54 protein-coding genes and 1 tRNA gene (1 of these 55 cut by a window edge) are annotated in these 57,082 nt (G+C 57.2%); 31 read left to right on the forward strand and 24 right to left on the reverse strand.

Annotated elements, in window-relative coordinates; translation table 11 throughout:
* Positions 1-497 precede the first annotated feature (497 nt).
* Complete coding sequence (locus E1180_RS03660; RefSeq protein WP_155189781.1) at positions 498-1,130, reverse strand: PilZ domain-containing protein; 633 nt, start codon at positions 1,128-1,130, stop codon at positions 498-500.
* Positions 1,131-1,257: 127 nt separating this feature from the next.
* The gene (locus E1180_RS03665) at positions 1,258-1,902 is read right to left on the reverse strand and encodes a PAS domain-containing protein (protein ID WP_196220517.1); all 645 of its coding nucleotides are present in this window, start codon (positions 1,900-1,902) and stop codon (positions 1,258-1,260) included.
* 551 nt (positions 1,903-2,453) lie between these two features.
* Between E1180_RS03665 and E1180_RS03670 the strand changes: the two genes are divergently transcribed.
* Together E1180_RS03670 and E1180_RS03675 are read left to right on the forward strand one after the other, a co-directional pair.
* Positions 2,454-3,239, forward strand: coding sequence for a rhomboid family intramembrane serine protease (locus tag E1180_RS03670; protein WP_155189733.1), 786 nt, complete (start codon positions 2,454-2,456; stop codon positions 3,237-3,239).
* A gap of 95 nt (positions 3,240-3,334) precedes the next feature.
* The gene (locus E1180_RS03675) at positions 3,335-3,766 is read left to right on the forward strand and encodes a CBS domain-containing protein (RefSeq protein WP_155189734.1); all 432 of its coding nucleotides are present in this window, start codon (positions 3,335-3,337) and stop codon (positions 3,764-3,766) included.
* A gap of 72 nt (positions 3,767-3,838) precedes the next feature.
* Here E1180_RS03675 and hisI read toward each other — a convergent pair whose 3' ends face one another.
* Positions 3,839-4,294: a phosphoribosyl-AMP cyclohydrolase gene (hisI, locus tag E1180_RS03680; protein WP_155189735.1), complete on the reverse strand. Its 456-nt coding sequence runs from the start codon at positions 4,292-4,294 to the stop codon at positions 3,839-3,841.
* A gap of 49 nt (positions 4,295-4,343) precedes the next feature.
* Complete coding sequence (gene folE / locus E1180_RS03685) at positions 4,344-4,979, reverse strand: GTP cyclohydrolase I FolE (protein ID WP_155189736.1); 636 nt, start codon at positions 4,977-4,979, stop codon at positions 4,344-4,346.
* A gap of 286 nt (positions 4,980-5,265) precedes the next feature.
* Here folE and E1180_RS03690 point away from each other — a divergent pair, with 286 nt between their 5' ends.
* From E1180_RS03690 to E1180_RS03705, 4 genes are all read left to right on the forward strand, one after another.
* The gene (locus tag E1180_RS03690) at positions 5,266-5,718 is read left to right on the forward strand and encodes an iron-sulfur cluster assembly scaffold protein (protein ID WP_155189737.1); all 453 of its coding nucleotides are present in this window, start codon (positions 5,266-5,268) and stop codon (positions 5,716-5,718) included.
* A gap of 4 nt (positions 5,719-5,722) precedes the next feature.
* The gene (gene yidD, locus E1180_RS03695) at positions 5,723-6,076 is read left to right on the forward strand and encodes a membrane protein insertion efficiency factor YidD (RefSeq protein WP_155189738.1); all 354 of its coding nucleotides are present in this window, start codon (positions 5,723-5,725) and stop codon (positions 6,074-6,076) included.
* A gap of 234 nt (positions 6,077-6,310) precedes the next feature.
* Positions 6,311-8,281 carry a threonine--tRNA ligase gene (gene thrS, locus E1180_RS03700; protein ID WP_155189739.1) on the forward strand — a complete coding sequence of 657 codons (1,971 nt, stop codon included), beginning with the start codon at positions 6,311-6,313 and terminating at the stop codon, positions 8,279-8,281.
* A 145-nt stretch (positions 8,282-8,426) separates the two neighbouring features.
* Positions 8,427-9,296 carry a lysophospholipid acyltransferase family protein gene (locus tag E1180_RS03705; RefSeq protein WP_155189740.1) on the forward strand — a complete coding sequence of 290 codons (870 nt, stop codon included), beginning with the start codon at positions 8,427-8,429 and terminating at the stop codon, positions 9,294-9,296.
* Positions 9,297-9,385: 89 nt separating this feature from the next.
* On the opposite strand, the gene E1180_RS03710 is transcribed toward E1180_RS03705, so the two are convergent.
* Positions 9,386-10,387: a hypothetical protein gene (locus tag E1180_RS03710; RefSeq protein WP_208996916.1), complete on the reverse strand. Its 1,002-nt coding sequence runs from the start codon at positions 10,385-10,387 to the stop codon at positions 9,386-9,388.
* Between the two features lie 272 nt (positions 10,388-10,659).
* Between E1180_RS03710 and E1180_RS03715 the strand changes: the two genes are divergently transcribed.
* The 4 genes from E1180_RS03715 to E1180_RS03730 all read left to right on the forward strand — a co-directional run bounded on the left by E1180_RS03715 (position 10,660) and on the right by E1180_RS03730 (position 14,770).
* On the forward strand, positions 10,660-11,256 hold the full coding sequence (locus E1180_RS03715; RefSeq protein ID WP_155189741.1) for a nitroreductase family protein: 597 nt from the start codon (positions 10,660-10,662) through the stop codon (positions 11,254-11,256).
* A 1-nt stretch (position 11,257) separates the two neighbouring features.
* Positions 11,258-11,860, forward strand: a complete 603-nt coding sequence (locus E1180_RS03720; protein ID WP_155189742.1) for a flavin reductase family protein — start codon at positions 11,258-11,260, stop codon at positions 11,858-11,860.
* Between the two features lie 328 nt (positions 11,861-12,188).
* Positions 12,189-13,511 (forward strand): transglycosylase SLT domain-containing protein, encoded by a 1,323-nt coding sequence (locus E1180_RS03725; RefSeq protein ID WP_155189743.1) that lies wholly within the window; start codon positions 12,189-12,191, stop codon positions 13,509-13,511.
* A gap of 104 nt (positions 13,512-13,615) precedes the next feature.
* On the forward strand, positions 13,616-14,770 hold the full coding sequence (locus tag E1180_RS03730) for a DUF2336 domain-containing protein (RefSeq protein ID WP_155189744.1): 1,155 nt from the start codon (positions 13,616-13,618) through the stop codon (positions 14,768-14,770).
* A gap of 172 nt (positions 14,771-14,942) precedes the next feature.
* On the opposite strand, the gene E1180_RS03735 is transcribed toward E1180_RS03730, so the two are convergent.
* From E1180_RS03735 to E1180_RS03770, 8 genes are all read right to left on the reverse strand, one after another.
* Complete coding sequence (locus E1180_RS03735; protein ID WP_155189745.1) at positions 14,943-15,467, reverse strand: Hpt domain-containing protein; 525 nt, start codon at positions 15,465-15,467, stop codon at positions 14,943-14,945.
* A 105-nt stretch (positions 15,468-15,572) separates the two neighbouring features.
* A complete protein-coding gene (locus E1180_RS03740) occupies positions 15,573-16,385 on the reverse strand; it encodes an NAD kinase (RefSeq protein ID WP_155189746.1) in 813 nt (270 codons plus the stop codon).
* Between the two features lie 153 nt (positions 16,386-16,538).
* A complete protein-coding gene (locus E1180_RS03745) occupies positions 16,539-17,345 on the reverse strand; it encodes a trypsin-like serine peptidase (RefSeq protein WP_155189747.1) in 807 nt (268 codons plus the stop codon).
* Positions 17,346-17,444: 99 nt separating this feature from the next.
* A complete protein-coding gene (locus E1180_RS03750) occupies positions 17,445-18,956 on the reverse strand; it encodes a sulfatase-like hydrolase/transferase (protein WP_155189748.1) in 1,512 nt (503 codons plus the stop codon).
* Complete coding sequence (phnX, locus tag E1180_RS03755) at positions 18,956-19,738, reverse strand: phosphonoacetaldehyde hydrolase (protein ID WP_155189749.1); 783 nt, start codon at positions 19,736-19,738, stop codon at positions 18,956-18,958. Before phnX ends, E1180_RS03750 begins: the two co-directional genes overlap by 1 nt.
* A 23-nt stretch (positions 19,739-19,761) precedes the next feature.
* Complete coding sequence (locus E1180_RS03760; protein WP_208996918.1) at positions 19,762-20,946, reverse strand: 2-aminoethylphosphonate--pyruvate transaminase; 1,185 nt, start codon at positions 20,944-20,946, stop codon at positions 19,762-19,764.
* A 123-nt stretch (positions 20,947-21,069) separates the two neighbouring features.
* Positions 21,070-21,999 (reverse strand): LysR family transcriptional regulator, encoded by a 930-nt coding sequence (locus E1180_RS03765; RefSeq protein WP_155189751.1) that lies wholly within the window; start codon positions 21,997-21,999, stop codon positions 21,070-21,072.
* A 187-nt stretch (positions 22,000-22,186) separates the two neighbouring features.
* On the reverse strand, positions 22,187-23,443 hold the full coding sequence (locus tag E1180_RS03770; RefSeq protein ID WP_155189752.1) for a M24 family metallopeptidase: 1,257 nt from the start codon (positions 23,441-23,443) through the stop codon (positions 22,187-22,189).
* A 93-nt stretch (positions 23,444-23,536) separates the two neighbouring features.
* On the opposite strand from E1180_RS03770, the gene E1180_RS03775 reads away from it, so the two are divergent.
* A complete protein-coding gene (locus tag E1180_RS03775) occupies positions 23,537-24,415 on the forward strand; it encodes a LysR family transcriptional regulator (RefSeq protein WP_196220518.1) in 879 nt (292 codons plus the stop codon).
* A 148-nt stretch (positions 24,416-24,563) separates the two neighbouring features.
* Here E1180_RS03775 and E1180_RS03780 read toward each other — a convergent pair whose 3' ends face one another.
* Positions 24,564-25,370 carry a substrate-binding periplasmic protein gene (locus tag E1180_RS03780; RefSeq protein ID WP_155189754.1) on the reverse strand — a complete coding sequence of 269 codons (807 nt, stop codon included), beginning with the start codon at positions 25,368-25,370 and terminating at the stop codon, positions 24,564-24,566.
* A gap of 394 nt (positions 25,371-25,764) precedes the next feature.
* Entirely contained in the window at positions 25,765-26,742 is a 978-nt protein-coding gene (locus tag E1180_RS03785; protein ID WP_155189755.1) for a GlxA family transcriptional regulator, read from the reverse strand.
* Between the two features lie 129 nt (positions 26,743-26,871).
* Between E1180_RS03785 and E1180_RS03790 the strand changes: the two genes are divergently transcribed.
* The 4 genes from E1180_RS03790 to E1180_RS03805 are packed head-to-tail and all read left to right on the forward strand — an operon-like array spanning position 26,872 to position 31,356.
* The gene (locus E1180_RS03790; protein ID WP_155189756.1) at positions 26,872-27,582 is read left to right on the forward strand and encodes a GntR family transcriptional regulator; all 711 of its coding nucleotides are present in this window, start codon (positions 26,872-26,874) and stop codon (positions 27,580-27,582) included.
* Between the two features lie 17 nt (positions 27,583-27,599).
* The gene (locus E1180_RS03795) at positions 27,600-28,517 is read left to right on the forward strand and encodes a dihydrodipicolinate synthase family protein (protein WP_155189757.1); all 918 of its coding nucleotides are present in this window, start codon (positions 27,600-27,602) and stop codon (positions 28,515-28,517) included.
* A 2-nt stretch (positions 28,518-28,519) separates the two neighbouring features.
* Positions 28,520-30,019: an aldehyde dehydrogenase gene (locus E1180_RS03800; RefSeq protein ID WP_155189758.1), complete on the forward strand. Its 1,500-nt coding sequence runs from the start codon at positions 28,520-28,522 to the stop codon at positions 30,017-30,019.
* Positions 30,019-31,356, forward strand: a complete 1,338-nt coding sequence (locus E1180_RS03805) for an NAD(P)/FAD-dependent oxidoreductase (RefSeq protein ID WP_155189759.1) — start codon at positions 30,019-30,021, stop codon at positions 31,354-31,356. The genes E1180_RS03800 and E1180_RS03805 overlap by 1 nt, the downstream gene beginning before the upstream one ends.
* 52 nt (positions 31,357-31,408) lie before the next feature.
* On the opposite strand, the gene E1180_RS03810 is transcribed toward E1180_RS03805, so the two are convergent.
* Positions 31,409-32,431, reverse strand: coding sequence for a permease (locus E1180_RS03810; RefSeq protein ID WP_208996919.1), 1,023 nt, complete (start codon positions 32,429-32,431; stop codon positions 31,409-31,411).
* A 90-nt stretch (positions 32,432-32,521) separates the two neighbouring features.
* Between E1180_RS03810 and E1180_RS03815 the strand changes: the two genes are divergently transcribed.
* Positions 32,522-33,373, forward strand: coding sequence for a LysR family transcriptional regulator (locus E1180_RS03815; protein WP_155189760.1), 852 nt, complete (start codon positions 32,522-32,524; stop codon positions 33,371-33,373).
* A gap of 20 nt (positions 33,374-33,393) precedes the next feature.
* Here the strand turns inward: E1180_RS03815 and E1180_RS03820 are convergent, their stop codons facing one another.
* From E1180_RS03820 to E1180_RS03835, 4 genes are all read right to left on the reverse strand, one after another.
* Positions 33,394-34,128: an SDR family NAD(P)-dependent oxidoreductase gene (locus E1180_RS03820; RefSeq protein ID WP_155189761.1), complete on the reverse strand. Its 735-nt coding sequence runs from the start codon at positions 34,126-34,128 to the stop codon at positions 33,394-33,396.
* On the reverse strand, positions 34,125-34,856 hold the full coding sequence (locus E1180_RS03825) for an SDR family NAD(P)-dependent oxidoreductase (protein ID WP_155189762.1): 732 nt from the start codon (positions 34,854-34,856) through the stop codon (positions 34,125-34,127). The genes E1180_RS03820 and E1180_RS03825 overlap by 4 nt, the downstream gene beginning before the upstream one ends.
* A 25-nt stretch (positions 34,857-34,881) precedes the next feature.
* On the reverse strand, positions 34,882-35,985 hold the full coding sequence (locus E1180_RS03830; protein ID WP_155189763.1) for a mandelate racemase/muconate lactonizing enzyme family protein: 1,104 nt from the start codon (positions 35,983-35,985) through the stop codon (positions 34,882-34,884).
* 68 nt (positions 35,986-36,053) lie between these two features.
* Positions 36,054-37,601: a trimethylamine methyltransferase family protein gene (locus E1180_RS03835; RefSeq protein ID WP_155189764.1), complete on the reverse strand. Its 1,548-nt coding sequence runs from the start codon at positions 37,599-37,601 to the stop codon at positions 36,054-36,056.
* A 419-nt stretch (positions 37,602-38,020) separates the two neighbouring features.
* On the opposite strand from E1180_RS03835, the gene E1180_RS03840 reads away from it, so the two are divergent.
* From E1180_RS03840 to E1180_RS03855, 4 genes are all read left to right on the forward strand, one after another.
* Positions 38,021-39,631, forward strand: a complete 1,611-nt coding sequence (locus E1180_RS03840) for an ABC transporter substrate-binding protein (protein ID WP_155189765.1) — start codon at positions 38,021-38,023, stop codon at positions 39,629-39,631.
* A gap of 184 nt (positions 39,632-39,815) precedes the next feature.
* Positions 39,816-40,772 carry an ABC transporter permease gene (locus tag E1180_RS03845; RefSeq protein ID WP_155189766.1) on the forward strand — a complete coding sequence of 319 codons (957 nt, stop codon included), beginning with the start codon at positions 39,816-39,818 and terminating at the stop codon, positions 40,770-40,772.
* A 10-nt stretch (positions 40,773-40,782) separates the two neighbouring features.
* Complete coding sequence (locus E1180_RS03850) at positions 40,783-41,847, forward strand: ABC transporter permease (protein ID WP_133946828.1); 1,065 nt, start codon at positions 40,783-40,785, stop codon at positions 41,845-41,847.
* A 2-nt stretch (positions 41,848-41,849) separates the two neighbouring features.
* Entirely contained in the window at positions 41,850-43,502 is a 1,653-nt protein-coding gene (locus E1180_RS03855; protein ID WP_283404343.1) for an ABC transporter ATP-binding protein, read from the forward strand.
* A gap of 96 nt (positions 43,503-43,598) precedes the next feature.
* Here the strand turns inward: E1180_RS03855 and E1180_RS22595 are convergent, their stop codons facing one another.
* Positions 43,599-43,721 (reverse strand): hypothetical protein, encoded by a 123-nt coding sequence (locus tag E1180_RS22595; RefSeq protein WP_268873417.1) that lies wholly within the window; start codon positions 43,719-43,721, stop codon positions 43,599-43,601.
* Between the two features lie 330 nt (positions 43,722-44,051).
* Between E1180_RS22595 and E1180_RS03860 the strand changes: the two genes are divergently transcribed.
* The 10 genes from E1180_RS03860 (at position 44,052) to E1180_RS03905 (ending at position 55,151) form a co-directional block, all read left to right on the forward strand.
* Positions 44,052-44,744: a GntR family transcriptional regulator gene (locus E1180_RS03860; protein WP_155189768.1), complete on the forward strand. Its 693-nt coding sequence runs from the start codon at positions 44,052-44,054 to the stop codon at positions 44,742-44,744.
* A 354-nt stretch (positions 44,745-45,098) separates the two neighbouring features.
* Positions 45,099-45,890 carry a maleate cis-trans isomerase family protein gene (locus tag E1180_RS03865; RefSeq protein WP_155189769.1) on the forward strand — a complete coding sequence of 264 codons (792 nt, stop codon included), beginning with the start codon at positions 45,099-45,101 and terminating at the stop codon, positions 45,888-45,890.
* A gap of 120 nt (positions 45,891-46,010) precedes the next feature.
* Positions 46,011-47,168 (forward strand): M24 family metallopeptidase, encoded by a 1,158-nt coding sequence (locus E1180_RS03870; RefSeq protein WP_155189770.1) that lies wholly within the window; start codon positions 46,011-46,013, stop codon positions 47,166-47,168.
* Positions 47,169-47,211: 43 nt separating this feature from the next.
* Complete coding sequence (locus E1180_RS03875; protein ID WP_155189771.1) at positions 47,212-48,363, forward strand: M24 family metallopeptidase; 1,152 nt, start codon at positions 47,212-47,214, stop codon at positions 48,361-48,363.
* Positions 48,364-48,463: 100 nt separating this feature from the next.
* Positions 48,464-48,622 carry a hypothetical protein gene (locus E1180_RS03880; RefSeq protein WP_244313954.1) on the forward strand — a complete coding sequence of 53 codons (159 nt, stop codon included), beginning with the start codon at positions 48,464-48,466 and terminating at the stop codon, positions 48,620-48,622.
* A gap of 5 nt (positions 48,623-48,627) precedes the next feature.
* On the forward strand, positions 48,628-50,034 hold the full coding sequence (locus tag E1180_RS03885; RefSeq protein ID WP_155189773.1) for an amidase: 1,407 nt from the start codon (positions 48,628-48,630) through the stop codon (positions 50,032-50,034).
* 24 nt (positions 50,035-50,058) lie between these two features.
* On the forward strand, positions 50,059-51,330 hold the full coding sequence (locus tag E1180_RS03890; RefSeq protein ID WP_155189774.1) for a sarcosine oxidase subunit beta family protein: 1,272 nt from the start codon (positions 50,059-50,061) through the stop codon (positions 51,328-51,330).
* 11 nt (positions 51,331-51,341) lie between these two features.
* Positions 51,342-51,638, forward strand: a complete 297-nt coding sequence (locus E1180_RS03895) for a sarcosine oxidase subunit delta (RefSeq protein ID WP_155189775.1) — start codon at positions 51,342-51,344, stop codon at positions 51,636-51,638.
* A complete protein-coding gene (locus E1180_RS03900) occupies positions 51,635-54,586 on the forward strand; it encodes a sarcosine oxidase subunit alpha family protein (RefSeq protein WP_155189776.1) in 2,952 nt (983 codons plus the stop codon). The genes E1180_RS03895 and E1180_RS03900 overlap by 4 nt, the downstream gene beginning before the upstream one ends.
* Positions 54,579-55,151 (forward strand): sarcosine oxidase subunit gamma, encoded by a 573-nt coding sequence (locus tag E1180_RS03905; RefSeq protein ID WP_208996921.1) that lies wholly within the window; start codon positions 54,579-54,581, stop codon positions 55,149-55,151. Before E1180_RS03900 ends, E1180_RS03905 begins: the two co-directional genes overlap by 8 nt.
* 397 nt (positions 55,152-55,548) lie before the next feature.
* Here the strand turns inward: E1180_RS03905 and E1180_RS03910 are convergent.
* Positions 55,549-55,624, reverse strand: a tRNA-Thr gene (locus E1180_RS03910).
* Between the two features lie 281 nt (positions 55,625-55,905).
* On the opposite strand from E1180_RS03910, the gene hmuQ reads away from it, so the two are divergent.
* A complete protein-coding gene (hmuQ, locus tag E1180_RS03915) occupies positions 55,906-56,217 on the forward strand; it encodes a heme-degrading protein HmuQ (RefSeq protein WP_155189785.1) in 312 nt (103 codons plus the stop codon).
* A gap of 15 nt (positions 56,218-56,232) precedes the next feature.
* Here the strand turns inward: hmuQ and E1180_RS03920 are convergent, their stop codons facing one another.
* Together E1180_RS03920 and E1180_RS03925 are read right to left on the reverse strand one after the other, a co-directional pair.
* Positions 56,233-57,054 carry a TrmH family RNA methyltransferase gene (locus tag E1180_RS03920; RefSeq protein WP_155189777.1) on the reverse strand — a complete coding sequence of 274 codons (822 nt, stop codon included), beginning with the start codon at positions 57,052-57,054 and terminating at the stop codon, positions 56,233-56,235.
* Between the two features lie 20 nt (positions 57,055-57,074).
* Positions 57,075-57,082, reverse strand: partial view of a PaaI family thioesterase gene (locus E1180_RS03925; protein WP_155189778.1) — the 3' end only. The gene runs 517 nt beyond the window's last position; the window shows 8 of its 525 coding nt (coding positions 518-525); its start codon lies beyond the right edge, outside the window; the stop codon is at positions 57,075-57,077.

Genomic DNA, 57,082 nt, shown 5'->3' on the forward strand with positions numbered 1-57,082 from the left:
AAGATAAGTCGATTCAAACTTGTCTAAAATTGTAACTATCTCAAGTTAGTTATTGTTTTTACGACATGAATTCAGTTTCCCTGTTGGCGTATTAGGGTCTCGTAATTAAGGAAGGGCTTGGCTGGATGATGCGCCTGGCCTATCAGTCAGGCGTCCGGGCGCGGCTTAAAAAGTTCGATAACGCCCAAATTTTTTTGAAGACCAAGCGTTCATGAGCACTCATGAAGGCCATGTGTTCCAAAGACTTAAAAGAATTCTCATTGATAGTTTTGAGGATTTTGGGAAGCTGCCTTGAGGCATCCGAACCGGATTGAAGAATGTCTTGCCGGTCCGCAGCGGTTCTCATGCCCGCATCGGCTCTGTGCAAGCGATTTGGCAACAATTGATCTCAGTTGCCGCCGAAATCGAAGAGCGCAGCGCCTTGGGCGGGCATTGGGCCCCAAAGACTATTTCATGGAGATCTCGTGAGAGCGGCCACAAGGCTACCGGGGGCGTTGTTAGTCGTCGGTCGCGGAAATGTGGTGTTCAAGCAGCTCACGGCTCTGAACTGCTGCAAATTCCACCGCAATTCCCCCCTCAATCCCGCGGACGACACGGGCGCGCATTTTGCCCAGCTTGATGACGTCGCCCATTTCCGGCATGACATCGGTCGCGATTGCTGCTCCGGACAGAGATACATCAATAATCCGGCACATATGGTCGCTGCCGTCCGGCAGGACCATTTTGGTCATTGGATTTTTGGGAACAAAGCGGTCGTGCCGACGGTCTTCGGGAAGATTGAGTTCGTCGCGATTGGCAAGCCAAGTGAGGATATTGGCGATTTTATCCCGTTTCCGGGCGGTGTTGCGCAATTCGACCGCGAAGCCGCCGTCAATGAGACGGGACACACGGCCCTCCACACGGCTCAGATGGTCCAGGTATGCAACAACGCGCTCCCCAACGTGGCCGGATACGGGGGTGATCATGGCCATGCCGCCAGGTGACATATCAATCACCTGACATGGATATTCCCGGCGGTCCTCCAGCATGAAACGGCCAAGTATATTCACCTGAACCCGTTGGTGCCGGCGGCGGTCTGTGACCTGAAGCGATTTGCTTCCCTCTGTTGCTGGTGCCAATCCGGCGCTCATGCCTGCTTTATCCAAAACCATGCGCAAAAGCGCATCCCCCACATCTGAGAATCGCGAAAATTCCCTAATGCACATTAGGGAGGTGGGGTTAATGATGTGTAAGAGTGTACCTTACACGCCAAAAGGTCTAGGACTTTCCGCCTGAATATACCGTCAGATGGCCAACTTTTCGCTCTGCGCCGGTCGGCAGGGCCGATGTTGGCATTGAAACGCCCTCTGCGGTGAACCGCGGCATAATCGGATTAACGCCTACACGATCGTCTGCAAAGTATGGCCGCTCGTCCGGCCAAACGAGCCGGAGGCTGGAAATGGACTGCTTGAGAATCGGGTGCAGTCCCATCCAGTAGGGCTTGTCCATTGGAGTGCAGGCGCCAAGGATGCGAATGCGTCCTTCGCCGGGAACGTTTAGCGGCAGGAGGACCATTTCCATCTGCAGGACCTGTCCTCGCTCGGTGTGGCCATTTATGCCGACAACGGCTGCAGCCGCATCTTCGGTGATAGCTGCAATCAGGCTTTCCAGGGCCTCACGGTCTTTCATGCTCCATCCGCGCAGAAAGTTGCGTCCTTTCAATTCGCGGCAATGAGCTGAACAAAGGCGGGTTCCGGCAAGACGATAGCGCACATCACGCGGTCCGTTTGTCTCAAGAATGAACGTGTCACCCAACAGGCCGCGGATTTCACCCGGGTCGATTTCGCTGCGGTTCGGTGCGGGACGGGCACCGCGCAGAGAATCCCAATATGAGTAGAGGGTTTGGGTTACACCGTGTTTCATTTGACTACGCCTCGTTCCCATTTTTGTCCGCTGTTTCGTCTCAAGACACGTCTTGTTTCAAAGCGGGACACATTGTTGCCGTTTGCAGTGTTTGACGGGAACGTTGCAGACGGCATGCCAACTCACCGTATCGCAATGCGAATTTGGCCGTTAACGGCTTGTTAGGGTTAATGGCGGGTTAAGCTTGAGCGTTGATGCGCTGTTTGGCAGATTTACGTTCTGTTCAGGATATTGGCGGGCGGGAGGCTGCCAGTGTTGAAGACCAGGCCGCCTGTCGGTAGGTACAGCCACACAAGAGCTGCGCCGGACAAAAGAGCGCCGGTCCTGTCTGACAGGGGGGTCCGGTTTGGGCGTGTGGGGACGCGGCCGAATTGTGGGGCAAGGAAAACGCCGGTTGCCGCTAATGGCCGCCGGCGTTTTTCTTGAATTGGCAGGCGTGCCCGTCAAGCCATTCACTCTATGTTTCAAAGGTGCACACTGTGAACGAAACGCAGCCTTTGTTTTGTTCCAGATCGTGGATAGAACTAAGCTTGTAACAAGGCCGGATACCCATGAACGTTTATCAGTTTGACGAAGAGCGCGAACGCAGGCTGCGTGAGGAGAGCGAACGCCAGCGGCAGCAGAGACCTTCTCAGCCGCCTGCGGTCAATCTGCCGAAAATCATCATCTGGCTGAGTGTGGCGCTCATCCTCATTCACTTGGTCCGCAGCTTTGTATTGCCCACGGCATGGGACAATATCCTGGTCTACTACGCAGGTTTCTGGCCCGCCAAATATCTCCCAGCGGTGCTTGCGCAATCCGGACCCCTGACGCTCCTGTCCAATGCCTGGTCATTCGTCACCTATAGCTTGCTGCATGGCGGTGCCATGCACATTATCTTCAACCTGCTTTGGATGGCGATTTTCGGCAGCGCCGTCGCGCGCCGGTTCGGCGCAGGGCGGTTTTTGGTCTTCTCTGCCTTTTGTTCCGTTGGGGGCGCGCTGGCTCATATCGGGACACATTGGGGGGAGGCGGCGCCAATGATCGGCGCGTCGGCCGCTGTATCCGGACAGATGGCTGCCGCAATCCGGTTTGTCTTTGAACTGGGCGGGCCGCTTGGGGCGTTCCGCCGGTCTGATCAAGCCGCTTATTATGTGCCGGCTCAACCCCTTTCTGAGTGCTTCCGTAATCAACAGGTCCTGGTTTTTGTCGCTGTTTGGTTTGGTCTCAACCTGTTTTTCGGGTTGATGAGCGGCGGACAGGGTTCGAGCATCGCCTGGCAGGCGCATATCGGCGGGTTTGTCGCCGGTCTTGCCCTGTTCCCCTTCTTTGATCCCGTGCCGCAGCGCCGTGTTTAAACAAGGGCACGTCCCCTGTTTGCGCAGACGTTTTTTTTTGCAATGATGGTCACCCGCCGTTGGGCGGTTGATTCATGCCGAGGGAGGTTTTGCGCATGACCGTAGCCGCGATCTTGAGTGGGAAGGGCCACGAGACGATAACCGCGCATAAGGATTCGCCGTTGATTGAGATCTGCGAAACCTTGGCCAAGCACAAGATTGGTGCTGTTGTGGTCTGCAATGGCGATATGGAAATTGAGGGTATTGTGTCGGAACGTGATATTGTCAGGGTTCTCGGCACACAAGGCAGCAGTGCGTTGAACAGCCCTGTCTCCTCGGTGATGACCAAGGAGGTTGTCACCTGTTCAGAGGAAAACAGCGTGAACGAGGTCATGGCGCGCATGACGCAAGGCCGTTTCCGCCACGTGCCGGTCGTTAAGGACGGCAAACTGACAGGCGTTATCTCGATTGGTGATGTCGTCAAGCACAAGATAGCTCAGGTTGAACTGGAAGCTGAGCAAATGCGCAGCTACATCACGACCGCCTGATCGCCGCCCAAAAGCGTATCGTTCAAGACGAGCAAGGTCCGGGCACAGAGATGCCCGGACGCATTTAGCCGATCAGGATTTTCCGTACACGTCTTCCGGATCGTAAACCCGGTCCGCTTCCACCTTTTTCAGCTTCATGGCAGAGCCATCGGTTGCATCAATTTCGCGGAAGAAGCACGAGCGGTAGCCCACATGGCAAGTTGCCCCGTTTCCGCCGACCGTAACCTTGAGAACAAGCGCGTCCTGATCACAATCGGTCAGGATCTGATGCACCTTCTGGACTTGCCCGGAAGTTTCGCCTTTTTTCCAGTATGACTGCCTCGAGCGGCTCCAGTACCAGGCCTCTCCGGTTTCTATGGTGCGTTTTAAAGCTTCCGCATTCATGTACCCGAGCATCAGGACGTCTCCCGTCCCGGCATCAGTTACAACAGCGGCAATAAGTCCGTCGTGGTCGAATTTCGGCATCAGCAAGTCACCGGTTTCGACCACGGACTTTTCACCGCGTTCGGAAAAACAAATATCGCACATCGGTCGGGAAATCCTTGCCTGGAATAGTTGCCGGCAAGGAAGGAGAGTGTCAGCCGCCCTTGCCGCGTACCATCGTCATGAACTTGGCCTGTTCGGCCGCATCGTCTTGAAACACACCTGTAAACTGGGTCGTGATCGTCGAAACACCGGGTTTTTGAACGCCGCGCATGGTCATGCACTGATGCTCAGCTTCCAGCATGACAGCCAATCCACGCGGAGCGAGGGTATCGTCAATGGCCGATGCGATCTGCGCAGTCAAGTTTTCCTGGGTTTGAAGGCGCTTCGCATAGATGTCCACGACCCGCGCGAGCTTCGACAGTCCGACGACGCCCTCTGCCGGATAATAGGCGATATGCGCTTCACCGATAAAGGGCAGCATATGGTGCTCACAATGGGAATGGAACGGAATGCCGCGCACGAGCACGATATCCTGATAGCCCCCTACATCTTCAAACGTGCGTTCCAGATGCTCGATCGGATCTTCGAAATAGCCGCCATAGAGCTGCGTCAACGCCTTTACGACGCGTTTCGGCGTTTCCACGAGGCCTTCGCGCTCCGGATCGTCTCCGGTCCAGGCCAATAGTGTGCGCACGGCCGCTTCCGCTTCTTCGCGGCTTGGTCGTTGCAATTGGTCTGGAGATTTACGTTCGAATTTTTTTTCTACCGGCTTGAGGACAGCGTCCATGGGGATCCTCGCAAATTTACCCTTGTCACTCGTCATACGGCGTTAGCCTTTGCACAGATCATGAAATTTGCCCCAAAGCCGGGGAGCCTTATCATAATAATCGCAAAAAGCGAACGCTCAGTTTCTGAGCGGGTTTGGCCGGCATCAAACGCACTTACAGCGCCTTGTGTTGCCAACTGCGACCACTCTGCCTATTGCAGAATTGCTACGGCGACTGATCTATATATAGGAATGGATCGCGCCCGCAATGTGGCACTTGTTCACCGGCTTTCACGAAGAGGCGAGAATGCTCGACGATATTTACAATTCGAAGATCCTCGAGTTCGCAGGCAACATTCCGCATGTGGGCCGGTTGGAGAACCCAGATGCAAGTGCGAAGGCCCATTCCAAGCTTTGCGGATCCACCGTGGTCGTGGACTTGTGTCTCAAGGGCGGCGTGGTCACGGATTTTGCCCATGACGTGAAAGCATGCGCTTTGGGCCAGGCTTCAAGCTCGATCATGGCTCAGCACGTCGTTGGTGCGTCGGCGGATGAACTGCGGGCGCTCAAGACCACCATGCACGCCATGCTGAAGGAAAACGGACCGGCACCGCAGGGCCGGTTTGAGGATCTGAAGTATCTAGAGCCGGTGAGGGAATACAAGGCCCGCCACGCATCAACACTGCTGACGTTTGACGCGGTTGTCGATGCACTCGATCAGATCACCGCGAACGCATCCAAGGACGGCGCGGCGGCTTAAGCGCATGTGCCGCCCGTCAGATCAAAACAAACGGCTTTCTTCGGACCGGCTCTCCTGGCCATCACGGGCTGCCATCGGTCTCATCTGGCTGTACCGGCACAGCTTGTCACTTGTCATGGGCAGAGCCTGCCGCTATGCGCCCACTTGCTCCGACTATACAGAACAGGCAATCCGCAGGTTTGGATTTTGGGCTGGTGGTTGGCTCGGCCTGTCGCGGATCCTGCGTTGCAATCCGTGGGGTGCTTCGGGGTTTGATCCGGTGCCGGAGGTTCTTCCTGAAACTGCGAGCTGGTACTTGCCTTGGAGGTACGGCCGCTGGACGGGCGGCCATATCCCAAAGGAGCAGCGGCTCGACTAGATACCTGGTTGTGTCATTCGGTTCATGTCGCGGCGTGTTCTGAACGAATGTTATCACACAGGCGGCGTTGTTCAGCTTCCGGTCAGCTTGCGCGCCTATGGATGCTTCCGGCCGACTGGGCCAAGTTTGCTGGTCAGAGACTTGCCGTTTCTTGCGAAATCACCTATCAGCTTGTCCGTCCACAGACACCAAACGCTTACCTGCCTTGTCTGCAGGAGTGAGCTGGAGAAAACGATGATACATTTGACTTTCCCCGACAATTCCGTGCGCGATTATGACCCTGGCACCACCGGGTCCGATGTTGCTGCGAGCATTTCCAAATCGCTGGCGAAAAAAGCGGTTGCCATGGCGATTGACGGCGAGCTGCGTGATCTGTCCGATCCGATCAGCGCCGATGCCAAAATCGAAATTGTGACCCGGGACGATCCGCGCGCGCTGGAGCTCATTCGCCACGATGCCGCCCATGTGATGGCCGAAGCTGTTCAGGAACTGTGGCCGGGCACGCAGGTCACCATTGGGCCGGTCATCGAGAACGGTTTTTACTACGACTTCAAGCGCGTTCATCCCGAGAGCGGGGACGATTGGCCGTTCACCCCGGAAGAGCTGCCGGTCATTGAAAAGAAAATGCGCGAGATCATCGCGCGCGGTGCGCAATTCACCAAGGAAATCTGGAGCCGCGAAGAGGCCAAGACTTATTTTGCAGCCAAGGGCGAGCATTATAAGGTCGAGCTGGTCGATGCCATTCCGGAAGATCAGGAACTGCGCATTTACAAGCAGGGCCAATGGCTGGACCTGTGCCGTGGCCCGCACATGGTCTCCACCAAGCAAATCGGCGATGCCTTCAAGCTGATGAAGGTCGCAGGGGCCTACTGGCGTGGTGACAGCAATAACGAAATGCTGACCCGTATTTATGCGACCGCGTGGTCTAACGAAAAAGAGCTGAAGGGCTACCTCCACATGCTGGAGGAAGCGGAAAAGCGCGATCACCGCAAGCTTGGCCGGGAAATGGACCTGTTCCACTTTCAGGAAGAGGGGCCGGGTGTCGTCTTCTGGCACCCCAAGGGCTGGGACATCTTTCAGAATCTGATCGCCTATAAGCGCCGCCGCCTGCGCGGGACCTATGACGAAGTGAATGCACCGCAAGTTCTGCATACTTCGCTCTGGGAAACCTCCGGCCACTGGGGCTGGTACAAGGAGAACATGTTCGCCGTTCAGAGCGCGGATCCAGAGAGCGAAGACGATCGCGTCTACGCGCTTAAGCCGATGAACTGCCCGGGCCATGTTCAAATCTTCAAGCACGGTTTGAAGAGCTACCGCGACCTGCCGATGCGCTTGTCCGAATTTGGTGTTGTTCACCGCTATGAGCCGTCCGGCGCCTTGCACGGCTTGATGCGTGTGCGCGGATTTACCCAGGATGATGCCCACGTCTTCTGCACCGAAGAGCAGATGGCTGACGAATGTTTGAAGATCAACGATCTGATCCTGTCGGTTTATAAGGATTTCGGCTTTGAAGAGATCGTCGTCAAACTGTCGACGCGGCCGGAAAAACGCGTTGGTTCCGATGAAAACTGGGATCATGCAGAAGGCATCATGTCCGATGTGCTGAAACAGATCGAAGAGCAATCAGATGGCCGTGTGAAGACCGACATTCTTCCCGGCGAAGGGGCATTTTACGGTCCGAAATTCGAATACACGCTTCGGGATGCGATCGGCCGCGAATGGCAATGCGGGACGACCCAGGTCGATTTCAATCTGCCGGAACGTTTCGGGGCGTTTTATGTCGACAGCAATGGTGAGAAGAAAACACCGGTTATGATCCACCGGGCCATCTGCGGCTCCATGGAGCGGTTCCTCGGGATCCTGATCGAAAACTACGCCGGGCATTTCCCGCTTTGGTTCTCGCCGTTGCAGATCGTCGTTGCTACGATTACCTCCGAAGCCGATGCCTATGGTCAGGAAGTGGCCGATCTTCTGAAGTCCAAAGGCCTGAAGGTCGAGACGGATTTCCGGAACGAGAAGATCAACTACAAAGTCCGTGAGCATTCGCTTGCCAAGGTTCCGGTGATTCTGGTCTGCGGCATGCGGGAAGCAGAAGAGCGAACCGTCAATGTGCGGCGCCTCGGCTCAAAGGACCAGACACCCATGGGGCTGGATGAAGCTGTTGCCGCGTTTGTGGACGAGGCGACACCGCCGGATCTCAAGTGACACTGCGGACTTTTTGTTAACGGAAAAAATGCCAGCTTGCACACTGCCTTTACTTAAGGGCAGTGTGTTGTCATAAGACTGCAACAGAGTGTCTGTTAGAGCGTTTAAATTACGCCATTTTGAGATGGCGAGCTTGGCGTAGACAATGGAAACAACAAAGTCGGCTACCGTGGATTTCGCAGAATTCAGTTATGCCAATCCGGATCATCATCCGGTAAAGCGTATGGTTATCCGGTCCATCGAACACCTATCAGGACGACGGAAGCTTCTTGATCTTTATGAGATCTGGAAACACTCAATCGTGACCACGGACTATATGTGGAGCGAGCTTCTGCGCCTGATCAATATTCGTGTGTCCGTTGATAGCGGTGAGTGGCCGCCGAAAAACGTGCCGGACGGTCCTTTGGTGCTGATTGCAAATCACCCTTACGGGATTGGGGATGGTCTGGCGATCTTGTCCTTAGCCGAGCAGCTTGGGCGTCCGTTCAAGATCATGATCAACAATGAGTTGCTCAAGCTTCCCGAAATCCGGCCGTTTTCCCTTCCGGTTGATTTTGAGGAAACGAAGGAAGCGCTGAAGACGAATATGGCGACCCGTAAAGAGGCCTTGGAGCTTTTGGCGGGTGGCACGACAATTATCGTGTTCCCGGGCGGGGGCGTTGCAACCGCGCATCAGCCTTTCGGGCGAGCGGAAGAACTGCCTTGGAAAACTTTCACGGCGAAGATGATCCGGTCATCGAAAGCGACGGTGCTGCCCATCCACTTTGAAGGTCAGAATTCCTGGCTGTTCCACTTGGTCAGCCGGTTTTCCTTGACCTTGCGACTGTCTCTTTATGTTCGTGAGTTCCGCCGGACCCTTGGGCAAGCAATCACGGCACGTGCTGGAGCGCCGATCTCGTACGAGACGATTTCCGGTCTCAAGGATCAGAAGCAGGTTATGGACTTCCTTCAGTCCAAGGTTATGGAAATGGCGCCGCCCGACAAGAAACAACGGCTGTTGAGCCGGCACCGCTAACCACCGTCCCGCCGAATAGTCTTATGATCGCAGGCTGTACTGGAAAATCGGTGCAGCCTTTTTTATGAGCGGGAGAAGGACAGGCAGCTTCAGTTTTGTGACGTCTGGCGGCTGAGCAGCTCGCTGATACTGGTGACCACTTCAACTTCGCGGTCTTCGCCGGGAGTGACCTCGAACGTGTGCAGGTAGGTTCTGCCGTTGTTTCGTGCCACCGCTTCGTATTCTCCGGCAGCAAGCACAAAGTCGGGGAATGCCCCGGTTGCCTCAACCACCACATCACCGCCGGGGCTGAGCACCGACCATGTTGTATTGGCGATGGCTTCCCCGCCGCGCTCGTTCACCAACTTCAAGGTGATGTCCGCTGCCTTATGGAAGATTGTTGCTTCGGTCAGTTTTCCCGGCAGAACCTGAATGTCGGCTCGAATAACCGCATTCACATCGCCATACCGGCTGACCACGTGGTACGTGTCGGCATTCAACCGGACGATTGAGCCCGGTTTGACGTTGCTGGCGATCAGGTCCCGTTCCCCGCGCTCGTCGAATTCCATGCCGTAAACATCAAAGGACACAGGTTCTGAACCAAGACTGTCGCCGTCTTGAAGGGAGGCATCGAACTTGATGCCACCGGCATTCAGCGTGACCATCTTGGACATCACTTCCTTGCCAATGACGATGCGGTTCGTTGCCTGGGCGTAGCCGTAGGCTGTGTGGATCAGATATGTGCCTGGATTGAGGCGGAACTCGGCGTCGCCACCTTCGGATGTCGCAACCAGCTGCAGCCGCCCATCCGCATTCGTGGTTTCAGAGTAAATCCGCCAGATCAGACCGTCATAAAGCGGTTTGCTGTCCCGTGTGAGCTTTGCCATCAGATAGATGGCGCCCTTATTAAGCCCTTCGGAGACACCGGCTTCTGAGGAAAAGGCCGGGGCATAGGGAACCAGTGTGTCGGAGAACAGCGGTTCCGGTTCCCGGTCCAGGAGATTTTCAATGGAGCGGGCCGGCGACGTTTGCGGCTGGCTCAAATCCGGCTTCGCTTCAGGCACTGGCGGTGTTTCGGCGGTCTGCGCATTCGCCAGACCGGATACACTCATCGACAGCCCCAAGCAAACCGCAAGGAGTACAGCAACGCGTACCGAAAACCGCGCCGGCATCCAGCCGCTCACATCGCTTAATGTATTCACCATGCCCACTTATTATTGCTCAACCCGCCCGGCTGCAAGAGTTGTGAGGTTGTGTATGCCCTGTTTCCTTCAAATGGGCCTCAAAATCGGGCAAATTCAAGACCCGCTATTGTGAAGTTGACAATTACGGTCAATCAATTAGGAAGAAAGTTTCAGATGAAACTATTTCGGAAGGCAGGCAGATGACGGGCCATACTTCAGGGTCTCCGGACACCGTTCGTTTCCTCCAAAGCCGGCGCTCGCATCCGGCGGTCACCATGTCTGGCCCGGGGCCGGACGCGGCGGAACTCGAAACACTTCTGTCGATCGCGGCAAGGGTTCCCGATCACGGCAAATTGGCACCATGGCGGTTTATCATTTATCCCGCTGACAAAGCGGACGTAATCGGTGCTGAATTGGCGCGGCTTTACGAGCAAAAGACCGGCCCCCTGGATGACGCGCAACGCGACAAGGAACTTACGCGCTTCTCACGGTCTCCCTGTGTCATCGGTGTGGTGAGCCGGGCCCATGAACATGCGAAGATCCCGCTTTGGGAGCAGCAGCTTTCCGCCGGTGCCGTTTGCATGAACCTGATCACTGCGGCGGCTGCGAGCGGATACGCTTCGCAGTGGCTCACCGAATGGTTCAGCTTCGATGACGAGGCGAGCCGGTTTCTCGGTGCGGGGGAGGGAGAACGGTTCGCTGGTTTCATTCATATAGGAACTGCCACCCAGCCGCCGGTCGAGCGGCCGCGGCCCAACCTGCCTGACATTGTATCCTCCTGGACGGACAAGGACTGACATGTTCTACGAACCTGCAAAGAATAATCACGGATTGCCGCATAACCCATTCAAGGCAATCGTGGCCCCACGGCCAATTGGCTGGATTTCGACTTTGGACGCCGATGGCAAGCCGAATCTCGCGCCCTACAGTTTCTTCAACTGTGTCTGCGATACGCCGCCAATCGTGATGTTTTCATCTTCGAACTACAAGGACAGCGCGGCAAACGTTGATGCGACCGGCGAGTTCGTCTGCAACATGGCGAGCTTTGATCTCAAGGACGAGATGAACCAGTCTTCCGCTGCTGTGCCACACGGAACATCCGAATTCGATCTTGCCGGACTTGAAATGGCGCAGAGTGAGCTCGTCAAAGCACCCAGGGTCGCAAGGGCGGTCACCGCACTGGAATGTAAACACCTGCAGACGGTCCGGATGAAAGACTTGGACGGCGCCGACACCAACAGCTGGGTTGTCTTCGGTCAGGTTGTCGGAGTGCATATCGATGATCAGGTGATTGTCGACGGACTGGTCGATGTAACCCGCTACAAGCCGCTGTCCCGTCTGGGGTACATGGACTATGCCGCAGTTACTGAAGTGTTCCAGATGGGGCGGCCGAAAGTCTAGAACCTGCCTCTACGGGACCTCTTACCCGGGCCGCGCCGATGGATTCGGTGCGGTTCGGTGATTTTTCTTGCCTCAATCCTGTGAATCAGGCCTATTTTCGGGCGTGGACACCAAAGCGCAAATAACCGCAATCCCAAGAAAAGGGCTGCCACGCAGCGTTGTGTCCACAAAACCGGCTAAGCGTATTGGTAGAATTGCCGAGTAAGACCAACAAAAAAATCGGTCAGTTTCCTAAAAGTCGGGCGCTTGTGAGTTGTTAAGGTTTTGTTAACCTTTTCGGCGCGAAAGTTAACAAAGTAATAATTTGTTCCGTCGAGGAGACAGGGTCATGCGAGTTGCTGACACCACCTCGATCGCGTCTCGGATCGAGCTTGCGTTTCAGTCTGCGAGTACATCAACGGGTACGTCATTCGACTACCTGGTAAAGACAGCTGCGCGGGAATCGTCGTTCAACCCAACGGCAAAAGCCAAAACATCCAGTGCGACCGGCTTGTTCCAGTTCATTGAGAGCACCTGGCTTGAAACCATGAAGGAAGCAGGCCCGCGGCACGGGCTTGAAAAATATTCTGATCAGATCCAAAGGTCGAAGAGCGGAAAGTTCTACGTCAAGGATCCGGAGGCCCGGCGCGAAATTCTCGATCTGCGCAAGGATCCCGAGATCTCGTCCATGATGGCCGGGGCTTTGACCCAGAAAAACGCCGCCTACCTGGAACGCAAGATCGGGCGCGAACCGACGGACGGTGAGCTCTACATGGCGCATTTTCTGGGCGCGCATGGGGCGAGCAAGCTGATTGACGCAACAGCCAGCAATCCCGATATGCGCGCTGACGCAATGTTCAAGCCGCAAGCGCGGGCGAACAAGCCGATCTTCTACCACTCGAATGGCAAGGCCCGGTCGATGGAGGAGGTCTATCAGGTTATTGTGTCTAAGCATGACGCTGTAACGATGATCGCCGAGGCCAATGGCAAGAAGAATCTCCGGACGTCCGGCGCCCTCCTGAATGTGGCGACCCTTCCGAACGCAAAACCGGTGAACGAGATTCCGACACACAGTTTTGCTGAATTCGACCATCTGGCTGGAGACCCGGCCGCTGCCTTTGCCATGCGGTCCAAGCCTCAGCCGCCGGTTCAACTGGCCGATGCAGGCGGTCAGCCGCGGCAGCTCCCCGCCGAGCCAACGGTGACTTTCGCACAAGCGAATGTCCCTATACCTGAAGGCCGCCCGGGGCAGCCGGTTGTAGATCCTTCTCAAGTCCCGGGCCCTGCAGCACAAGCAACCGTGATGGCGTCCGCCGGAAACAGTGTGCCGGATCGGCAGCTGCCGCCGCCGCAAGACCCACAGGAAGCCTCCATCAATGGTCCGGATTACACCGCGCCGTCATCCCGTGTACTGACTGCTTTCCAGGCGGCCGAAACAGCAAATCCGTTTGAAGCACTGTTCCGGAACGATGAAAACTCGTCCGATGCTGGCTTGAATCCGAGATTTGCTTCGGCATTTGCGGCGGTTGAGGAAGTTGCGCTTTATGGCGCATCCAATCAGGTGGCTGCTCAAGAGCTGGTTCTTGCCAATCAGGGCGGGCCGCTCGATTTGACCCGGTTTCTGCGTTTGAAGGCGGAAGAGGAGCAGAAGGACCTTCTGCCCCCGGCTTGAATGTGCTTGGCGGAAAGCGTGATCCATTGGTGATTTTATAGTGAACGGATCGTTAAGCCTTTGCAGTCATAGTTAAATGATCACTTGAGACGAATGATCGCGCCATGACTGTTCACGACTTTCTGCAGCTAGAAAACCCTTCGGATTACAGCCTGGATGTCCAGGCTGCGACAACCTACGCTGAACGCTATTTGGCGGCCGAACAGGGCAGCCAGGAACAGATTTCGATGGCAGCTGCACTCACCGTTCTTCTGGATGATCCGGCGCGTCCGGTTCGAAAGGCCGTCGCCAAGGTACTGGCGAAAAGCCCTTATGCGCCCGGGCATGTCATCCGGTGCCTTGCTACGGATGTTGACGAGATTTCGGTCCTGGTTCTCAAGGACAGTCCGGTTTTTTCAGACTCAGAATTGGTCGACCTGCTGGCGCAGGGCAGTGAGGCATCGCAATGCGCAATTGCCCAACGGGCCCACTTGTCCGCATCTGTGAGCGCTGCTCTTTGCGAGGTAGGCGCGGAAGCGGCCTGCCGGGAGTTGCTGCAGAACAAAACGGCAGACGTTCTTCAAACGTCGCTTCTGCGGCTGGCGGAGCGATTCGAAGAAAGCCCTGCACTTTGCGATCTTCTGTTGAAGTCCAAGGATTTGCCGCTTGCAACCCGCTATGAGTTGCTGATGCGTCTTGCCGACAGTCTGGAGACGCATCCGGTTGTTTTGGAGCGCATTCCCGAACACCAGCGGACGACGTTTTTGAGCGATGCCGGAGACAAGGTCATCTTGCGTCTGGCATATGAGGCAAGCGATTCGGATCTTCCGGACTTCGTCGAACACTTGCGGGCTAATGCGAAGCTGAATACCCGTTTGCTGCTGCGTGCGGTTTGCTGCGGCCGGCTCAGATTTTTCGCAGCCTCTCTTGCCAACCTTGGAAGCATTCCCCTGCCACGCGCGCGCAAGCTGCTTTTGACAGTGCGCCGGGCCGCGCTTCAGGCCATGCTCCGCAAGGCGGGGCTGCCCTACCGGTCTCATGAGGCATTTCTTCTGGCAATCGATATCGCCAGGGAAGCCAATGCGGATTTCACGTACGATCTTGCTCTGGATGAAGCCCGGGTCCTGACAGAAACCCTGCTGTCGGTCATGCAAGACGGTGCTCTTGGGGCAGATGACGATGTCACGGCCTTTTTGCGCCGGTTTGCAATCGATGTGGCGCGGCTGGAAGCCCGCCAGATGCTCAAGGCTACCCGGCCGGGCGCAACCGCAGCCGCCTAGAGACCTCAATCAGCTCTTGAAGGTGCAAGGCGTTTTCGCGTTCAAAAGCTGTAAGCTTGGCGTTGTCTGGTTCGGAAAATCGGGCGTTTTGTTAGAAGCCCAAAGACACTCGCATTCCCTATAATCATTCAGTTATGGGCGTTCATGCGGGTCCGTTATAGCGCCTGCTGATCTAGTCTTGAACCGGCGGCGGGGGAAACTGAGCAAGATACGCGTTGGTGACAGCTGTCAACGTTTCCAAGAGCTCGACGCCCGTCTTGTTTGCTTCGTCCTTGGCGCCTTCTGCAACCATGGCCCGGATCGCTTCCACATATCGTTCGGTCAGTTCGAGCGGCAGCTTGTCGGGGCTTGGGACTGTTTCGATCAGATGGCAGAAGCTGGCGGCAACATCGCCAACCAGAGGGAAGCCAAGGGTCAGGGCCTGACCTTTGATATTGTGAGCTGATTGGTACAATTTGTCCCGAGCCGCCTCGTTCATCCCGTTTTGGCGGATCTCATCCCATGCAGCCAGCAGGCTTTCAGTTTCGGTTTCCATCCAATTGCTGAAATGGCCCGAAATGCGCTGAAGGGCTGCTTCTGCGGCCTTGACCGGGTCGAACTTTTTCGCCTCGCGCGGGGTCAATTCGCGCACCTTGCCGCGCAGATCGGTCGGCGGGGTCACGATTTCATAGTCCTGATCCTTGGCGGGGTCGGCCATCAGCCTTGATCCTTCAAAGGGCATTTTCGACGGTTGTCACACCGCCAGTATCGGTAATCATGTTTAACAGGGTCTTTCTCTGACTGCTAAAACTTGAAACAGCAGTCAGTAGCGGAACATCTCGGTGAGAATCCTCTCATCCCAGCCGTGATCGGAATCGAACATGATCACGCCTTCGATGTCTTCAGCCTCATGAACGCTGACCTTGGCGACATGACGGATTTCAGTGTGATCCGCTGAGGCACTGACAGGGCGTTTATCTGGATTGAGAATCTCGATATCGACCCTTGCCTGATGCGGAAGAAGGGCGCCGCGCCAGCGTCTCGGGCGGAACGCGCTAATCGGTGTGAGGGCCAGAAGCTGGGCCGTAATCGGCAGGATTGGACCATGGGCCGACAGGTTGTAGGCGGTGCTGCCGGCAGGTGTTGCCACGAGAATTCCGTCGCAAACGAGTTCTTCCAACCTCAACCGTCCGTCGACAGCGACTTGAAGTCTTGCCGCCTGAGAGGTTTGGCGCAGCAACGACACTTCATTGATCGCGAGCGCGGTGTGCTTTTCACCGGCACGATCCGTTGCGGTCATGACCAGAGGGCGGATCGTGGTAATATCTGCTTTCATGAGCCGGTCACGCAGGCCGTCTTCCCGGAATTCGTTCATCAAGAAGCCCACGGAGCCCCGGTTCATGCCGTAAATCGGTTTGCCGCGGCCCATATGCGTGTGCAGGGTTTGCAGCATCAGGCCATCCCCGCCAAGCGCGACAATAACGTCCGCCTTGTCCGCCGGGACGCTCCCGTAGGCGGCGGCGAGGATTTGCATGGCCTCTTGGGCTTCTTCCGTATCGCTCGCAATGAACGCAAGTTTTTCAACTGATTCAGGGCGCAGATTCGCAGGACGGAACGGGAGCAGGGACTGATTCATGCCGATGCCGTTTGAAATCCTTGATGGCCGCAACTGGGCGTTTCTTTTTGAAAATCCGGGTGCCGGACGCTCATGGCAGCACCATAGCGGGCTTGACCGCCCGGCGGCAGGTGTTTTTTTTCAATGGTATGGTTTTTCAAGCTGCCACGAGGGTCATTTGGAGGCGGGCATCATCGGGCCGGCCGCGTTCGCCGACTGCGGGCAGACCGGATTGGCCAACAGGTCCTGCCACTCAAAGAACGGCACGATCGCCGAGCGCTGGCCGTCGATCTTGGCGGACATGACCCCGGCAACGCGCAGACCGTCCGGTGTCTCGACAAGAAGGGGGCCGCCCGACGCACCGCTCTCCGTGTTGCAATCGGTGACCCAGCTGTCTTCCACCGTCCCCATCACCCGGCAGCTTGGAACCACTGTTGGCAAGAACCGGCGGCTTTTCCGATAGCCGGCTGACTGGAACCGGGTCTGCTTGTTGAGAATGGAGGCTTCTTCCAGGGTCAGCACAGGAACCGGAGGCAGCGTGCTGGGGGTTTTCAGAACGATAATGCCGACATCCTTGTGAACATCCCGCAGTTTCGGCTGATCTTTGGGCTGGTACCCGCTGGCCGTCATGAAACATGCCGTTTCAAGGCGTGCGGAATAGTCTTCCCTGCGTACACCGGCCATAAAGAGGACATCAGCGGTCTGAAAAGGGCGCAACGTGGATTTGTTGTAAAAGCAATGTGCAGCGGTCAGCACGATGTTCGGGGCAATCAAGGTGCCCGTGCACATGGAGGTGGACCGGTATCCTTTGACATTTACACGGCCGATAGACGGCCAAGGCGCTTCCGCACTGTCAATCACCTGAAGGCCAGTGTCCTCGGCAGCTGCACCAGGCGCCCAGCTTGCCACGGCCGCAATGCTCAAGCTGCAGAGCGCGGCCCGAACCGGTTTCGCAAGGTTTTTGATCGAAATCACTGGCATTGACCCGGCTGTTGGGTTCCTGATCCATCGGAACTATGCCAGCTGAGCTTTAACGCACCCTAAAACCGATCATCGAAAGTACGGGATCAGCGGACAGCCTTACTGTGTGACGTTTGGCTCGCCGTCATAGAAATCCCAGACCATGGCGCGAGCGAGCGTTTCATCACTGTGCCGCATGCGAAAAGACAACAGGGCTTCGAGATTATCGAGGCGGCCCAGTCGATCGCTCTCCAGTGCATTCTCCGGAAGGCCGGAGGACCTATCATCTGCGAGCAGTAAGTTGGGCAGACCGCCGAAGTGAACATAAGAACCGTTCTTGGTCAGACGGCACATGAGCGATTGGGCAGATGCTTGCGAGCTTTCTGGAAAACATTCCGGATGGCTGTCCAAAAGCACCCTGTAATCGAATTCAAAGATTGCCGCATCCCGCCAATCGGGCAGTGCTCCGCCTCTCATGAACGGAAGAAGACTAGCACCGTCCGGGCTATGGTTTGCCTCCAGTCCCAGTACATCCAACAGGGTTGGAAAAATATCGGTTGCGGACGTGTAGGACGAAATCCGGTTGCCGCCCGCCATATCAGGCGCCTGGATCATGAGCGGTATGTGGTAACTCTGTGAATAGAACCCGCCTTTGCCGAGCATGCCATGGTCGCCCATCATTTCCCCGTGGTCCGACGTGAAGATGATCAGAGTGTTTTCCAGACCGGAAACAGCTTCGAATATGCGGCCCAGCTGGGCATCCACTTCACTGATCATCCCGTAATAAAGTGCCCGGATCCGGCGGAAGTCCTTCTGCTGCAGGTCACGGGCCAACCCGTCTGTTCCCGGGATGTGCTTGGAGAGTTTTTGGGTTTTATGAAGAGCGGCGATCAGGGGATGAAGAGTGGCTTCCTGGTCAGCTGAGCCACCGGCAAAGCCGGGCCCATCTTCAGGGGCATACATCGAGTTATACGGTTCTGGAACGGCAAGCGGCGGATGGGGTCTCAAAAAGGAAATATGGGCCATCCAGGGGGCGCTGCTCTCTTGCTGATCGAGCCAAGCCAGAAACCTGTTTGTCAGAAAGGCCGTCTGAGTTTCATGCTGTGAATAGCGCGCTGGCGCCAGAGAGATTAGCTGGCCGTCCTCCGGCTCTACGTGGTGGATCGTGGCAGCAGTAGAAGGATCGTGGCCACGCTCGATCAGCCAGGCAAGCCAGGGCTTGTCGTCTTCCGGCAGGGACTGTTCGACGGCAAAGCCCGGCAAGATGCCTTCATAGGTTGTCAAGGCCGGATCATCTGGATGATGACGGCGCGGGTCCGGTGACGTATCGGTGTAGCCAAACAGCGTTGGCAGATATCCTGCGCGCCGGCCTGCACGGGCAATGTTGTCGAACCGGTCATCCAGCGGGGATCCGTTTGCGATCACCCGGTGGTTCATTTGATAGAGGCCGGTATAGAGCGATGCGCGCGCAGGCGAACAGGGGGCTGTTGCCGCATAATGGTTGTCGAACAGGGTTGCTGTCTTGGCAAAGGCATCAAGGTTCGGCGTCTTGACCACCGGGTGACCGGCCGTGCCAAGGCAATCGCCGCGCCATTGATCGGCCGTGATCAGCAAAATGTTCGGGCGCGGCATCAGGCAGCTTCCAACTGTTCCATCAGTTCCGGCAGGTCTGCGACCGTATCGATGACATAGTCCGCACCGGCGGTCTTGAGGGCTGCGGTTGCCTTTTGGCGCAATATGTCAATTTCTGCCTCGTTAAGTGTCGACAGCTCTTCCGGGGTTTTGCCGGCATGGTTGCCGGACAGCGCAAGCCCGACGGTCAGGCACCCGGCGGCAACGCCCTCAGCAATGCCCGGCGCGGTGTCATCCACCTTGATGACCGCGCTGGGCGGGTAGGCCACAAGATCGACGAAACACTTGTACATGCCAAGCGGCCCCGGGCGGCCTTCCGGAAGATCGTCGGCACAAACCAGATTGTCCGGTGCGTAGCCCTGGGCGGCCGCCTTCGGCAGGACCCGTTCCATGATCGAACGGGTGTAGCCGGTCGTGGAGCCGATTTTCAGGTTCTTACCGCGCAGGTAAGCGATTGTGTCGATCGCGCCAGGAACGAGGTCGGCAAAGTCGGCCACGACTTCCTCGTTCATCGGCACGAACACCTTATAGACCCGGTCGACGTCGGCATCGGTCGGGGCGTTGCCGGTTTTTTCAATCCATTGTTGCCTTATCTCCGGATCATCCATCATGTCGCGGATGTGATCCCATTTCGGCTTCCCCATCGGCCCGCGAGCCTGCTCAATCGACGCACGGATCCCAAAGGTTTCGAATGCCTTCACGAACACGCCCATTGGGGCGAAGGAGCCGAAATCGATCATGGTGCCGGCCCAGTCAAAGACGACCGCTTTAAACTTGCTCATAATATTAAGTCTTTCTTGGTTGATCAGGCGGCGAGTTTTGCGCGTTCGGCCAGGGCCTCTGCAGGGGGCGCGGCGCTTTGGACCCCCATTTCGGCAAGCACTTCTGAGGCGGCCGCGACCACGCCCGTCATGACGAACTCGTCCATCTGGCCGATACAGCCAACGCGGAAGCTGTCCACGACAGTCAGCTTGCCCGGATAGAGAATAAAGCCCCGGGATTTCATACGGTCATAAAACGCTGGAAAGCTGAAGGCCGGGTCGGCCGGGCAGAAAAAGGTCACGATAATGGGCGATAGCCACTCAGCTTCCAGCAGGGTTTCAAAGCCGAGCGACCGCATCCCGGAGACCAGAACGTCCCTGTTCCGGGCATAGCGGGCGCCGCGCCCGGCAACACCGCCCTCACGCTTGTGCGCCCGCAGCGCTTCCAGAAAGGCCGCCACGACATGCGTTGGCGGCGTAAAGCGCCACTGGCCGGTCTTTTCCATATGTGCCCATTGCGCATGGACATCGAGGCTGAGGGAATGGCCGTTGCCCTTGGCAGCGGCAAGGTCGCTTTTTCTTGCCAGGACGAACCCGAAGCCGGGAACCCCTTCGATGCACTTGTTGGCAGAGGAAACCATCGCAGCGAAATTCAGGTGAGACGGCTCCAACGGAACCGCACCGAAGGCGGACATGGAATCAATCAGCAGTGTCCTGCCTACTGCAGCAACAGCGTCAGAAATTTCCTGCAAGGGATTGAGAATGCCTGAGCTGGTCTCGCAATGGACGATCAGAACATGGCTGATTTCCGGGTCGGCCTGAAGGCGTTCGGTCACCTCATGGCCGCGCGGGGGCAGATAATCGCCCTTATCAAGCAGCTCAAACGGGCGGCCAAGATAGTCCATCGTTTGCGCAGCGCGTTTGCCATAGGCACCATTCGAGAGGATCAGCGTCTTCCTGTCCTTCGGCGTGAAACTGGCCAGCATGGCCTCAACGGCATATGTGCCGCTTCCCTGGATCGGAACACAGTCAAAGGCGTCACACCCTGGCCCCAGCAGCTCGATCAGACCGGCCCGCAGTTCCGCGGTCATGGCCTTGAAATCATCATCCCAGCTGCCCCAGTCCCGCAGCATAGCCTCCTTGACCTTAATTGAAGTCGTCAGTGGCCCCGGTGTCAGCAAAAAAGGCTCACCGAGTTTGGGTGCCGGCAATTTGTCTGTGTGTGTCATTGGTTCAAGCAAGCTCAACATGGATGTGGCCGCGCAGCGGAATGCCACCAGCGGCTCTCAAAGTTCAGAAACGCCACTTACTTGAAATTTTGATGAATTGCCCCTCACTATAACTAAAAGCTATCAAGTGGGCGCTGGCACATCATTGGCCGGGACCCCAAGCGGTTCGAGCAAGGAAGCCCTGAAGGCTTCTACCGTGGCGACCTTTGCCATTTCCTTTTGCCAAACCACGTAGTGCCGCGCGATCAGGGCAGGGTCGCTGATGGGAATTGGAATGCAGCCGTCGCGCTCGCTGAGTTCTGCTTCCATGGCAATACCAAGCCCGAGACCGGAGCGGATGAGCGTTGCGATGGATCCCCAGGAGCCGAGTGCGAGGATGGTTTTGGGTTTGATGCCGGCAACCGTTGCTGCTCCCTCAAAGAGCCTGCGTGTCCCGGACGTGCTTTCGCGTTGCAGGAGCGGAAGCTTCGCGACATCCGTCCAGGTCACTTGGTCCCGGGTTGCCAAGGGATGGTCCGAAGGTGCGGCCAGGACGATCCTGGACTGCATGAGAAGTTCCCCGTCAAGGCCCGCCGGGATCTCCTTGCCTGTGACAAAACCGATGTCGATGTCACCGTTTTCGAACAGGTCTAGAATATCTTGTGTTGCAAGAGCGCGGGCTTCGATCACGATATCCGGGTACCGGCTCATGAAATGGGAAATACGCGGGATCGCCAGCTGGTAGGTGGAATAGCCAATCCTGAGATCGCCCGCGGTGAGGGTAGTCTGCCGCGCAAGTTCACTTTCAATGTCGCGTGTCAGGGCGAGGGCGGCGCGGATCTTCGGGAGCAGTGCCTTGAGCGCCGGTGCCGGAGTGACCGAATATCCGGATTTTACAAGCAGCTTTGTCTTGTACCGGCCTTCCAGGCCCTGAATATGGTTGGAGATAGACGGCTGCGAGACCCCAACGTCTTTTGCCGCCGCAGAAAAACTGCCTGTCCGCACGACGGCTTCGAGGGCACGGAGCTGGCCCAAACTCAGGGCGGATCTTGAACGGGATCTGGGAATGGTCATGGGGAGGCCCTTGTGCCGGAAAGGATGGTTCCGAGAAAGGCAAAAGCGCAGCCCGTGTCAATGCAGATGCATGGAATTGCTGAAACCGGCATCGCATCGTACCGGGTCAGAATTTATTTCGGAACGCCAATTAGGGGGCTGTGGCGTGATGAAGCGGCTCCTCTTAGAAATCCGGGCTTCTATGGCGTCACCGAAGTAACTCTTCTTCGAAGGGAAAGCGGGACAGTAGTTCAATGCCAGTTTCCGTTACCAGAACCTGTTGCTCAAGTTTGACACCTTCGCAGCCCCCAGCGGCGCCGATATAGCTTTCAACACAGATCGTCATCCCGGCGACGATCTCTCCGTCATAGCCAGCATCGGGAAAATCCCCCTTGTGATACAGATAAGGGTATTCGCCCGTCATGCCGCAACCATGGGCCGAGAGGTAATAGCGGTTGTCGTAGAATTTTTCCGGGATATCCCACGCACGCTCCGCATAGTCCCGAAAACTCATGCCCGCATGGAGAATGTCCATGTTGCTTTGGACCTGCTCGTACGCAACCTTGTAGAGCTCGCGTTGCGCCTCCGTCGGTTTGCCCGGTCCAGAATGGAAGGTGCGCGAGAAATCGGAATAGTAACCGTGACAACCGACCACATCCGTATCGAGTGCAATCAACTCGTTTTCACCAATGACATTGCTGGAAGTTTCCTGAAACCACGGGTTCGTCCGGGCGCCTGCGTTAAGAAGCCGTGTTTCACAATAATCCGCATTCTGCGCGATCACCGATTGATGCAAGACGGACCACAGTTCATTTTCTGTCATTCCGGGGCGGATTGCATCCCGCAACCTGGCCACGCCGGTCTCGGTCGCCCGCAATGAGGCGTTCACGCATTTCATTTCTTCGCTGGACTTGACGGAACGCGCCATTTCTACCGGCTGTTGGGCATCAACGATGCGCAGACCGCAGTCCTTAAGTGCAATCGCGGTTCCGGCATTCAGCCGCTCCAGCCCGACGGTTGCTCCTTTCCCGGCAAGCTCCTTGATCAGGTCCGCCATTTCAATGGCCCAGGCCTTTTCCCGGGCCTGAATGCCGGGACCGGCCGCGACAAAGCTGGCGGTCTTGGCAGGGCGCACGTCGTCAATCGTCTCCAATCCCTGCCCAAGATGGAGGCATCCGGTAAATTCGAAAAGGATGGATCGCGCGGCGGTCAGCACCAGGTAGCGCGACGGCGCATTGCGTTGACAAAACACCTGCATGTTTCGCGCGCCCGTGGCGTAGCGGATGTTGATGGGGTCGGACAGGATGACGGCGTCGACACCGAAGAGAGCCATTTGTTCACGCACGCGGCCAAGGCGGTAAAGCCTGACGGCTTTCAGATCGATCCCTTCGCCTTCCGGTGTGCGATCCAGCAGTGCAATTCCATCCAGATCGCTTCGCTCTGCATGCCAGTCAAAGTTCGCCATGTCGTTTCGCCCTTTAGGTTTGAGCCAAAACTAAGTCGACAGCGGCACGCGGTGAATATTGAAAATTCTCAGACTTGGCTATAACCAATGGGAATGGATAGTCGACGAAAATCGCTTCCGCCGCTCGACACGCTTGTGTTTTTTGAAACGGCACTGCGCGCCGGCAGCTTCAGCGCTGCAGCGTCTGAGCTTTATGTGTCGCAAGCCGCGGTCAGCAAGCGTGTGAAGCAACTCGAAAACTGGCTGGGTGCGGATTTGTTTGAGCGCGGCGCGCGGAGCCTCAAACCAACGCAGGCCGGGGCGCAACTGGCCGATCCCGTGGCCATGGCGCTGGATTACCTTCAAGGCGCGCTCAATCAGGTCAGGTCGCCGGCGGCGTCTTCCGTTCGTATCGCAGCCAATTCTGCCGTGTCCGTCTTTTGGCTGTTCGAACGCCTACGGTCTTTTGCGCTCAGCTCTTCATCCTGCCCTGTAGAAACCGTCGTCAAGGATGATCCTCGTGACTTGCTGTCCGCCAGCAATGACCTTGCCATTATCTACGCCGACAAGGTTCCTCAAGGTTGGGAAGGACCTTTGCTGATGGATGAGGAGCTGGCCCCTGTTGCGTCACCCGCCGAAGCCGAGCGCTTTGCCAAAGCACCCCAAAACGCGAGGCTGCTGGACTATCACAGACATGCACCGGACTGGATCAACTGGGACGTATGGCAACAGCGGGAACAGCAGAGCGGCTTTCATGGTCTGACCAAAACACTGTGCCAGAACTACAGCCATTCCATCGGTCTGGCCTTAGAGGGCAAGGGCATCGCCTTGGCAAGCTGTTCGCTCTTGCAAGCGGACCTGGCATCCGGGCGGCTTGTGAGGCTGGTCGATAAGCCACTGAAGACCGGCAAGGGTTATTTTCTGGTTTGGCAGGCAGCGAAAGCTGTTCGGCCCGAAGTTGATAACCTCGCCAAACACCTCGGCCTCAGCTGATCTTTATGCATGTGCAGCTGATAGGTTTTTGGACTGCTGAGCAGCCTTCTGATGACTGGGTAGGTAATGCCTGCTTCGAGCCCATACGAGACTTCCAGGCTGGTACGCTGAACTCGAAACTCGAGTGGATTCGGGATAGTCGCTATGGTCAAGACTTGGAAGGCTGTTCTGGCCCGGAAAGTTTGCCGAAAAACTCGTCTCTGATACGTTCCATATCGCCAGACGCCAACATGTCTTGAAACTCCGATTTCACTATCGGAAACAAGTTGCCATGCTTTCTATGCAGGTAGTGATAAAATGGAACTGTGCGCAAAGGCGCTCCGACACTCTGAACACAACCCTGTTCATTTTGTTCGGAGTAAAGCTGCAAAGCAAGCCGTGGGGCGATGACTGCGTCTAAACGGCCAAGTTTGAGCATCCCGAACAATTCGAGATGAGTTTCCCCGAGCCATACATTTTCGTAGTCATCGGTGAATGTCGCAAGCAGTCTTGCGCCATTAAGTCTACCCCACTGCAATTCTGACGGGTTTTTGCTGTCCAGGATGTGAGGATCACACGAATATACCATTACATCTATAGTCATGATTGGAACGTCGATCCGATGGAGTTCGGGAAATGCCTTTTCGAATACGCGCGGCCCGGCAATCTCTCCATCCGCCTTCCCCACCGAAGCCATGGCCATAGACCGGGCCCTTGGCATTTGTTGAATGACAATGGGTATACCGAGCCTGTCATATGCTGCTGTGACGATTTCGACGGCAAGCTGAAGTGGTGCCGCATTTTGGCCCATCAAGAGCACAAGCGGCTCTTTAGCAACAACTCGAGGGGGGAACAGCCCCAGCACCAATATGCCAATCAGTAGAGTTTTCAAAAGCGTCCGCATTCGCACCTCTGCCTTGGTCAGCTCTTCTATTGGCACCTTTCCCACGAAGAGATAGTCGACGTCCCGATACATGATAGTGTACTTCGCAGAACATCGTTCGGATTAAACTTTTTTTTGGACTCAAAATGATTACTTTGGAATAAACTTAAGTGTGCGACCGCCACACACAGCGATCCGCATCTGCACACTGCAAACCCGCTTTGGGTCGTCGTTGCCAATCGTATAAGAGTTTAGAGTGTCCCGCAACGCGGTCATTCACTCATATCGCAGCGAAGGACCGAAACCCGCCCGTTTCAACCAAGGCCGATGTTTTACGAATGTCTCAAAGGTCCGCATTGCGGCCTTTCGTGCATAGCGCGGCGAAGGTCCGTTCCCCAACCAACTAGCCACAAACCCGGCAAATGTTATCAATCCCGCATCCATCAGGTTGCCGGGCGACGCTGCCAGACCGGACCTGCGGCGGAGGTCAGGCTATTTGGTATACAGTTTGGGGTGTCGCAGCGAAGACCCGCTGGTTGTGCGGGGTGACGCCGAAGCGGTTCTGATAGGTGCGGATGAAGTGCGAAGGAGACTCGTAGCCGCACGCCAGGGCGATTTCGGAGATCGACTGCTCCGTCTGCAGCAACAGGTTCCGCGCTCTGCTCAGCTTCTGGTTTATGGCAAACTGTTTTGGCGACATCTTAAGGTGCTTCTGAAACAGGCGCTCCAGTTGCCGCGTGGAAATCCCGATCGTTCGGGCGATCTCTGACGTTGGCAGGTGGTAGGGCGCGCTCTCATTGAGCAGCCGGATGGCTTCGGCGATATGCGGATTGCGGATGCCGTGGCGGGCCTGAAGGGAAATCTGCTGGGCCGCATCAGCGGGGCGAACGCCGGAATAGACCATCATGTCGGCAATCGCTGCGGCAAGGTCCTCACCGTGTGTCTCGCCAATCAGATGCAGCATCAGATCGGTCGCTGCCGTGCCACCCGACGCCGTCACGAACGTCTCGTCGGAGACAAAGACGTTGCGGCACAGTTCAACCTCCGGAAAATTCTCCTGAAAGCTGTCGTGGAAAGACCAGTGGATGGCCGCCCGGCGGTTGTTCAGAAATCCGGCGCTTGCCAGCACATGCGCCCCGGAACAGATGGCACCGATCCGGGTGCCGCGCGCCCGTTCGCGCCTCAGAAAGGCGAGCACGCCCGAGGTTGCCCGGTCGCCGACATTCTGCCCGGAAATTAGAAACAGGCTGCTGCGCGGCGGCAGATCCGTCAGGCCCTGATCGACAAGGGTGATCGTCTTATTGGAACAGACGACCCGTTCTCCATCAACTGATGCAAGCCGCCAGCGGTAAATCTCCTCACCCTGAAGCAGGTTGGCGATGCGTAGCGGTTCGACAGCGCAGGCAAAAGCGATATGCGAAAAATCATCGAGCAGCAGGAAGGTGACGTCGCGCGTTCTGGACATGTCGCTTTTCTCCGGAGCCTGTCGCCTTGGCCCGTTTCGAGCATCGGGCATCATTGTATGATTTATGTGTTGTTATTGTATTCACATTGTATACAAATTGGTCAACCAAAATCGAAACGGAGCGGTGTGATGCCCCCTCAGCGTGGAACGGCCAAGACGGTCGCCTATGAAGATCTGAAGCGAGCGATCCTGACATTGGAACGCAAGCCCGGCAGTGCGCTGGAGGAAACGGAATTGTGCGAACTATACGGCCTGTCCCGCACCCCCTTGAGGGAAGTGCTGCAGCAATTGTCCGGCGACGGCTATGTCACGTTGCAGCTCAACCGCGGCGCCCGGGTCTCCGACATGACCCACTTCACGCTGCGCGACTTTTTCCTTGCCGCGCCGTTGATTTACAGCGCCATCCTGCGCCTGGCCGCACAGAACGCCACACTGGTGCAGATTGACGAGCTGAAGGCGGCACAGGACGCATTCCGTGAGGCAATGGACACAGGCGATGTCACTGCGCGTGCTTTGACCAACGATCGGTTTCACCGCATCACCGGGCGGATGGCTGGCAACAGCTACCTTATGGCAAGCCTTGACCGACTGCTGATCGATCACACCCGTATCGGCATGACGTTCTTTCGTCAGACCCGCGGTGCGAAGGACGAGCGGCTCAAGCTGGCCAGCGCGCAACATGACGAAATGATCGTTGCCATAGAGGACGGCGATGAAGACCGCGCCGCCGAACTGGCGCTCGAACACTGGGCATTGTCGCGCGACCAGATCGAACTCTTTGTCATGCCGCCCGGGCTGGAAGCCCCACTCGGCCAGCCTCCCAAACTCAAATCCGCCTGAAGCCGGAGACCATCTGGATGACACCAAGACTAACCTTTGAGGGTATCTATACGCCTGCCGTGACGCCCTATGATACGGACGGCAATGTCGTCTGGGACGCACTGGAGAAGGTGATCGATCACCTGGTTGCCAGCGGCGTTCACGGCGTGATTTCGGGTGGTTCAACAGGCGAGAACTATACCCAGACGGTGGAGGAGCGTCTGGAACTGGCGCGGTTCACGAAGGACAAGCTGGCCGGACGTCTGCCGCTGATCGTTGGAACCGGCACGATGCGCACGCCGGACTCAATCGCTTTGGCTGAAGGTGCGGCAAAGATGGATGCCGAGGCTATCTTGGTGGCCACGCCACCTTATGCGGTGCCGACGGAGCGGGAAAACGCGCTCAACGTCCTGACCATCGACAGGGCCGCGGACCTGCCGGTCATGCTCTACAATTATCCGGGCCGGATGGGCGTAAACATGGGCGAGGAATTCCTCGACAGGGTTGGCCGGTCCTGCAATGTCTGTGCCATCAAGGAAAGTTCTGGCGATATCAACAGGGTGCATTTGCTGGCACGGGACTATCCGCATATCCAGATGTCCTGCGGCATGGACGACCAGGCGCTGGAGTTTTTTGCCTGGGGTGCGCGCAGCTGGGTCTGCGCCGGTTCAAATTTCCTGCCTGAGGAACATGTCGCGCTTTACAAGGCCTGTGCGGTTGAAGGGGATTACACCAAGGGGCGCAAGATCATGTCGGCGATGATGCCTTTGATGCGCGTTCTGGAGCAGGGCGGCAAATTTATTCAGTGCGTCAAACACGGTGTTGAGATGAGTGGTCTCTATGCAGGACCGCCGCGCCCGCCATTGAAGGCGCTGAACAAGGACGACAAACGCCAGCTCGAGCAGGTTGTCCGTGTGCTGAAATCCACAATTGCCGACATCACGGCGGGAGCGTGACCATGACCGATCTTCTGACACGTGATGAGTACAGGGCTTTGGCCACCAAGCTCACGTTGCCGACCAACGCCTTTATCGACGGCAGCTACCGGCCGGCGCAATCGGGCAAGACATTCTCAAGCATCAATCCGGCCACGGGCGAGACCCTGGCCGATATAGCGGCCTGCGGCTCGGAGGATGTCGACTTCGCCGTTCTGAAAGCACGCGAAGCTTTTGAAGACGGGCGCTGGTCAAAGCTTCACCCCAGTGACCGCAAGGACGTCCTGATCCGCTTTGCAAAATTGATCACCCGGAACCGGCGGGAACTGGCGGTGATGGAAAGCCTCGACAGCGGCAAAACCATCTTCGACTGCGAGACCGTCGATGTTCCGGAGACGATCCACTGCCTGAAATGGCACGCGGAGGCGATCGACAAGATCTATGATCAGGTGTCCCCTGCGTCGGACGACCACATCGCGATGATCGTGCGCGAGCCGATTGGTGTGGTGGGTCTTGTGCTGCCATGGAACTTCCCGCTCCTGATGCTGGCCTGGAAGATCGGCCCGGCGCTTGCCGCAGGCTGCTCTGTGATCGTCAAACCGGCGGAGGAAACCTCCCTGACGGCGCTCCGTGTTGCTGAACTTGCCATGGAAGCTGGCATTCCACGCGGTGTCTTCAACGTGGTACCGGGCACCGGGCCTGAGGTGGGCGAACCTCTTGGACGGCATATGGATGTCGACATGGTGTCCTTCACCGGGTCGACCGAAACAGGACGCCGGTTCCTGAACTACGCGGCTGACAGCAATCTGAAGGAAGTCGTTCTCGAGATGGGCGGCAAGAACCCCAGCGTTGTCCTAAAAGATGCCGAAAATCTTGATCGTGTGGCAGCTCACGTGGTCAACGGCGCTTTCTGGAACATGGGAGAAAACTGTTCGGCGAGCTCCCGCTTGATCGTCGAAGAAGAGATCAAGGACGCGCTGATGGAGCGCATCCTGGCCCATGCCCGCGAATGGACACTTGGCGATCCGCTTGATCCGGAGCACCGGGTCGGTGCGCTGGTCTCGAGCGCACACTTCCAGAAGGTCTGTTCCTACTTGGAAACAGAGGCCGATGTCTTGATGGGCGGCAAGAGCCATGGCAGGGCCTATGTGGAGCCGACGGTGCTTGAGGTGGATGCGTCTTCGACGCTTGCCAGGGAGGAGATCTTTGGTCCGGTCCTGAGTGTCCTGACGGTGCGCGGGTTTGACGAAGCGATTGCTATGGCCAACGCCACGGACTATGGCCTGGCCGCATCGATCTTCACGTCTAACACCAAGAAGGCTTTGCGCGGTGCGCGTGCGATCCGGGCAGGGACTGTCACGGTGAACTGTTTTGGCGAAGGCGACATCACGACGCCCTTCGGTGGTTTCAAGCAGTCGGGGTTTGGTGGCCGTGACAACAGCCTTGCTGCTCATGACCAATACACTCAATTGAAGACAATCTGGGTGGATTTGTCCGACGACGGGGACAAGGCGGTCGGCTGATGCTGCGGGCCGCCAAGACCTTGCCGAATTTACAAGGCCCGGCGGCCTGGAACCGGATCCTCCCGGCACAGCCAGCGGCACAGCGTCTTCACGAGAACATCACTGCGGACGTCACCATTATTGGCGCCGGGTTCGCCGGGCTCAGCGCGGCCCGGCGGGTGACCCAGATCGATCCCGGCGTCAAGGTGGTGGTGCTGGACGCCTTGCCTGTTGCAGAGAGCTCTGCCGGCCGCAATTCCGGGTTCATGATCGATCTGCCGCATGAACTGACATCAGAGGACTATGCCGGTGCTGGTGACGACAAGTCTCTGATAGCCCTCAACCGTCAGGCTATCCATTTCGCGCGCGAAGCGGTTTATGAATACCAGATTGACGCGAATTATTTCGATCCGGCGGGCAAGGTAAACGGCGCTGCCAGCGTGAAGGCTGCCGCTCATAACCAGAGCTATGCGCAACACCTTGCCAGCCTCGGCGAAGACTATGAACTGCTTGACCAGCGCCAAATGACGGAGCTGACGGGAAGCAGGCACTATCTTGGCGGGCTTTACACGCCCGGCACGGTGATGCTGCAGCCAGCAGGTTATATCCGCGGTCTGGCATCCGGGTTGAGACGGGCCGGCGTATCAGTCTTTGAAGATAGCCCGGTAACCTCGTTCTTCAAGCAGGACTCGGGCTGGCTCGTCGTGACGCCCGGCGGCAAGGTTTCAACTGGCAGGATCATTCTGACAATCAATGGTCATCTGGAAAGTTTCGGTTATGAACGTGACCGGTTGATGCAGCTGTTCTTGTTTGCCGTGATGACCCCGGAGCTCGATAACGAGGCAATGAAGAAACTCGGTGGACAGCCTCGCTGGGGCATCACTCCCTCCGACCCGATGGGGACGACCCTGAGGCGGATCGATACTGGTCAGGGCGGCAATCGGATTGTCACCCGCACCTGTGCAGTTCTGAAGCCGGATATGCGGCTGACGCAAGCGCATGTCGACAGGGCAGCCGCAGTCATGCAGGACAAGTTCGACCGACGCTTCCCGAAATTGGCTGGACTGAAGATGGAGTATCGCTGGGCTGGACATCTGTGCCTTTCCATGAACGGTGTGGCCGTGATGCGGGAACTGGAGGACGGTGTCTATTCCGGCTGTGTTCAGAACGGTCTTGGTACCGCACGCGGAACGCTGACCGGGATGGGCGCCGCGGAACTTGCCCTCGGTATCGAGAGCGACATCACGCGGCATTTCGGGGCGGAGTCTTCGCCGAAAAAACTGCCGCCGCAGCCGTTTCGCGAACTCGGAGCCAATGCCGTATTGCGCTGGAAGGAATGGAGGGCTGCTGAAGAATAGACGCGCCAGGCCGAAAGCATTCCAAAAACCATCAGCCTTGGCGGTTCCAGACTCAATAGATCCAACTGAAGGCATAACCGGCAAGCAGTGAGCCGGTGACGGCCAGCGCCAGGTAGAGCAGGAAGGGACGCAGCTTGAGGACGGGGAAGATCGCGAGCGCGCCCCAGATGCTGACGACGCCTCCAGAGACGAGGAATGCCATGGCCGCGCCTGGCGACATGCCGTTATCGACGAGACCGCGCGTGAGCGGCAAGGCGGCGTAACCGTCAATATAGGCAGGTGCTCCAACGAAAACGGCAGCAGGGATCGCCCACCATTTGTCGGCGCCAACATACTGAGCGAGAGAGCCCGGCGTCAGCGCCTTGTTCAAGGCAAATTCGGCAAAGAAGGCCGGGATCAGACAAATCAGGATAAGGCGTGTGGTGACAAATGCCTGACGATAGAACGCCTCGCGCCGGTTTGCGTCCCGCCAGATTGCTGACGAAAAAGTTGCAGGTCCGCAACAAGATCTCGCCGTGGGGGACGAAGCCAAACCGTTATCACGCAAAGCCGACTGACCGGATTGGCCGGCCGTCAAAAATGCCGTCACGGTGCCGCCGAACAGACCGAGCCCGAAGGCTGCAACAGTTTTTCCAATGGCAAAGGCAAGGCCCAGAGTTGCCGCCGTTGTCGCAAGCATTGCCGGATCGGTGACCGGCGAAGACAGCCAGAAAGCCATGACGGGTGCAAGCGGCACACCGGCTGCGAGAAGGCCGATCATCAAGGGCAGAACCGTCACGCCACACACGGGTGTGATCGCACCGATCGCAGCGGCAGCCAAGACGGCCCGTGCCATGTGCCCCTCAAAGGCCCGGCTGATGATCTGGTCGGCGCCGCTGGCCATGATCCAGGCTGTGAGGAGGATGCCCGGCACGACCAGGGGGGCAACAGCAATGAGCCCCTCGCCTGTGAAGATCACGCCATTCCAGACGAAACGCGGCCAGAGCCATAAAATAATCGCGAAGAGCAAAAAACCGGCACCGGCAAAATGCAGGCGCGTCGGACGCGAGAATGATGCGGCTGTCTGATCTGCCATGTCGATCTCCTGAACTTGACGGGATCAGGATAGGCGTGCTGTCTGCATAAGCAAAACGAATATCGTCAATATCAGATATCGGAAAAATAGATGCATCATCTCGACAGCGATTTGCTCAGGACCTTCCTGATGGTTGCGGCAACCGGCAGCATCACGGAAGGTGCCCGGGTTATCGGCCGGTCGCAATCTGCCACCAGCTTGCAGATCATGCGTCTGGAAGACGTTGTGGGGCGTCCTGTCTTTGACCGGACAGGGCGCGGGGTGTCCTTGTCGGAAACAGGTGAACGGTTGTTACCGGTCGCGCGCGAGGTCATCGGGCGCCTTGATGGGGCGCTCCGCGAAATTACTTCCGATGGTTTGCGCGGCAGGCTGCGGCTGGCCATCCCCGATGATCACGGGCAGGTCAAGCTTGCGGCGATCCTTGGCGCATTTGCGCAATCGCACCCGCAAGTCGAATTGGAGGTGACTTGTTCGATCAGCACGGAATTTCCGGAAATGATTGCCAAGGGGCAACTCGATCTCGCCGTCTACGAAGTTGAGACGCCGCAAGCCTTTGAAGAAGTGATCCACGAAGATCCGACCTGTTGGGTGAGTGCCAAGCATCAGTCATTGCTGGAGAACGCGGTGATGCCGGTTGCGCTGTTTGACCGGGCCTGCTGGTGGAGAGATGCCGCGATTGCTGCGCTTGAGAGAAGTGGTCGGCCGTACAGGATAGTCTTTTCCAGTCAGAGTGTTGCCGGTGTGACCGCGGCTGTCGAGGCCGGCATCGCAATCGGCTTACTCGGCAGGTCCTCGATAAGTTCGCAAATGCAGGAGCTTGGTAAGAAGGACGGGTTTGGTGGGACGCCGGTATCCCGGCTGGTTATCGGAACTTCGGAGGGCGGCGACAAGGATCTGGTAGCTACCATGTCGGAAGCTATTCGCATGGCGTTTAAGAGTTGAGTATGCCGCAATCTTGGCGATCAGGGTAGGCTAAGCCGGGTCATGCGACCGCCGTCAACGGTATAGATCTGGCCGGTGATGAAGCCGCTTTCCGCTGCTGCCAGAAAGGCAACAAGGGCTGCCACCTCTTCCGGAACCCCCGTGCGGCCAACCGGATGGATTTTGCCGATGTCCCGTCTGAAGCCCTCCGGGTCAGGCTGGGCTGAAATGAAATCCAGGTTCAGGCCGGTGTCGATCCACCCAGGAGCAACGGCGTTGCACCGGATGCTGTCCTGGCCATGGTCAACTGCGATCGCACGGGTTAGGCCGTGCAGTCCTGCCTTGGAGGCCGCATAAGCAGCATGATGCGGATTGCATCCAATACCTTCGATTGATCCCACATTGACGATCGTGCCTTTGGTGACGCGCAAATGGGGCAGGGCGTGTTTGACAAGCAGGAACGGGGCCGTGAGATTGACGGTCAGGCTGCGCTGCCAATCTGCCAGTGTCATGTCCTCGACACTGGCTTCCTGCATCAGCCCGGCATTGTTGACCAGAACATCAAGCCGCCCTGAAGCGTTTATGACCGCCGGGATCACTTTGGCGAGTGCGGCGCTATCAGAAAAATCGGCACAAACATGCTCGAACTCTGTGTCTTCACCGCGCTGGGCTGTGAAGACCCGGGCGCCTTCATCGCGCAGACGAAGTGCAATTGCCCTGCCGATCCCGCTGCGCCCGCCGGTGACCAGCGCCGTCTTGCCTTCAAAGCGTGTCATGCAACCGATTTCCCGCCATTGACCTCGACCAGCGCGCCGCACATGTACCGGGCCGCATCTGAGGCCAGAAACAGCACGACATCGGCAATGTCATCCGGTTTTGCGACACGGCCAAGCGGGACGGTCTTGCCGAGCTCGAAAATCGCGGTTTCATGATCGAACCCCCGTTTTTCAAAACCGCTGCGCAGCATCGGCGTGTCGACCTCGTTCGGGCAGACCGCGTTGATCCTTATGCCCTGATGGGCATGGTCCCGGCCCATGCATTGGGTCAGTGAGGCAATTGCCGCCTTTGTCATGCAATAGACAGCGTGATTTGGGCCGGGATGAACGCCCCAGCAGGAGGCAAGATTGACAATGGCGCCGCCACCACTTTCTGCCAGGATCGGGATGCCCGCCCTGCAGATCCGGAACGGGGCCTCGACATTGACGCCCACCGAGAGATCCCAGTCACGGTCGCTGGTGTCCGTAACCGGGCCGCGCGTTATCACTCCGGCGTTGTTGATGATGATGTCAAGACCCCCGAGAGCCTTGGCCGCAGCGCTTGGAAGATCGTCCGTATAGGCCTGATCCAGCAGGTCGCCGGGCAGAGCCGCCTCAGCTGAGAGATCATTGCATTTGAAATCAGCAACTGCGACGGCGGCACCCTCATCACGCAGCATACTGGTGATGACCTGACCCAACCCGCCAGCGGCGCCGGTCACGAGCACTTTCTTTCCGGTAAATCGCATGACGCCTCCAATTGGTCCAAACAGCCTAGAATGACGCGACAGGTGCCCCGAAAAGGGCTTCATCAGGGACCACGCCGAGCCCGGGGCCTGCCGGGACGGTCAAATGCCCGTCTACGATCTTGACAGGGTTACGGTTGTCATAGTTGCCGTCAATGTATGGCTGGGCGATCCAGACTCCTTCGAGGAACTTCGGGTGGACCGTGGCCGCGATCTGAACGCAAGCCGCAGCGATGATATCGCCGCCCCAGCTGTCGTCGCAGGTGTGGGGCAGAGCCGCGGCTTCGCAAATATCGCGAAACACTGACATGGGTTGCAACCCGCCGATCCGCGTTAGCTTCATGCCGAAGCCATCGCAGATCCCGTCGCCGATGGCGCGCACCACTGCCGAAATGTCGGTTGCCGATTCATCCAGGTAGACCCCGTGTCCCAGCTGATGCCGGATGCGGGCAACCTCTTCGATCGTGTTGCAGGGCTGTTCCAGAACGATGGGAATGTTGAGGCAGGAGCGGCTCACGCGCAAGGCCTCTTGCGATGTCCAGCCCCGGTTGCCGTCAACGATCAGCCGCATCCGTGTGCCGACCGCTTCCCATACCTTGCGGATCGTCTCAATATCCAGATCGACCGCGCGACCTCCGACCTTGATTTGCATGCGTTTGAAGCCCTGATCTGCCTTGTCCTTGGCAATTCGGGCAATGTCCTCCGGCGACCCGACGCCCGAGGCAAAATAGGATGGCACTTTTCCGGTCATTGCACCGCCCAGAAGGTCGGCAACACTAAGACCCGTGCGTTTCCCGAGAAGATCATGGGCTGCAATGTCGAAGGCTGCCTTTGCATAGGCGTGTCCGTTCAACCGCTTGTCCATCAGTCGCTGAAAGGCGCGCAGGCCGGTTATGTCGGCGCCGATTAGGCCGGGTGCGATTTCCTTGATTGCTGCCAGCGCGCCGGCGGCGTGTGCGGGCGCGTAGACGGGTCCTACCGGGCAGGTCTCTCCCCAACCAACGGCGCCGGTTTCATCGACGATCTTGACCAATGTGGTTTCCAGCACGTCCACCACGGTCGAAGCCATGACATAGGGCCCGTCTTTAACCGGCAGGGTATGGCTGTAGACATGGATTTCTCGAATTCGCATGCGGCCATGCCTTCAAAAAATATCAGCGCTGGACGGCGAGGCCAGACGCCGCAGTAGCGGGAGAGGACTTAGAACTCTTGGTTCAAGGCATCTTCGGCGGGGATCTCCCGTTCGCGACGGGCGATGTAGTCCAGGATAGCCTCGTTCTTCGCTTCGTCGAGCTTCGGTTCCTGATACTCCAACAGGAGCTTGCGAGCTTGAGTTAGGGCACGCTCTGTAATCTCGACTTCGCCCTCCGCCTTCCACTGTTCGATCGAGTTGTTGTCGAACATGTCTGGCATGAAAAAGGCCCGTTGGAAGTTTTCCTGGGTGTGAGGATGACCAAGATAGTGACCGCCCGGGCCGACGTCGCGGACGGCCGACAACGCTTCATCGAAATCATCCCAGCGCGGTCCTTCGGCCATGCGGTAGGCCATGGCGCATTGCTCGGCATCGACAATGAACTTGGCTACTGAACAGTGCATGCCGGCTTCGTTCCAGCCGGCGGCATGCCAGATATAGTTGGCGCCTGCATGGATCACAGCGCTCAATGTCGCTGCACTCTCATAGCCTGCCTGCGCATCGAACGTCTTGGCGCCGCCGAGCGAGCCTGAGGTGCGCCAGGGCACATCGTAATACCGCGCCAGCTGACCGATCAGAAAATTCATCAGGCTGATTTCGGGTGTTCCGGCCATCGGCGCGCCCGATTTCATGGAAACGGTCGACAAGTAATGGCCATAGATCGCCGGTGCGCCCTTGCGGATAACCTGGGTATAAGCAAGCGCGCTCAGGGCTTCCGCGTTCAGCTGGGCAACGGCCGGCACCACCGAGGCCGGCGTGTTGGCGCCGCCGAGCACGAAGGGGGAGCACAGTACTGGCTGGTTCCGCTTTGAAAAGGCGCGCATGGCGCCGAGCATGGTCTCATCCCAGACCAGGGGAGAATTGCCGTTGCAGTTGCCAGTGGTGACCGGGTGGTCTTCCAAATAATCCTCTCCGAACAGGAGGGCGCACATCTCCATGACGTCTTCGGCATTCTTGGGGCTTGTGGTCATACCCATGAAGGTTTTGTCCGAATACTTGATCGACGAATAGGTGATGCGCAGGTGGCGGTGGCTGATGGGGTGATCATACGGCTCGACGATATGATGCGCGCTGGAATGCATCGCCGGCAGCATATGGCTGAGCTTGTGGAACATCGCGAGATCTTCCAGCGTCGGGTTGCGGCGCTCGTCGTTGAGATCGCGAATGAAGGGGGCCCCGGTCATCGGCACGAACATTGACCGGTTGCCGCCAAGGGGAATGTTCTTTGCTGGATTGCGGGCGTGATATGTGAAGCTCGAGGGGATTGTACGGATCAATTCGCGCACAAGACCGCGGTCAAGATAAACCCGTTCTCCTTCCACCTTGGCGCCGGCCTTGCGCCAGTCGTCCAGTGCGATTGCGTCCCGGAAAATGATCCCGACTTCTTCCAGAATTTTCATGGAGGCATCGTCGAGGCGTTCAATCTGATCCTGGTCCAAGGGTTCGCACAAAGGCAGCTTTCGGGTGAGACCCGGCAACATTTGGTGATCAGGTGCGGTGCGAAGTGCACGGCGGCCGGCACGGCCTCCGCTTCGGCTGCGCGTTGCGACACTCATAGGAGGCTCCGATGATGGTTCTTTCACGGTCATCATGCGCGGGGCAACGAGGGACAACGCACCAGAAACCGAACTGGATCAGCATTTTCCGACATGAGTTGCGAATATTCGTTCAATGCAAAACTGAAACGCCGCAGAAGTATCGAAGCAGGTGAAAATATAGGCTGGTTGCTTTTTGATTGATCAGCCAGATGGCAAGTATGCTGCAAAATAATGCTGCTCTGCACAATCAAAGGGCGAAGGATCAACATTAAAAATTTTAAACCTTGAACTACGCCAAGGGGGTAGCCGAAGCATGGCAGTTCGTGTTTTGTTGGTCACATGTCGCAAATGAGCATCGCAGATATTGAAAAATATTCGGATGCTACGTTTGGGAATTCTACTGTCGACAGTTTTTAATAATCCAGATGGGGAGACAGATGACCAAATCCAAAGACCAAGACATGATTAACCGCCTTGAAAGCGCCGCCCGCACCGGCGGCATCACGAAGCGCGAGTTTATCCGCTATTCGGTGCTGGCAGGTCTGACGGCCACCACTGCAACGGGCCTTTGGTCCACAAAGGCCAAAGCACAACCGAAAAGCGGTGGCACCTTCCGCTGGGGCTTGCATGACGGAAATACATCTGACAACCACGACCCGGGTGCTTATGTCACCCGCCAGATGATTTTCATGGCGCACACGCATCGCAGCTTTCTGACGATGATCATGGGTGATGGTTCTCTTGGGCCAGACCTGGCAGATAGTTGGGAAGCCAGTGCAGACGCGTCCGAATGGACGTTTAAACTGAGCGAAAACGCCAGCTTCCACAGTGGGAAGAAATTTACTGCGGATGACGTGATCGCGTCTTTGAATCACCACCGCGGTGATGATTCGACATCGGCCGCCAAATCCCTTCTCGCGGATGTGCTCGAGATTACCAAGGACGGGGATTATACCCTTGTCGTGAAGCTGTCCGGCGGGAATGCGGATTTCCCATGGCTAATGACCGATTATCACCTTGCGATTTGCCCGGCGAAGGACGATGGCACGATTGATTGGGAATCCGGCGACGGCACGGGGCCATACAAGATCGACAGCGGAGAGTTTGGCGTTGGTTTCAACCTGTCGCGCCATGATGGATGGCATCGCGAAGGTGCCTATTTTGACAATGTCGAAATTGTAATCCTCAACGACCCGAATGCACGTCAAACAGCGCTGATGACTGGGGATGTGGATGCGGTCTCGCTCATTGAGCTCAAGACTATGGCGCTCCTGCAGCGCAATCCGAACATTAAGATCCACAACATTCCGTCTGCAGGCGCCATTACGCTGCCAATGCATTGCAATGCCGCTCCATTTGACAATGTCGACGTGCGCAACGCATTGAAATTGGCGATGAACCGCGATGAGATCATTGAGAAGATCGCTTTTGGCGCAGCCACCAAGGGCAACGATTTCCATCACTCTCCCGCGCAGCCTTATTGGCCAGATGGCATTGCACAACGTGAATATGATCCGGACCAGGCCAAGTCCCTGCTGAAGAAAGCTGGTGCGGAAGGCCTCACCGTCAGCTTGTCTACGGCAGACAGTGTCTATGCAGGTGCCGTCGACATGGCCGTTCTCTATGCCGAACAGGCTAAGGCGGCGGGCATCAACATTAACGTCGTGCGTGAACCGAATGACGGTTACTATTCCGATGTTTGGTTGAAAAAGCCGTTCTGTCTGGTCTCCTGGGGCGCGCGTCCAACACCGGATGTGATGTACACGCTGGCCTACAAGGACGATGCAGCATGGAACGAGTCTTATTGGCAGAATGAGCAGTTCAACAAGCTTTTGCTGCAGGCAAAAGCGGAACTGGATGATGCCAAGCGCGCGGACATGTACCGCGAGATGGCAATCCTGGCGAAAGACGACGGCGGGACGATCATCCCGTTCTTCAACAATTTCGTTTACGCCAACAGCACCAAGGTGGGTACGCCGGATCAGCTGGCTGCCAGCTGGGAAAATGATGGCGCACGGGCGGCCAGCCGCTGGTGGTTCGAGTCCTGATCCTTTAACAGGGCGGCGGAGGTTTTCGCCGCCCTGTTTTTTGACATAGATCCGAAGTCGATCCGGGTCATGTCGCTGTCGCGTCGGGCCCTTCTGCCAAAGTAAAGACAAAAAGCTTACAGGAGGCGCCTGACTGACGCCCGGGCACTTTCTGGGCTCCGGGCTTCCTGTTCTGGAGGGACAAATGGGGGACATCCTACAGCTGGTCCTTAAGAGACTTGGCTTAGGTTTGGTCACGCTTCTCGTGGTTTCAATCCTGATATTCTTCGCGGTCGAGCTTCTACCCGGCGACATCGCAGAGGCCGTTTTGGGCCAGGGGGCAACGCCCGAAACCGTTGCAGCGCTTCGCGATAAGCTTGGCCTCGATCAACCGGCTATTTTGCGTTATTTGCAATGGCTCGGCGGTGCCCTCACTGGTGACTTCGGCGTCTCGCTGGTTTCCGGCGTGAGCGTCGGCGATGCAATCGGCGAAAGGTTCGTGAACACACTCTTCCTGGCGACCTATGCAGCTGTCATTGCTGTGCCGATCTCCATAATTCTCGGAGTGATCGTCGCCTTGCTGCGCAATACCCTGTTCGACCGGGTTGCGAACGTCGCGACGCTAACTTCGATTTCCTCTCCCGAATTCTTCCTCGGATATATTCTGATCCTGTATCTGGCGGTAAAAACCCAGTATTTCCCTGCAATTGCAAGCATAAGCCCCGACATGACCTTCGGCGAGTTGTTGCATCGCACTTTCCTGCCGGCGTTGACTCTGGTGCTGGTGGTCACTGCGCACATGATGCGGATGACCCGGGCTGCAATTATCAACCTGCTGGCTTCTCCCTACATCGAGATGGCACGGCTCAAAGGTGTTCCGCCCTGGAAAATTATCGTGAAACATGCCTTGCCGAATGCCTGGGCGCCGATCATCAACGTCGTTGCACTCAATCTTGCCTACCTCATTACCGGTGTGGTTCTGGTCGAGGTCGTTTTTGTCTATCCCGGCATTGGCCAGCTGCTGGTGGATGCGGTGGCCAAACGCGACTTCCCCATTGTTCAGGCATGCTGTCTGATTTTCGCTGCAACCTTCATCCTGCTCAACTTGGCAGCTGATGTGGGAGCAATCCTGACCAATCCGCGTTTGCGGCATCCGAAGTGAGGGCAGCGAAATGAGTACATTTGTTATTGCTTACTATGCGCTGCTGATCGGCGGGTCCTGCCTGGCGGCGTATTTCAAGAAACGCGAGCTGTTCCTTCTGATCTTCTCCCTGACCCTGGTGTCTTTCGTTATGGGGATCATCGGTGGGGTGGGTGCTCTGCGGTTTGTCACAATAGCTGCCGGGATTTTGGCATTGGCGGCCGGGACGTCCTATGCTTTCCGGGAATTTCTCATCATCATCGCACCCGAAGGTGTTGCCAAGGAGCTGAGAACGGCTCCGCTGACTGCTGCTTTCGGCATGTTCGTGATCTTCACCTATGCGATTGCAGGGATTTTCGCGCCTGTCATTGCGCCGTTCGGTGAGGCGGAAATCATTTCGTCGGCTTTCGCGCCTGCGGACGAAAACATGCTTTTGGGAGCCGACCAGTTGGGGCGTGATATGTTTAGCCGCATCATCTACGGTGCGCGAAACTCCGTCGGATTGGCCCTAGTTGCAACAACACTGGCGTTCGTCATGGGTGCCTTCGCCGGACTGATGGCCGCGACCAAAGGCGGCTGGTTCGATCAGTTCATGGGCCGCTTTGCCGATGTCATCATGTCTGTGCCGTCGCTGGTGTTCGCGCTCTTGATGCTGAGTATCTTTGGCACCAACCTGATTGTTATCGTCATTGTCGTTGCGGTCATCTATTCGCCGCGGGTTTTCCGGCTGACGCGTGCCGTCGCCGGGAACGTGGTGGTGATGGATTACATCGAGGCTGCAAAGCTCAGGGGAGAAGGTGACTGGTACTTGATCCGCAAGGAGATCCTGCCCAACTCAACGGCGCCGCTGATTGCCGAATTCGGCCTGGAATTCTGCTTCGTGTTCCTTTTGATCGCGGGTCTCTCTTTCCTCGGCCTGGGCATTCAACCACCAACCGCTGACTGGGGATCTATGGTGCGTGAGAACGCGACCTTGATTTCCTTCGGTGAACTGACACCGCTAATTCCGGCGGCCGCGATTGCGCTGCTAACGGTTGCGGTCAACTTTGTCGTCGACTGGATGCTGTTCCGGTCCTCCGGTCTGAAGGAGGTTTGATCGTGGTTCCCAAGAAAGACGTACTTCTGGAAATCAAGGACCTTCGCATAGAAGGCTATTCCGACGAAAAATGGGTTGAGATTGTCCACGGGGTGGATCTGACCCTTCACAAGGGGGAAGTCCTTGGTCTCATCGGCGAATCTGGGGCTGGCAAGTCCACCATCGGTCTCGCCTCGATGGGCTTTGCCCGGGACGGCTGCCGAATCTCTGGCGGGTCGATTGAGTTCGACGGCATGGAGCTGACCACCACACCGGAATCTGCGCTGCGCGCCCTGCGCGGATCACGGATTGCCTATGTGGCCCAGTCCGCCGCCGCGTCGTTCAACCCGTCTCACAAAATCATTGATCAGCACACGGAAGCGCCGATCCAGTACCGGATCCAGAAGCGGGTTGAGGCGCAGGAAGACGCGATGCAGCTCTACGAGCGGCTGCGTCTGCCAAATCCCGACGAAATCGGGTTCCGGTATCCGCATCAGGTATCCGGTGGCCAATTGCAACGGGCCATGACTGCCATGGCCATGGCGTGTCGGCCGGACCTGATCATTTTTGACGAACCGACCACTGCACTGGACGTGACCACGCAGATCGAGGTTCTGGCGGCGATCCGAGACATTGTAGATCAGTTCAACACCGCTGCGATCTACATCACCCACGATCTGGCCGTTGTGGCGCAAATGGCGGACACCATCAAGGTGCTCTTGAAGGGTGAGGAAGTAGAGGAAGCGCCCACCGCGCAAATGCTGGATTCGCCCAAGGAGGATTACACAAAGAGCCTTTGGGCCGTGCGCAGTTTCAAACGTCCCCAAAAACAGCGTCCAACGGGTGCCGACGCCATCCCGATCATATCGGTTCAGGGCATTGATGCAGCTTATGGACAGACCAAGGTTCTGGACGACGTGTCGTTTGACGTCTATCCCGGCATGACCGTCGCTGTTGTGGGCGAGTCCGGCTCGGGCAAATCAACGACGGCCCGCTGTATCACCGGCCTTTTGCCCCCGACCAAGGGACAAATTCTGTTCAATGGCGAAGCGCTGCCGCCGCGCTATCAGGACCGCTCGAAAGAACAGCTTCGCCAAGCCCAGATGATTTATCAGATGGCGGATACGGCCTTGAATCCGAAAATCCGAATTTGCGACATTATCGGGCGTCCGGCACAGTTCTACAGTGGTCTTCACGGCACAGCACTCAAGAGCCGCGTGGATGAACTTCTCGACCTGATCGAACTCGACCCGGCCAAATTCTACAACCGCTATCCGCCCGAGTTGTCAGGCGGCCAGAAGCAGCGGGTCGGTATCGCCCGGGCTCTTGCGGCCGATCCCAAATTCATTATCTGCGATGAGGTGACCAGCGCGCTTGACCAGCTTGTTGCTGAAGGGATCCTGAAGCTGCTTGACCGGCTGCAGCAGGAATTCAACCTCGCTTACATGTTCATCACGCATGATCTGGCGACAGTCCGGTCGATTGCCGACGAGGTGGTAGTGATGCAGAGGGGCAAGGTGGTCGAACAAGGGCCGAAAGACGAAATGTTCACGCCACCGCACCATCCCTATACGGATCTGCTCTTGTCTTCGGTTCCCGAAATGGATCCGAATTGGCTGACCACTCTGCTGGACGAGCGCGGAACGGATGCGATCGGTGAAGCGGCCAATGTCTGACTGGCGTGAAAACCGGCAAGCTTAAACGGAAATACCCCGGAGCAGCTTTGCTCCGGGGTATTAAATAAATTATGGCGCAGGCTCGCAGTTGCCCGGTCAGCCGACCATCATGTAGCCGGACAGCACCATCGCACCGACGAGCAGCGCATAAACACCAACCACGGCCTGCCAAGAGCCGCTGTGTTGCCTGTATTCGCGAATGAGATCATCCCGGGTCATGCTCGACTCCGACTCTGCCCGTGTGTTTTACCTGAACTTGCGGCACACTTAGTCGACAGAAGTTAAGAATTCAATGCGTCAATCCCTGAATCTCACCCATATTTCTGCATAGCAGATGTGTTCGGAATTGCGTCCTGCGCAGAGCCATTTGAGGGAGCGTCGGCCCCCTTTAGAACATCATGCTCAGAAATGGCATGCCAGGGCGCGAATTGTTGTTATATATGAGGTGCCTGGGTGATTGGCGTCGGCATTGCCGAACCAGCTCCGAGTTTGCCAATCAGTGCGTTCCGATACAGTCGCGCACTTACGGCTTATCAGTTCTGAGATTTAATGGAATCCCTTTTGGCGCACTCCCCAACACCAGACAAGAAAACGATCTTTGAGACATTGCGGAGGCGTATCTGTCTGCTGGACTATCAGCCCGGCGACAGTCTGAACGAACGGTTGTTGGCCGAAGAGTTCAGCGTCAGCCGAACCCCTATGCGCGCCGTGCTGCAAAGGTTGGAATATGACGGTCTCATTTCCAGTCAGCATGGGCGTGGAACAATCGTGACCTCGATCGATCTGAACCAGATGCGGGAAATATACACCCTCAGGATCAAACTTGCAGAGACCATCGCCGATACGCCAGCCCGGCAAATCGCGGTGGGATTGCACGAGGAACTCATCAGCCTTGCCACCGATACCGCCGCTCTTTTCGGCGGGCAGGACAAAAGAGCCTTCGGTGCGGTCAGCATTCGGCTACATGACGCCATACAGCTTCTGACGACCAACGAGATCCTGCGCGATTTTTCCGATACGCTGTTTTATCAGTCTGCTCGATACTGGTTTTTGTTATTGCCGCGCTTGGATTGGGACACCGAGGTGCAGGACATGCTGGACGAAGTCCGGCTGACTACCAGATGTCTCGAGGCGGGTGATATCCCGGCTGCTGTTACCACACGGAAAGTCCATCTCTCCCTTGTCATGGCTCGGATCGCAAAAATCGAGGACTTTCCGGATCTTCAATTGGAAGACCTTTAGGGTCCTTAGTCCTCTGAAACAGCCGAATGGATCGCCGAGAAAACGGCTATCTTCCTGTTATACTTCAATATTCTTAATCGACTGCAACGCATTTTAGTCGGGTCGAAGCATAAGGCTATTCCTTAGCTTAAAGACAAATTGCGCCTCGAATGTTGCGATGCCCGGCCAAGTGACGAAGCGCGCTCCTCCATATTGGTATACCAAATAGAGGGGGTAGGATGAAATTAGACTGTAAATTCGTTCACAAATCGAAAAACTCTTGTAAAGGTATACCAATTATGGTTCTCTTTCGTCTTCGAGTTTTGCCGTATGGCGTCAGCCGGACGTCCCGGGCGACGAGTATTGGAGGCAGGAATGTCCGTTGAAATCGAAGGGCACCAGCAAGACTGTTCCCCTGTTGTCTCGCGGCGCTGGGACATCCAGTTCGATGAAGGACGCAATCCGCGCGCCAAGATCGGGTTCGTGCTGATCCCGAACGAACAGACCATCGAAGATGACATGGTTAGATGGGCGCCGGACGGCATCGGGATCTACTTTTCCCGTGTCTTGATGCCTCATGTTCTGTCGCCGCAGAGCCTTGCGAAATGCGGGGCGACACTCGCCGAGGCCGCGCACCGCATACTGCCTGACGACAAGCTGGATGTAATCTGTTTTGCATGCACATCAGGCTCCGTCGCGGTTGGCGAGGAAAAGACCTTGCTGGAGCTGAAGAAAGGCCAACCCGGCGCCACAGCCACATCCCTGGTGTCTGGCGTATGTAAGGCACTGAGGGCATTCGGAGCGCGAAAGATCGCCATCGGCACGCCCTACACGGACGAGCTCAATACCAAGATGGCTGCCTATTTTGAAGGTCAGGGCTTCGAAATCGCTGAATTTCAAGGGCTTGGACTGCAGTATGACCGAGACATGATCCGGGTGGCTCCGGACTATCTGATCGAATTCGCAAAGGCGGTCGACGTTCCTGATGCCGAGGTTTTCCTAATGAGTTGCGGTGCCCTGCGCACGATCGAGGTCGTTGACAAGATCGAGCAGGCTTTGGGCAAGCCGGTTGTTGCGAGCAATCAGGCGATGCTCTGGGATTGCCTTCGCCTTGCTGGAGTCGAGGACCGTCTTGCAAAGCTTGGGCGACTGTTTCGCGAGCATTGACACCGGATGCCAACGGACTGGCGACCGCTCACTGTCGACCCGTCTAAAGATCACAGACCGACCGACGCCAGGAATACTCTCACCAGGCCTTACCCGGCCGACAATGTACGGGACGACGCTTTGCTGGAACATGCCAAACAGACAACCGCGAACCTTCAGCAGCGCATGCGCGATGGCGGGATCGAACTTGCCGTCTTCACGGATGAAAGTTCGATTGCCTATCTCGCCGGGTTTTGGGGCTATCTCGGGATTGAATTCGGCCGTCCGACGTTGCTGGTCGTGCGCGCCAGCGACGCGCCGACAGTGATCACACCGCTGATGGAAAGCGAAATGGTCTCTGAAATGACCTGGGTCGAGGATGTTCAGGTCTGGGAGGATATTGGTCAGCGCACCTGGGAGCGGGCCTTGGCCGGAGCACTCGGCGCCGAACCAGGTGAAATATGGATCGAACGGAACTCAATTCCGGCGGTTGTTCGCAATCATCTTGACAACACATATCCCGGAGTGCCGTTGAACGACATTTCTCCGGTTCTCGGCGCGCAGCGCATGATCAAGACATCGTTTGAGATCGGCATCATGAAGGAAGCGGGGCAAATCGCTGGTGCCATGATGGCCGCTGCGCATGATTCCCTTCGCGAAGGCGCACGGGAGTATGAATCCGCACTCGCCGTGATCGAGGCGGGTTCGCGCAAGGCCGCTGGGTTCCTGACCGACCGCGGTTGGGACCGGTTCGTGTCGCCCATGATCCACAATCTGCAGATCCTGCAGAGTGGTTCCGAGACGTCCATGGTGCACCGGCGGGCCAATGTCCGGGCCTATCAGAAATTCGACCCGGTCTATTTCTGTTTCTGCAACATGGCGCAGTTCAAGCAGTACAAGCTCGGTTTTGATCGGATGTTCCATATTGGCGACGTCACCGATCAGTCGCGAGATGTTCAGGAGGCGGCGATTGCGGCTCAACAGGCGGCGATCGCCGCCATTCGTCCGGGCGTCTTGGCCGAAGATGTGGCGGCCGCGGCCAACGAGGTTTACCGCGAGCGCGGATACCAGACCGGTTACCGCACCGGGCGGTCGATCGGCGTCGCCTACCTGGAAGCCCCGGAACTGAAGGAGGGAGACAAGACCGTCCTGCAGCCCGGGATGACATTTGCAGTCGACGGGGGAATATCGGTCGACGGCGTGACCGCGGGCCGCATCGGCGACTCGATCGTCGTTTCTGAGACAGGATTTGACTACATCACGGACTATCCCCGCCAAATCCTGTTGAGCCACCATTAAGATGCCATAGCTCCTTTGGGGCGACGATCAGGAAAGTGTTTCAATGTCCATTCGTCATCCGTTTCCGGAAGAAGAACTCGCCCGGCGTGTCGCCCGAGCCTGCGCGGCTTTGTCCGTCAACGGATTGGACGGCATACTCATTTCTGTGCCTGAAAGCATCTATTGGCTGACAGGTCTGGACCATTGGGGTTTTTTTGCCGCCCATGTGTTGGTGGTCAACCGCAACGGCGAGATGGCCTTGGTCTGCCGTGCAATGGAGCAGATCACAGTCGATAATCAGGTGCGCAACGCAGCCTTTTACGGTCACAAGGATCATGAGGAACTTTCGGATTATGTCCTAAAGGCCATGGCCAATCTCGGGCTGAAGGGCGGCAGGGTCGGGATTGAAAAGCGCAGCCTGTTTCTAACGCCACGCCACGCGGAGCGGATCCAAGACGGGGATGCCGACTGGGTCGACGCGTCCGGCATCGTTGATAATTTGCGGCAGGTGCAATCGCCTTTGGAGATGGACTACACACGCAAGGCCGCCCGTGCCGCTGATCTCGGGACTCTCGCCGCTATAGAGACCGTCCGGGACGGGGCCAGCGACTATGAAATCGCGGCGGCCTATCACCACAAAATGATCCTGGAAGGCAGTGAATATCCGGGTTTTGGTCCGTTTATCCGGCCGACGACCCGCCTGGGTGAGGAGCACACGACGTGGCGCGGAGATACATTTGCCAATGGCGATGCCGTATTTCTAGAAACCTGCGCGGCTTACCGGAAATACCAGGCCCCCATGGGACGGCTGGTTTATGTGGGCAGGGCTCCAGCGGGTGCTGAGAAGTCTGCCGAGCTTGCCATAGAGGGTATGCAGGCCATCTGCGCAGCTTTGAAGCCTGGTGGTAAGGCCGGTGATGCGTATGCGGCATGGCGTGAAGTCGCCGCTTCTGCGGGGCTGCACGACTACGAACGCCACCATTGCGGCTACATGGTCGGCATCGGCTTTCCGCCGAGCTGGACCGGTGGGTCAATGGTGACTTCGCTGTTTCCCGGGTCGGACAGGGTTCTGGAAACCGGCATGGTGTTTCACGCGCACAGCTGGTTCACGAATACCGGTGTCGTTGACTACTTCATTTCTAATACCGTTCTGCTAACCGAAATCGGTGCGGAAATCCTGACCAATCAGACACCAGAGACCCTGATGATACGCTGATCCTTCGCCGAAACTCAGGCGAAAATGCCTGTGCCAGACCAGTGAGAAAGAAGAAATGAAACCGCTTCAAAAGCCGACGTTGACCGGGATATGTGACCAAATGGCCAGTCACGATTGGACGGAAGCTGAACTCGACGAACTGGTCGATCCGAAGCTGGGCATCATTACGGGTTTTCAGGAACTGCTGGAGGATCTGGACGTGCTTCGCCAGGTCGATTTGGGGGCGACGCCTCCGGCGCTTTCCGTGCAGAAACGATAACGTGCATGTCCGATACTATCGCATTCCAGGATATCCGGACGCTTAAGGCCTTGATGCATTCCGGCGGGATCACGCCGAGTGAACTGGTTTCGATGTTTGCTGAACGTATCTCGCGACACAATGACGTGTCTAAGGCCTTTATCACTTTGACATTGGATGCGGCCGCCGCGCAGGCCGCAGGTCTCACGCGCGAGGATCTTGCTGAATCGCCCATAGCAGGCATTCCCTACGCTTGTAAGGATCTGTTCGACGTCAAAGACGTGCTGACAACGGCAGGATCTCGGGTTTTTCACGATCGGATCGCGGCGGAGGATGCCTTTGCGGTTGCGTGCCTGCGCAATGCCGAAGCGTTGAACCTAGGAAAGACCAATCTCCACGAATTTGCTTATGGTGCGACCGGCGAAAACGAGGTCTACGGAACCTGCGTCAACGCTTATGACACCACTCGGCTCGCAGGTGGATCTTCCAGCGGATCGGCTGCAGCCATTGCCTTCGGTCTCGTCCCGGCGGCTCTTGGCACCGATACGGGCGGTTCGGTCCGTGCGCCTGCGGTTCTCAACGGACTGGTGGGACTGAAACCGACCATCGGCCGTGTCCCGACAAGTGGCCTTGTCCCTTATTGCTGGACGTTGGACCATGTTGGCCTGATGACCCGCACGATTGCTGATTGCGCCGACATCCTCGGTCTTGTCGCTGGTCATGATCCGCGAGACCCGGCGTCGGTCAACCTCCCTATGGAGAATTATGCGGAAGCGCTGGGGCAAGACATTTCGGGGCTCCGGATCGGCATTCCAGTCAACTTCTTCTTTGAGCGGAGCGATCCGGAAATTCTGGAGGCTTTGGAGCGGGTGAAGGCGTACCTGATGGCGCAGGGAGCCAAACTGGTGCCGATCACCTTTCCGGATATGGAGCACACCCGCACAGTGTCGCTGACGGTCCAGTTGCCCGAGGCCTTGAGCGCGCACTCCGCGCACCTTCAGGAACGGGGCGAACTCTACGGCAAGGACTTCAGAGCCGGATTGGCGCTCGGACAATGCTTGCTCGCCGAGCACTATGTGAAAGCCAAACGGTTTATCGAGCGCTACCGCCAGCAGACCACGGCCTTGTTTGACGACGTTGATCTGATCCTGACACCGGCAACACCTGAGATTGCGCAGAAAACCGGTACGGTCATCGTCACCCGCGACGGCGTTGATGAGGCGATCGGCAATGCGATCACACGGTTCACAACGTTCTTTAATATGACCGGACATCCGGCCCTGACCATGCCTTGCGGCCTTCATCCTGAAGGATTGCCCATCGGCTTGCAGCTGGTCGGCCGGTATTTTGACGAAAAGAGCCTCTTCCGTGTCGCGCATGTGATTGAACGGCATGATGCCTTTTCGATCCCGTTGCCGGAGGTGGATAGCTGACATGCCGAGGATCTGGAAACTACTATGACTCGATTTTCTGCTTGGAGTGTGTTTTGGAATGGCATCACCGGTCAAAAGGGCTGGGGGCGCCAATGGCGCGACCCGGAACCGAAGCCGCATTACGACATCGTCATTGTCGGCGGCGGCTTGCATGGGCTGGCAACCGCCTACTATCTGGCCGCCAATCATGGCCTGAAAAACATCGCCGTTTTGGAAAAGGGCTGGCTTGGCGGCGGCAACGCCGGCCGCAACACCACCATCGTTCGCTCAAACTATGCCCGGCCCGGTAATCGAGAATTCTACGAGCATTCTCTGAAGCTTTGGGAAAACCTCTCTCATGAGCTGAACTACAATGTGATGTTCAGTCAGCGCTCCCATATCGCGCTCCTGCACAGCCCCGGTGCCATTGATGCGGCCGCCCGAAACTACAACACCATGCGCATGACCGGGACGCCCGATGCAGAAATCTGGGATCTTGCGGCACTGAAACGCGCTGTCCCGCATTTGAACTACTCGGACACCGCGCGCTTTCCGATCATGGGCGCCGCGGTTCAAAAGCGCGCAGGTACAGCCCGGCATGATGCCGTCGCCTGGGGATATGCAAGAGGTGCTGATGCGCACGGCGTGGATATTCTTCAACAGTGCGAGGTTCAGGGGATCGCCCGCGACGGTGACAGTGTCAGCACGCTTGAGACCTCACGCGGGTCGATCCGCGCAGGCAAAGTGGCCTTTGCGGTGGCCGGTAATACCTCTCGGCTCTGGAACATGGCCGGGCTTGGCAAGCTTCCGATCGAATCCCACAAGCTGCAGGCTTTTGTCTCCGAACCGCTAAAACCGCTGTTGGACCAGGTCGTGGTGTTCGGGATCGGCGGCGCGCATTTTTATATGTCGCAATCGGACAAGGGCGGCATGGTCTTTGGTGGTGATCTGGACTGGTACAAGTCTTATGCCCAGCGGGGCAACCTGCCGATTGTTCAGGACGTCTCGGAAGCTGCCATGTCTATTCTGCCCTGTCTGGGCCGTGTAAAACTGTTGCGGCACTGGTCTGGACTGGTCGACATGTCCATGGACGGTACACACTTCATCTGCAAAACACCGCTCGCCAATCTCTACCTGAACGCGGGCTGGAACTACGGCGGCTTCAAGGCCACTCCGGCGTCCGGGTGGTATTTTGCCGACCTGATCGCCAACGACCGGCCACACGATCGGATCAGGAATTACGATCTTAAACGGTTCGAACGCGGTCTCCAGATAGACGAACGGGGCGCCGGTCCCGATCCGAAGCTGCACGGATAACGAGGCTCCCGATGATCAGAATCCCTTGTCCCTTTTGCGGCACACGCGACCACAGCGAATTCACGTATGGTGGTGACGGAACCATCGAATACCCCGCCCTCGATGCCCCCAAAGAGGACTGGCACGATGCTGTCTTCCTGCGGGACAACGTCTGCGGCATGCAGCTTGAAACCTGGCATCATGTTCACGGTTGCCGGATGTGGTTGCTTGTCGAGCGCGACACGCTCACTCATGAGATCCACAGCGTCCGTCCGGCGCATCCGGGCCTTGCTGCAATGTTTGAAACCGATCAGGAGGCGGGGGAATGACGGCGCGTCGTCTGGATAAAGGCGGCCGGATCGACCGGTCTGCGCCAGTGGACTTCACCTGGGACGGTAAGACACTGTCCGGTTATGCAGGGGATACGCTCGCTTCTGCCTTGATGGCAAATGGTGAACGCGTTCTCGGTCGCAGCTTCAAGTATCATCGTTCGCGCGGGATCATGTCGGCGGGTGTTGAGGAATCCGGGGCCATCGTCACCGTGGGAGAAGGCGCTCGCCGGGAGCCGAACGTCAAGGCAACGGTGCAGGAGCTGTACGGCGGATTGTGCGCCAGTGGCCAAAATTCCTGGCCGAATGTCCGTTTTGATCTTGGGGCAGTGAGCGGATTGTTTTCCAGGTTCTTTGCCGCCGGGTTCTACTACAAAACGTTCATGGGCTTGCCCCCTTTTGAATGGGGGCATGGAACCGGCCTGTGGATGCAATACGAGAAGCTGATCCGCAAAGCTGCTGGCATGGGCACCGCCTCCCGCGAACCGGATCCGGATTGCTATGATCATGTCCACGCATTCTGTGATGTTTTGGTCGTCGGATCGGGCCCGGCAGGCCTGCAGGCTGCATTGACCGCTGCACAGGCAGGGCGCGACGTTTTGTTGGTGGAGCAGGACTTCGAGCTTGGCGGCGACTACCTGAATGACCCCGGTGCCGAGATGCAACGGTTGGAGCTCATCAATGCGGTCAAGGGTGCTGGTGTTCGAGTGATGATCCGCACGACCGCTTTTGGTTTGTATGATCACGGCGTCGCAGGCCTTCTGGAGAAGGTGACCGACCATCTGGCCAACCTCGATCCACAAATGCCGCGCCAAAGGTTCTGGACCGTGCGGGCGGGCGCAACCATCTTGGCGACCGGCGCGCTGGAACGCTCCTTCGCCTTTGAAAACAACGATCACCCCGGTGTCATGACGGCAGCCGCCGCACGAGTTTACCTGAACCGCTATGGTATCCTGCCTGGGCAGAAGATTGTCATTTCCACCACAAATGACAGTGTCTACGCGGCTGCTGCGGAGCTGGCCGCTGCAGGCGCTGACGTAATCGTCGCCGACTTCCGTGAAGAAGCGGGTGTCGGTCTTCCAGACGGGGTCACGATTCTCAACGGTGTAGCTCCGTTGAAAGTCTTGGGGCGCTCCGGTGTTAAACGCGTTGACCTAGCCAAACACACGAATGGTTCCTGGGTGCCTGCGGGTAAGGAGACCTGCGATCTGCTCCTTGTGTCCGGTGGCTGGTCTCCGGTTGTGAATCTCTCCTCCCATCGTGGCGCCAAGCCAGTTTGGAATGCTTCGCAGGCTTGTTTTCTTCCTGGGACAACAAGTGAACCGATCTTCCATGCAGGGTCTTCGGCAGGCATCTGGGACCGTGAGGATTGCGAAGTGGCGGGCCAACGCGCCGCGCGTCAAGCTATCGGCGAAAACAAAAAAAGCTCACAGCCGGGTGGTTGGAAAACACCTATCCGGCCGCTGTACGAGGTCCGTCTCCCGAACCAGCAGACCAAAGCCTTTGTCGATTTCCAGCACGACGTCACCGGCGACGATGTCCGCTTGGCAAACCAGGAAGGGTTTGTCTCCGTCGAACATTTGAAGCGTTACACCACCCTCGGGATGGCAACGGACCAGGGCAAAATGGGCAATATCATCGGCCTTGCGCTGATGGCCGATGCGCTTGGCAAGGACATCCCCGATGTTGGGACTACACGCTTTCGCCCGCCCTATACCCCGGTCGCCATCGGCGCGCTGGCAGGCCGGAACGTGGCCGCGCACTTCAAACCGCTGCGTCGGACCCCGCTTCATGACTGGAATTTGCGGCATGGAGCGACCATGACCGAGGCGGGGCTCTGGCACCGGCCCTGGTACTTTGCACGTAACGGCGAGGGCATTGATGAGGCGTATGTCCGCGAGGCCGCCACTGTCCGCAAGTCTGTCGGCATTTGTGATGTGAGCTCACTCGGCAAGATCGCGGTTCAGGGGCCGGATGCAGCCGAATTCTTGAACCGGGTGTACAGCAACGGTTTTGCCAAACTGCCAGTGGGCAAGGCGCGCTATGGCATCATGCTGCGCGACGACGGCATGGTGATGGATGACGGCACAACCTGGCGGCTCGCGGACACCGAATTCCTGACGACGACCACGACCACGAACGCCGGCAAGGTGATGGTCCGGTTCGAGGAGCTGCTGCAAACGCGCTGGCCCGATCTGAAGGTGCATGTGAGCTCCGTCTCCGACCAATGGGCGGGCGTATCCATTGCCGGACCAAAATCCCGCGAGACGATTGCCGCCTGCCTGGAACACGGCGCTGACATTTCCAATGAAGCGCTGCCGTTCATGGGCGTTTCAAGAGTTACGCTGTCAGGTGGCGTTGAGGCCTTGATTGCACGGATAAGTTTCTCGGGGGAACTGGCCTACGAGCTTTATGTGCAAGCCGGTTACGGTGACGCAATGATGGATCTCCTATGGCACGCTGCGGAAACTCGTGGAGGCTGCCTCTATGGGCTGGAGGCGCTGGGTACGCTGCGCATAGAAAAGGGCCACGTCACCGGCGCCGAACTGGATGGCCGCGTAACCATTGACGATACCGGCCTCGGCAAGATGGCGTCGACAAAAAAGCCATTTATTGGCAGCTCCTTGCGTCAAAGGCCGGAACTCCTGCGGGAGGACCGCCCACAACTGGTCGGCATCTTCCCAAAGGACAGGAGTCAGCGGTTTAAGGGCGGATCGTTGCTATGCGATGCAGATACCGTCACTGGGTTCGGGGAGGGCTGGGTTACAGGCGTGACCCATTCACCCGCACTGGGGCACTGGATTGGTATCGGCTATATCTCTGGCGGTGCAGAGGCCTGGAAAGAGAGACCAGCCGTTGCCGCCGATCCGGTTCGCTCAGGAAATGTCGACGTTGAAATCGTGTCGCCGCACATGTTCGATCCCACTGGAGAAAGAATGCATGGCTGAGTGGAGATCCGCTTTGAAGGGGCAACTGTCGCTGGGAAAGGTCGGGACAAGCGATGGGAGTGGCGTAACCTTTTCTGAAGTAACAAGGGTTTCGCTGCTCCAGATTGCTGCCTGGCCTGAAGCCTGGAAGTCTGTCGGGGCAGAGGCCGCGCGTTTGGCGGGCACCGAAACCGCGCCTGGCCCGGGAATGATGGCACAGGGGGCGGAGGGAAATCTCTTGCAGATCGAACCGCTAAAGTGGTGGCTGATCAGCAGGGATGACCGTCAAGACCGCGCATCCCTAGCGATCAAAGATGGGGTGGTTCTCGACCTGTCATCGTCGAGAACCTGGATAAATCTAAACGGCCCCAACGCAACCCATTTGTTAAACCACTTCCTGCCGCTCAATTTGTCTGACACCGCGTTTCCGGTGGGCTCCGTTGCGTCCAGCGCATTTCACCACATCGGGATCACGCTGTGGCGAGATGAGACTGGGTTCAACCTGTTATTCCCGCGCAGCTTCGCGGTTTCGCTCTGGGAACAGTTAACGGACAGTGCCGCCCAATATGGTTTTGTGGTTATCTGATAGGTAAGCGGTGTCCAGATCTTCTCATAGGACCCATGGGCCTTTGTTTAGGTTCCGGGTCCTTTCAGACCATTGATCGTCCCACGGCCTCATTCCCGACCCTGGGATTCAAAGACACGCGGCGTTTTTCAAACCGTGTCATCTTCATGTTCATCATTATGTTTGTCCGGGAAGAGCGTTGCTTATGACGGTTGATGACGAGCGCTTACGACATCGGAGCTATCCGGAACTCGTTGGAATTTCGAACCGAAGACAGCATTTGACAGCTCTGACGGGCTATTTTTTAGATGAAAAATGGGAAGGAGAATAACCGTTCAGCACATTCAAAATCTGCTTACACAGTGCTTACACAAGCTAACTGAAGCTGAGGAGGAATACGCTAAGTTGTAGAGAAAACTGGTGCCGGCAGCAGGATTCGAACCCGCGACCCCGAGATTACAAATCACGTGCTCTACCAACTGAGCTATACCGGCGCTGGGACTGGCTTCTATCAAATTGCCCCGTCATGTCCAGCCCCTAAGGCAAAAAAATGATCTTCTTTCTGGGGAAAGTTATAAGTTTCTGTAAAATCTGCGGTTTATGCCCTGGGGTCAGGAGCCGCCCGGCGATGCGGCCACGGGTATTGGCCCAGATGGGGCCCTATGCAATCCTGGAAACAAAGCCGGTTCGAGGTGGGAAAGCAAAGTACATGATTTCCATACTCAGCTTTTAGCGCTATGCGTTTGACCGGACAAATGACAAGAAAGGCATGCCCATGTACCTCGCCATGAACCGGTTCCGTGTCAAGAATGGCCAGGAAGACGCGTTTGAAACAGTCTGGAGGAACCGCGATTCCCAACTGGAGAAGGTTCCCGGCTTCAAAAGCTTTCATTTGCTGAAAGGGCCGCGCAACGATGACGGTACAATCCTCTATGCATCCCACACTATCTGGGCGGACCAGGCTGCGTTCATAGCCTGGACCAAATCAGAGCACTTCCGGATCGCGCATAAAAACGCCGGTGACAACAAACCGCTCTACGATGGTCCGCCGAGTTTTGAAGGCTTTGAGGCGGTCAGTGGGGCTTAATCAGTTGTCTTTGGTCTAAAGCCCCATTTTTATCCGGGCCACATAAAGAGACAGCACGGCGGCATTCGATACATTAAGGGAGCGGATTTCGCCGGGCATATCGAGGCGGGCCAAGAGACCGCAGGCCTCGCGCACGCCCTGCCGGACGCCTTTGCCTTCAGAGCCCAGTACGAGGACCGTCTTGTCGGTGAATTCAGTGTCTTCCAGGCTGGCCGGACCATCGCTATCAAGGGCGATGCACCCGAATCCCTGATCCTTCATCACGGTGACAAACCGCGCCATGTTTTTCACGCGCACATGTTTGATCATGTCGAGGGCCCCTGACGCCGATTTGGCCAGCACCGGGCCTTCTTCGGGGGCGTGCCGTTCGGTTGTCACAACCGCATCGGCATTGAGCGCGACGGCCGAGCGCAGAATAGCCCCGACATTGTGGGGATCCGTGACCTGATCCAGCGCGAGAACCAGACGCGCGCCTCTTAGTTCTTCAGGGCCATAAGCGGGCAGGGGATCTGCCTCCAGGATCATGCCTTGATGAACCGCGTCCTTGGTGACCATGCGGTCCAGTTCCTTGGGACGCTTCATCTCTATGGGAACGTCGATCTTGACGCCGCGCTCCTGAAGGCGGTTCACCGCGTTTTCGGTCGCATACAGTTTCAGCCGCTTGCGGTCCTTGTTTGCAAAAGCAGCTTCAACGGTGTGCAAACCGTAAAGCAGGATCGGGCCTTCCGGCGGCAGGCCGGGCCGGCGGGGGGCAGGCTTGCTTGTCCCCTTATGAAAGCCACGCGCGCCGGACCCGGGGCGCGGTTTGCCGCGCCATGATTTTTTCTCTTCAGTCATTCCCGATGCTGTAGCGCCAATCAGGCTT

Origin of the sequence: Roseibium denhamense (genome assembly GCF_009711415.1) — a bacterium.
Classification (GTDB): Bacteria; Pseudomonadota; Alphaproteobacteria; order Rhizobiales; family Stappiaceae; genus Roseibium; species Roseibium denhamense.

Coding starts and splice junctions, on each gene's coding strand:
- E1180_RS03660 (WP_155189781.1), bottom strand. CDS start 1,130: ATGAGCGCCGGATTGGCACCAGCAACAGAGGGAAGCAAATCGCTTCAG.
- E1180_RS03665 (WP_196220517.1), bottom strand. CDS start 1,902: ATGAAACACGGTGTAACCCAAACCCTCTACTCATATTGGGATTCTCTG.
- E1180_RS03670 (WP_155189733.1), top strand. CDS start 2,454: ATGAACGTTTATCAGTTTGACGAAGAGCGCGAACGCAGGCTGCGTGAG.
- E1180_RS03675 (WP_155189734.1), top strand. CDS start 3,335: ATGACCGTAGCCGCGATCTTGAGTGGGAAGGGCCACGAGACGATAACC.
- hisI (WP_155189735.1), bottom strand. CDS start 4,294: ATGTGCGATATTTGTTTTTCCGAACGCGGTGAAAAGTCCGTGGTCGAA.
- folE (WP_155189736.1), bottom strand. CDS start 4,979: ATGGACGCTGTCCTCAAGCCGGTAGAAAAAAAATTCGAACGTAAATCT.
- E1180_RS03690 (WP_155189737.1), top strand. CDS start 5,266: ATGCTCGACGATATTTACAATTCGAAGATCCTCGAGTTCGCAGGCAAC.
- yidD (WP_155189738.1), top strand. CDS start 5,723: ATGTGCCGCCCGTCAGATCAAAACAAACGGCTTTCTTCGGACCGGCTC.
- thrS (WP_155189739.1), top strand. CDS start 6,311: ATGATACATTTGACTTTCCCCGACAATTCCGTGCGCGATTATGACCCT.
- E1180_RS03705 (WP_155189740.1), top strand. CDS start 8,427: ATGGAAACAACAAAGTCGGCTACCGTGGATTTCGCAGAATTCAGTTAT.
- E1180_RS03710 (WP_208996916.1), bottom strand. CDS start 10,387: ATGAGTGTATCCGGTCTGGCGAATGCGCAGACCGCCGAAACACCGCCA.
- E1180_RS03715 (WP_155189741.1), top strand. CDS start 10,660: ATGACGGGCCATACTTCAGGGTCTCCGGACACCGTTCGTTTCCTCCAA.
- E1180_RS03720 (WP_155189742.1), top strand. CDS start 11,258: ATGTTCTACGAACCTGCAAAGAATAATCACGGATTGCCGCATAACCCA.
- E1180_RS03725 (WP_155189743.1), top strand. CDS start 12,189: ATGCGAGTTGCTGACACCACCTCGATCGCGTCTCGGATCGAGCTTGCG.
- E1180_RS03730 (WP_155189744.1), top strand. CDS start 13,616: ATGACTGTTCACGACTTTCTGCAGCTAGAAAACCCTTCGGATTACAGC.
- E1180_RS03735 (WP_155189745.1), bottom strand. CDS start 15,467: ATGGCCGACCCCGCCAAGGATCAGGACTATGAAATCGTGACCCCGCCG.
- E1180_RS03740 (WP_155189746.1), bottom strand. CDS start 16,385: ATGAATCAGTCCCTGCTCCCGTTCCGTCCTGCGAATCTGCGCCCTGAA.
- E1180_RS03745 (WP_155189747.1), bottom strand. CDS start 17,345: ATGCCAGTGATTTCGATCAAAAACCTTGCGAAACCGGTTCGGGCCGCG.
- E1180_RS03750 (WP_155189748.1), bottom strand. CDS start 18,956: ATGCCGCGCCCGAACATTTTGCTGATCACGGCCGATCAATGGCGCGGC.
- phnX (WP_155189749.1), bottom strand. CDS start 19,738: ATGAGCAAGTTTAAAGCGGTCGTCTTTGACTGGGCCGGCACCATGATC.
- E1180_RS03760 (WP_208996918.1), bottom strand. CDS start 20,946: ATGACACACACAGACAAATTGCCGGCACCCAAACTCGGTGAGCCTTTT.
- E1180_RS03765 (WP_155189751.1), bottom strand. CDS start 21,999: ATGACCATTCCCAGATCCCGTTCAAGATCCGCCCTGAGTTTGGGCCAG.
- E1180_RS03770 (WP_155189752.1), bottom strand. CDS start 23,443: ATGGCGAACTTTGACTGGCATGCAGAGCGAAGCGATCTGGATGGAATT.
- E1180_RS03775 (WP_196220518.1), top strand. CDS start 23,537: ATGGATAGTCGACGAAAATCGCTTCCGCCGCTCGACACGCTTGTGTTT.
- E1180_RS03780 (WP_155189754.1), bottom strand. CDS start 25,370: ATGTATCGGGACGTCGACTATCTCTTCGTGGGAAAGGTGCCAATAGAA.
- E1180_RS03785 (WP_155189755.1), bottom strand. CDS start 26,742: ATGTCCAGAACGCGCGACGTCACCTTCCTGCTGCTCGATGATTTTTCG.
- E1180_RS03790 (WP_155189756.1), top strand. CDS start 26,872: ATGCCCCCTCAGCGTGGAACGGCCAAGACGGTCGCCTATGAAGATCTG.
- E1180_RS03795 (WP_155189757.1), top strand. CDS start 27,600: ATGACACCAAGACTAACCTTTGAGGGTATCTATACGCCTGCCGTGACG.
- E1180_RS03800 (WP_155189758.1), top strand. CDS start 28,520: ATGACCGATCTTCTGACACGTGATGAGTACAGGGCTTTGGCCACCAAG.
- E1180_RS03805 (WP_155189759.1), top strand. CDS start 30,019: ATGCTGCGGGCCGCCAAGACCTTGCCGAATTTACAAGGCCCGGCGGCC.
- E1180_RS03810 (WP_208996919.1), bottom strand. CDS start 32,431: ATGGCAGATCAGACAGCCGCATCATTCTCGCGTCCGACGCGCCTGCAT.
- E1180_RS03815 (WP_155189760.1), top strand. CDS start 32,522: ATGCATCATCTCGACAGCGATTTGCTCAGGACCTTCCTGATGGTTGCG.
- E1180_RS03820 (WP_155189761.1), bottom strand. CDS start 34,128: ATGACACGCTTTGAAGGCAAGACGGCGCTGGTCACCGGCGGGCGCAGC.
- E1180_RS03825 (WP_155189762.1), bottom strand. CDS start 34,856: ATGCGATTTACCGGAAAGAAAGTGCTCGTGACCGGCGCCGCTGGCGGG.
- E1180_RS03830 (WP_155189763.1), bottom strand. CDS start 35,985: ATGCGAATTCGAGAAATCCATGTCTACAGCCATACCCTGCCGGTTAAA.
- E1180_RS03835 (WP_155189764.1), bottom strand. CDS start 37,601: ATGAGTGTCGCAACGCGCAGCCGAAGCGGAGGCCGTGCCGGCCGCCGT.
- E1180_RS03840 (WP_155189765.1), top strand. CDS start 38,021: ATGACCAAATCCAAAGACCAAGACATGATTAACCGCCTTGAAAGCGCC.
- E1180_RS03845 (WP_155189766.1), top strand. CDS start 39,816: ATGGGGGACATCCTACAGCTGGTCCTTAAGAGACTTGGCTTAGGTTTG.
- E1180_RS03850 (WP_133946828.1), top strand. CDS start 40,783: ATGAGTACATTTGTTATTGCTTACTATGCGCTGCTGATCGGCGGGTCC.
- E1180_RS22595 (WP_268873417.1), bottom strand. CDS start 43,721: ATGACCCGGGATGATCTCATTCGCGAATACAGGCAACACAGCGGCTCT.
- E1180_RS03860 (WP_155189768.1), top strand. CDS start 44,052: ATGGAATCCCTTTTGGCGCACTCCCCAACACCAGACAAGAAAACGATC.
- E1180_RS03865 (WP_155189769.1), top strand. CDS start 45,099: ATGTCCGTTGAAATCGAAGGGCACCAGCAAGACTGTTCCCCTGTTGTC.
- E1180_RS03875 (WP_155189771.1), top strand. CDS start 47,212: ATGTCCATTCGTCATCCGTTTCCGGAAGAAGAACTCGCCCGGCGTGTC.
- E1180_RS03880 (WP_244313954.1), top strand. CDS start 48,464: ATGGCCAGTCACGATTGGACGGAAGCTGAACTCGACGAACTGGTCGAT.
- E1180_RS03885 (WP_155189773.1), top strand. CDS start 48,628: ATGTCCGATACTATCGCATTCCAGGATATCCGGACGCTTAAGGCCTTG.
- E1180_RS03890 (WP_155189774.1), top strand. CDS start 50,059: ATGACTCGATTTTCTGCTTGGAGTGTGTTTTGGAATGGCATCACCGGT.
- E1180_RS03895 (WP_155189775.1), top strand. CDS start 51,342: ATGATCAGAATCCCTTGTCCCTTTTGCGGCACACGCGACCACAGCGAA.
- E1180_RS03900 (WP_155189776.1), top strand. CDS start 51,635: ATGACGGCGCGTCGTCTGGATAAAGGCGGCCGGATCGACCGGTCTGCG.
- E1180_RS03905 (WP_208996921.1), top strand. CDS start 54,579: ATGGCTGAGTGGAGATCCGCTTTGAAGGGGCAACTGTCGCTGGGAAAG.
- hmuQ (WP_155189785.1), top strand. CDS start 55,906: ATGTACCTCGCCATGAACCGGTTCCGTGTCAAGAATGGCCAGGAAGAC.
- E1180_RS03920 (WP_155189777.1), bottom strand. CDS start 57,054: ATGACTGAAGAGAAAAAATCATGGCGCGGCAAACCGCGCCCCGGGTCC.